Genomic DNA, 41,820 nt, shown 5'->3' with positions numbered 1-41,820 from the left:
GCGCTCTTTAACTGACCGTACCGATATCGCGTACCGCGCAATCGCACGGGAGCAGGCCAAGGGCTAACACCCAGAATAGAAGCGCAAGGACCAAGAAGAGCGCGTCCAGACCACGCACTTCAGGGCCTTTCGCCGCAACACCAAAACAGCTGCCCCCGGGCGGCTGCTTTTGTTTTATGATGAGCAACGCTGGTCCGCCAGCCTGCGCGACTGAGCGCAGCTGCCCCCAACTGAACGGATAAATCGAATGACTTTAAGTATCTGGCTGACGCTGCTTGCCGCCGCGACCCTGATCAGCCTGTCGCCGGGCGCCGGCGCCGTCACCGCCATGAGCTACGGTTTGAGCCAGGGCCTGGGCCGAGCTCAACCGGCCATCCTGGGATTGATCTGCGGCTACGGCATCCAGATCATCATCGTGGGAGTGGGGCTTGGCAGCCTGGTCGCCGCCTCCGTAACCCTGTTCAGCGCCATAAAATGGCTGGGCGTTGCCTATCTGGTGTGGCTCGGTATCCAGCAATGGCGTGACCGGTCCCAGCTTGATCTGAGCCAGGGCCGCCCGTCCGACTGGCGTCGAGCCTTCGGCCAGAGCCTGCTGATTAATATCACCAACCCCAAAGGACTGGTGTTTCTGCTCGCGCTGATTCCGCAGTTTCTCGACCCGGCACAACCGCAGTCAGCACAACTGCTGATTATCGGCACCACACTGGTGACCGTCGACTGGTGCGTCATGACCGGATATAGTCTGCTGGCATCAAGACTGCGCCACCTGATGCAGGACGCCAGGGCACGCCGAACACAGAACCGTGTCACCGGCTGCGCGCTCATAGGCGCAGGCCTGGTACTCTCAGGCGCACATAATTGACAGCGTAACGGCGGCGCAGGCTGCCACAGGAGTTTTGTCAGGAAGATGGATCTATCTATGTATTTGCTACGACGAGTACGATTGGCACCAGGCACCTTAACAACGCTGATGCTCGGCCCCCTGCTGGCTATCACCCTTGCCGGCTGCAGCAGCAGGCCATCACAGCAGGACATAGCTCGACCCGACTCGCCCTACTGCCTGCGTGGCGGTGATACCGAATCCTTCAGCTGCGACCCCAGTGTGCAGGCCAAGGTGGAACCTGCGCCTGCAGCCCCCCGCAGCAGTAGCACCCTGACAGACGATGCCCTCTATGCGGATCTGGCCGAGATAAAAAACTGGCTCAACAGCGAAAAAAACGTCCTGGCCGACAGTACCGCAAGCAGCGATGAATCCGATGTAATGCTGCCTCCTCCAGTTGCACCACAGGAAGCCCCCGAGCCTGCGCCCGCCCCGCCGCTGCCCACTCTGCTGGCAGATGCAAAGTACCGGGAGAGTCTGGATGAGGCTCAATCGCTCTACCGCCAGGGTTTTTATCAGCATGCCCAGGCCCAGTTGACCCAGCTAATCGGACTCTATCCCCAGCGCCCCGAAGCCTATAACAACCTGGGCGTCATGCTGGCGGAGTCGGGTCAGTACAGTGAGGCCATCAGCCAGTTGCAGCGGGCACTTTCAACCCATCCCTACTACGCCACCATTCACGCCAATCTGCGCAGCCTTTACAGCGCACTGGCGGGCAACACTTATAGTGACGCCCTTGGCCTGGGCCGCAACCGCCCTGCCCCCCAACTCGAAACGCTGGATGCCGGCCAGGATACAGATGCCGCCCGTTCGATCACCACCGAGGTCGGGCATCGGCTGGAATCCTGGGCAAAAAGCCCGACCTATGCCGCCGAGCAGCGCGCAGCGCTCTATATCCCGGGCTTTCGCCCCAACAGCAAGATTGACCATGCACACTGGTTACAGTCATTGGCCAGCCCCGCGCCGGCTTTGCAGCTGCAAGCCTATGAGCTCGCCGTAATGACACCGGATTGGGTCGAGGTGACTCTGCAGGCAGGCCCCCTGCCGCCGCAGGAAGGCAGCCCGGTGCAGCGCGTCCTGAGCCTTATCCGCATAAACTCGACCTGGCTCATCAGCGCCGAGCAGCCATTACAGCACTGAGCCTTGCCTGCGCCAGCGCCGTTACACTCAGTTCAGCCTATGCGCGCCCTTGTGGGGGCGTTTTATTTTGCTTCTTCGCAGATTAACGGGAAAACCGCCGCAGCCCCCGCCAGCGCTGCCGATCACCGCTTACGCACCTGCAAAATCAAACACTTATTTTAATTTTACTGCCTGAACTTTAGTAAAACCTGTGCTATCCAAAAGGTACCGGGCAGGCCGCTGTCCGCGCAAAAAGCCGCTCAGAGCAGTGTCTGAACCTAGCCGCTGCACGGAGGATCTGGTCATGTTTGCACAGATGGAAAGCGCAGGTCTCGAGGACCTTCATTTTGCCACGGACCCGAATACGGGGTTGCGTGCCATTATCGCCATCCACTCTACCGTCCTGGGTCCCGCCATAGGCGGCTGCCGACTGATTCCCTATGCCAGTGACGCAGACGCCATCACCGATGCCATTCGCCTCGCCAGGGGCATGAGCTACAAGGCCGCCCTGGCAGGCTTGCCTCACGGCGGTGCCAAGGCGGTCATTATGCAGCCCTCGGGGGACTATGACCGCCGTGCCCTAATGATCGCCTTCGGGCAGTTTATCGACACGCTGGGCGGGCGCTATATCACCGCTATGGACAGTGGCACCCAGGTTGAGGATATGGATGCCATCGCCAGCCGCACAGACTGGGTCAGTTGCACCAGCCGCACCGGCAATCCGTCACCGTCCACGGCACTTGGCGTCTTCGAGGGTATCGGCAGCGCCGTGCGCCACCGACTCGGTCGTCATTCCCTGTGTGGCATTCGGGTTGCGCTGCAGGGTCTGGGTCATGTCGGCTTCGAGGTAGCGAGGTTGCTGCACGAGGCCGGCGTCCAGCTGACCGTCTGCGACCTGAATGAGCAGCGCTGCGCCAAAGCGGTGCAGGCTTTCCGTGCCCGGCGTGTCGATCCCAGCGACATCTATGAGGTAGAGGCCGATGTTTTCAGCCCCTGTGGTCTGGGCGCCATCCTCAATGACGACAGCATCCCCAAGCTGCGCAGCGGCATTATCGCAGGCTCGGCCAACAATCAGCTGGCAGAGGAGCGCCACGGCGAAATGCTGCATCAGCGCGGCATTCTGTATGCGCCTGACTATCTGATTAACGCCGGCGGCCTTGTGTTTGTTGCCCTGAACCATGCCCGGGCACCGGCGCACGAAATTAGCGCGAAGGTGCACCAAATCGGCGCCGAGCTGCAGGCACTGTTCCGCCAGGCTGACGCCCTTGATACCGCCACGAGCCGGCTTGCCGATCAGCGAGCCGAGACCATTATCGCGGCCGAAGCCCAAACAGCCGGGGCACGCAGAAGATCAGCCGCCAAGACGCAGTAGTGCGGTAACAGGCATCGCGCAGCAGTTAACGCAGACCGTCGTGCCCCCAGATAGCTCCCGTCAGGCGACGTGACGGTCAGCACCTGAACCAGCGCCGGGCAAAAGTCGTACACTCTGGAATGGACCCGGCAATACGAGCACAATATTTCTATAGCGATATTGCGCGACATCGGTAATCGCAGCCGCTAGGACCTGCGCGATAGCCAGAAGGGACTGCGCCGCGACAAGAAGATAATGAAGCGGCCCGATTCCTGCAAGAATGAGGGAGTCATGGCGTCTTAAAATGGTTTTGTAACGGCCATGAACTTGCCCCGAGTGGCGCTATCAAACGGGTGACAGACAGGCGTCTGGCAAAATTAACGCGAACATTCACCGGCACACCAAAGGTGGGCTACACTTGAATCAACAGCAGGCAACAGGACAGGTCAAACGACTAAAAACCTTACCAATCAAGTGGTAATGAGACAGAGAAGGTAGCCGATATGAGTATTTTTGAGCACTTCAAAGCGCGTTATTCCTCGACGCAGCAGGAAGAAATGAGCCTGCAGGAGTACCTTGCTATGTGCAAGGAAGACCCAACGGCCTATGCCAGCGCGGCGGAACGCATGCTTCAGGCAATCGGAAAACCCGAGTCCATCGATACCTCCCGAGATTCACGTTTAAGCCGCATTTTTTCCAACAAGGTGATCAAGCGCTATCCGGCCTTCAATGAATTTTATGGCATGGAAGAAGCGATCGAAAATATCGTTTCCTATTTCAAGCACGCCGCCCAGGGCCTGGAAGAGCGCAAACAGATTCTGTACCTGCTCGGTCCCGTCGGCGGCGGCAAGTCGTCCCTGGCCGAAAAGCTGAAGCACCTGATGGAGCATGTGCACTTTTACGCCATCAAGGGCTCTCCGGTGTTCGAATCCCCCCTGGGGCTCTTCAACCCGGAAGAAGACGGCGAGATCCTGGAGCAGGAATTCGGTGTTCCGCGGCGCTACGTCAAGGGCATCATGTCCCCATGGGCCGTCAAGCGGCTGAAGGAGTTCGGGGGCGATATCAGCCAGTTTCGCGTGGTCAAACTCTACCCCTCTATACTGAACCAGATCGCCCTGGCCAAAACCGAGCCCGGTGATGAAAACAACCAGGATATTTCCAGCCTGGTGGGCAAAGTCGATATCCGCAAACTGGAAGAGTTTCCGCAGCACGACCCCGACGCCTACAGCTTCTCCGGTGCCCTGTGCCGCGCCAACCAGGGCATGATGGAGTTCGTCGAGATGTTCAAGGCGCCCATCAAGGTGCTGCATCCGCTGCTGACCGCCACCCAGGAAAGCAACTACAACAGCACCGAGGGCATGGGTGCCATTCCCTATGACGGCATCGTCATGGCCCACTCCAACGAGTCGGAATGGCAGACTTTCAAGAACAACAAGACCAACGAAGCCTTTATCGACCGTGTCTATATCGTCAAGGTGCCCTACTGCACCCGGGTTTCCGAGGAAGTCAAAATCTACGAAAAGCTGCTGGAAAACAGTTCGCTCAACAAGGCTCCCTGCGCGCCTGACACCCTGAGCATGCTGGCCCAGTTCACAACGCTGTCCCGCATCAAGGATCCGGAAAATTCCAGTCTCTACTCGAAAATGCGCATCTATGATGGCGAAAACCTGAAGGACACCGACCCCAAGGCTAAATCATTGCAGGAGTACAAGGACGCCGCCGGTGTGGATGAAGGCATGAACGGTCTCTCGACCCGCTTTGCGTTCAAGATTCTGTCCAAGGTTTTCAACTTCGATCCAAGCGAGGTCGCCGCCAACCCGGTACACCTGCTCTATGTGCTGGAAAAAGAAATAGAGCAGCAGCAGTTCCCGACGGAAACCCAGGAACGCTACATCGGTTTCCTGAAAGAGTTTGTCGCGCCCAAGTACATTGAATTCCTTGGAAAAGAAGTTCAGACAGCCTACCTCGAATCCTACTCGGAATACGGCCAGAACATCTTCGATCGCTACTGCACCTACGCCGACTTCTGGATTCAGGATCAGGAATACCGCGACCCCGAAACCGGCGACATTCTGGACCGCCAGGCCATAAACGAGGAACTGGAAAAAATCGAAAAGCCGGCGGGTATCAGCAATCCGAAAGATTTCCGTCACGAAGTCGTCAACTTTGTGTTGCGCGCCCGGGCCAACAACAACGGCAATAACCCCACCTGGATGAGCTACGAAAAAATGCGCAGCGTGATCGAGAAGAAGATGTTCTCCAATACCGAGGATCTTCTGCCGGTCATTTCCTTCAACGCCAAAGCCTCGTCGGACGATCAGCGCAAGCATGGCGAGTTTGTCAAACGCATGATCAATCGCGGTTACACCGAAAAGCAGGTGCGCCTGCTGAGCGAATGGTATATCCGCGTACGTAAGTCTCAGTAACGGCCCCGTGCCTGTGACTGATTGCTGTCGCCCCAAACACGGGCTCGGCGTCCCCCCGTTACACCGCAGCAGCGGCTGTAGCGGGCGACGCCGGCTAAGGAGCAGGGTATGAGTTACATTATTGATCGTCGGCTTAACGCAAAGAAGAAGAGCACCGTGAACCGGCAGCGCTTCCTGCGTCGCTACCGCAAGCACATCAAGCGGGCGGTGGAAGAAGCGGTCAATCAGCGTTCCATTAAGGAAATAGAACAGGGTGGCCAGGTCACGATACCCAATCGGGACATTTCCGAACCCGTTTTTCACCATGGCGACGGAGGCCAGCGGCAGCGTATTTACCCGGGTAACAAGGAATACATGGAAGGCGACGAATTCCGCCGGCCCCAGGGCGGTGGCGGCGGAGGAAGCGGCAAGGGCAAGGCCAGCAACCAGGGCGAAGGTTTGGACGAGTTCACCTTCAATATCAATCAGGAAGAGTTTCTCGATTTCCTGTTTGAAGGCCTTGAGCTGCCCTATATGGTCAAGAAGAAACTGCGCGATGCGACCCAGACCGAAACCCGGCGCGCAGGTTTCACCACCTCCGGTTCACCGGAGAAACTTCATATAGTGCGTTCACTGCGTGCCGCCCACGCTCGACGCATTGCGCTGTCCGGCAAGGACAGGCGCCAGGTACGGGAGCTGAAGAGGGAACTCTGGAAACTGGAAGATGCACCCACCAACCCTGAAAATACCAAACGCCGCGAGCTGCTGCGGGCAGAAATCGAAGCGCTTGAAAAGAAAATCCGCAAGCTGCCCTTTATCGACGATTTTGATCTCAAGTTCACCAACCTGGTGCGCGTTCCGGTGCCCTCCAGCAAGGCGGTCATGTTCTGTGTCATGGACGTGTCCGGCTCAATGACACAGGCCATCAAGGACATGGCCAAGCGCTTCTTTATTCTGCTTTACCTGTTCCTGACCCGAAACTACAAACAGATTGAAGTGGTTTTTATCCGCCACCACACCCATGCCAAGGAAGTGGATGAAGAGGAGTTCTTCTATTCCCGGGAAACCGGCGGCACTATCGTCTCCAGCGCCCTGACCTTGTCGGGCGATGTCATTCGCGACCGCTACCCCGCCGGTGACTGGAACATCTATGTTGCCCAGGCCTCCGATGGCGACAACTGGGACGGCGACTCCGACGCCTGCCGCCAGATACTGATCAACAGGGTGCTGCCCCACGTGCAGTATTATGCCTACGTCGAGATCACCACAGGGCCGCACCAGAACCTCTGGCTGGAATATGAACGGGTACGCGAAGCCTATCCGGAAACCTTTGCGATGCATCAAATCGAGGAAGCCTCAGACATCTATCCCGTCTTTCGCAAACTGTTTGCACGGAAAATGGAAGGTGCTGCATGACTAGTCGTCCGGCCAAGAAAAAAGCACCACTCTCGACCGGTTCAGAATGGACCTTTGAGCTGATCGAGGCATACGACAAGGAAATAGCCCGTCTGGCGAAGGGATTTCGCCTGGACACCTACCCCAACCAGATCGAGATCATTACCTCCGAACAGATGATGGATGCGTATTCATCCATCGGCATGCCTCTGAATTACAACCACTGGTCCTTCGGCAAGCAGTTCGTGGAAACCGAGCAACGCTACAAGCGGGGCCAGATGGGGCTGGCCTACGAGATTGTCATCAATTCCAATCCCAGCATTGCCTACCTGATGGAAGAGAACACCATGACCATGCAGGCGCTGGTCATTGCTCATGCCTGCTACGGTCACAACTCCTTTTTCAAGGGCAACTACCTGTTCAAGACCTGGACCGATGCCTCCGCCATTATCGACTACCTGGTGTTTGCCAAGAAATACATCGCCGACTGCGAAGAGCGCTACGGTGCCGAAGCGGTGGAGGAACTGCTCGACTCCTGTCATGCCCTGATGAATTACGGCGTCAACCGCTACAAGCGCCCGCAGCCGCTGACCGCCGAAGAAGAGCGCCAGCGCCAGCGCGACCGCGAAGAGTACATCCAGCGTCACCTCAATGACCTCTGGAACACAATCCCGCAGAAGGAAGAACAGGAAACCACACGGGTTTCACGCTTTCCCAAGGATCCGGAGGAAAACATCCTCTATTTCATCGAGAAAAACGCCCCGCTGCTGGAGCCTTGGCAACGGGAAATCGTGCGTATCGTGCGCAAGATCTCGCAGTACTTTTATCCCCAGAAACAAACCCAGGTCATGAACGAGGGCTGGGCCTGCTTCTGGCACTACAATCTGCTCTATGGCCTTTACGATGAGGGCCTTGTGACCGACGGTTTCATGATGGAGTTTCTGCACAGCCACTCCAGCGTGGTCTATCAGCCACCCTTTGACTCGCCCTATTTCAATGGTATCAACCCGTACACCCTGGGCTATAACATGATGCAGGACATTCGCCGCATCTGTGAACATCCCACGGACGAAGACCGCGAATGGTTCCCGCAGCTGGCCGGCACCGACTGGCTGGATGCCGTACATTACGCCATGCAGAACTTCAAGGATGAGAGCTTCATCCAGCAATACCTCTCGCCGGCCCTGATTCGGGAACTCAGACTGTTCGAAATTTACGACGATGCCGAGAGCCCGACCCTCAAGGTGTCGGCTATCCACAATGAAACAGGCTACCAGCGGATCCGCGAAGACCTGTCAGCCCAGTACAACCTCGGCAACCGGGAACCCAACATTCAGGTCTATAACGTCGATGTGCGCGGTGATCGCTCCCTGACCCTGCGCCACTACATGTATAATAATCAGCCGCTGGGAGAGAGTTCGGAAGAAGTCCTGCGGCACCTGCACAGACTCTGGGGTTTTGACGTGCACCTCGAATCCGTCAAGGCCGACGATACCGTCTGTGCGCAATATCAATGTCCGCCGCGCCAAGTGCTCGAAACGCTATGATGCTTTAGCGGCGACCAATTCAATTCTGGCGCCTAGAGGGCTGATATGGACTGTTTGTTCTGCAAGATAATACGTGAGGAAATCCCGGCCAAGACCATATACGAAGACGAAAAGGTGATTGCATTCAACGATATCAATCCGCAGGCGCCCTTTCATGCGCTGGTTATTCCACGCCAGCACATTAGTACCCTGAATGATATTTCGGAGCAGGACCGGGAAGTCGTTGGCCATATGGTCATGGTGGCGGCACGGCTCGCTGAGGAACAGGGCTTTGCCAGTGATGGTTATCGCGCTGTGTTTAACTGCAACAATCACGGCGGCCAGACCGTATTTCATATCCACCTGCATGTGCTCGGCGGCAAGGCCATGGGGTGGCCACCCTACCAGGCCAAACTCAAGTCGCTCTGATCCAGCCCTGACAACCTCCGGATGCAGCAGACAACAACTGCACCCGGGGGTTTGATCTACCGCAGCAGACCGGCCAGACAGCGGTGCCGGTTCATCCCCCCCCCCCCTTTTTTCACCGCGTTCACCTACTGCGAATCGAGTGCCTCCTGCCGACAGGTCAGTGCATAACGCATCTCGCCAATCTCGAAGGTTTCCACCAGCTCGACGCCCCGGTACATCAATGCCTGCGCCTGATCGGCATCGGCCACCTCGAACACCGCCAGGCGCACACCCTGCCACGCCAGCGGCCCGTCCGGCAGGGCCTTGACATCCAAAAACAGAAATTCAGGTTTGAGCTGTTCTAACACCTGATCATCCACCTCTGGCCAGTTATCCTGTACCGCACCAATGCGCCAGCCAAGCTCTGCTGCCTGCTGCAGGATCGGACGGTCATAGCTGATCAACACGATCTGATCGCGCACCGCCGCCAGCCCCGAGGTTACCGCCTGCAGGAATTCGCGCCGGCCGAAGTGCTCGATCGACCCGCGCTTCAGCTCGATAAAGAAAACCACATCGGGAAACTGCTGCATCAGCAGGCGCAGGCCTGCCAGGGTTGCCAGGGCTTCGCCCTTGTAGTCCTCGCCAAAGCGGGACGGATAGTGGCAGGACAGCGTAGCAAGATCAGCCCGTTGCAGCGCCTGCACCCTGCCGCCCTGCCCGCACAATCGCAGGGTATCATCGTCATGAAATATCACTGCAACGCGATCGGCGCTAAGCTGAATATCGACCTCCACAAACTGGGCACCGGCATTAAGTGCCTCACGCACCGCCAGCAAGGTATTTTCAGGATAACGCGCCGCATAGCCGCGGTGCGCAACCAGACGATCAGCCAAGGGGGTGTCGGTCATGTCTATTCCTCTGTGCGTTTATCGAGTCAGAACAGATCTGAATTAGCGCAATTATTGCAACAGTCAGTTCGTAAAACACCGCCGGTAAAAGCACCCCATGAGTGCTAAAATCGGTTTCCCTGTCCAGTCTAGTTCGACTGGCGTCAGTTTATTTCAGTTTGCGTGATTAACTGCGCCGCTGTCCCGGCGTTATCGCCATGGTATTTCACGTCTATATCGCCACCTTTACACTGCAGATCGCGTATTTATGACCACTGACAAAGCCTTTATTATCATCCTTGGCCTGCTCATCGGACTCTCTCCGCTGGCAATCGACATGTACCTGCCCAGCATGCCAGCCATCGCCAGCGGGCTTGATGCGTCGACCGAAGCGGTCCAACAGAGCCTGACTGTATTCCTGATCGGGTTTTCCCTGCCACAGCTTATTTTCGGTCCGCTGTCCGATGCCATGGGCCGGCGCTTCGTTATTGTCACCGGCGTGCTGCTGTTTATCCTCGGCAGCATCCTCTGTGCCCTGGCCGCCGACATCCACTGGCTGCTGATGGCCCGAGCCCTGCAAGCCACCGGTGCCGCCGCCATGGCCGTCACTGTGCCTGCACTGGTGAGGGATCGCTTCCAGGGCAGTGACTTCGCCCGCACCATGAGCGTTATCATGATGGTAATGGCAGTCGCGCCACTGATCGCCCCTATGCTGGGGGCGCTGGTACTCTTCGTCGGTGGCTGGCGCATGATTTTCTGGGTACTGGCACTGATTGCCGTCGCTGGGATGGTCCTGTTTCACCTCAAGATCGACGAAACCCTGCCTGCTCCGCAGCGTACGCCGCTGCGCCCGGCGGTGCTGCTGCACAACTACGGCAGCCTGCTGCGGGATCGACATGCACTCGGCCACATGCTGAGCGCAGGCTTCATGTTTGCCGGCATGATGGCCTTTGTTGCGGCGTCCCCGTTCGTTTATATCGAGCTGTATGGCGTGGCCGAGCAATACTACGGACTGCTGTTCAGCCTGAATATCATCGCCCTGATGGCCCTCACGACCCTGGCCAATCGCTTCACGCACCTGAGTTCCAAGCGCATTCTGCAACTGACCTTTTTGCTGATAAGCCTGGTGTGCGTGCTGCTGATCGTCCTCAGTGCCCTGTCACAACCGCCGCTGGCGCTGATCGTACTGGGCTCTGTGCTCTATGTCGGCACCTACGGCATTGTCAGCGCACACACCCTGTCTGAAGTCATGAATCGCTTTGCGAAGATATCGGGCAGCACATCAGCCCTCGGCGGCTCTCTGCGCTTTGGTGTCGGCTCACTGGGCGGCGGCGCTGTCGGCCTGCTGCACGACGGCACCGCGCTGCCGATGACCGCGGTCATGGCGGTGTGCGGCATGCTGGCCATCACCTCCTTCCTGGCGGCGGGTAAGCCACCGGCAGTGGATGCGAGCGCCAATACACCGCTTAACAAAGCCGCCTGAGGAACCAGAGCGGCAGGCTCAGCTGAGCGGCGGCCTGCCCGCACCGGCCAAATTACGCAGCACATACTGCAAGATCCCACCGTGACGGTAGTACTCCCACTCCACGGGTGTATCTATGCGCACTTTTGCCCTAAAGCTCACCGCGCTGCCATCCGGCGCTGTCGCCCTGACCCCGACATCCGTTGGCTGATCGTCCACGGGATCTATATCAAACAGCGCCTGGGCATGCAGCCCAAGGCTGTCTGCCGACTCGCCGTCCCTGAACTGCAGTGCCAACACCCCAAAGCCGACCAGGTTGGAGCGATGAATGCGCTCGAAACTCTCGGCTATAACAGCTCCAATCCCCAGTAGCCGCGTGCCCTTGGCCGCCCAGTCCCGACTGGAGCCGGTGCCATACTCCTTGCCCGCCAGTACCACCAGCGGTACCGCCTCCTGTTGATAACGCATTGCCGCATCGAAGATGCTGAGCTGCTCGCCGGTAGGAAAATGGGTCGTCCAGCCCCCCTCGGTACCGGGCGCCAACTGGTTGCGAAGGCGGATATTGGCAAAGGTGCCGCGCATCATCACCTCATGATTGCCACGCCTGGAACCGTAACTGTTGAAGTCGGCCGGCTGCACGCCAAGCTGCTGCAGATACAGGCCCGCCGGGCTGTCAGCCTTAATGGCACCGGCCGGCGAGATATGATCGGTGGTAATGGAATCCCCCACCCGAACGAGACAGCGCGCCCCCTGTACAGCCTGCGGTGCCACCGGTTCTGCGCTCATGTCATCAAAATACGGCGGATGCCTGATGTAACTGGAATCTGGCCACTGATAGGTCGTGCCCTCCAGCAGCGGGAGCGCGCGCCAGAGTTCAGGGCCTTCAAACACGTCGGCATAACGGCTGCGGAACATGTCCGCATTGATGCAGGTGCGCAACAGCGCCTGTATTTCCTGTTGCCTCGGCCAGATATCCTTCAGATAGACGGGCTTGCCGGTCGAGCTCAGACCCAGCGCATCCTGATACAGGTCCAGCGCCATACTGCCGGCCAGCGCATAGGCCACCACCAGCGGCGGTGACGCCAGATAGTTGGTTTTTACCTCGGGATGAATCCGCCCCTCAAAATTGCGATTGCCCGACAACACCGACGACACCATCAAATTGCCATCGCTGATAGCCCGGCTGATTTCGGGCCGCAGCGGCCCGGAGTTGCCGATACAGGTGGTGCAGCCAAATCCCACCAAATTGAAGCCCAGTGCCTCCAGCGGCTCCATCAGCCCGGCGGCCTGCAGGTAGGCGCTCACGACCTGGGAACCCGGTGCCAGCGAGGTTTTAACCCAGGGTCTGGTTTTCAGTCCCAGATCCCGCGCTTTTTTGGCCACCAGCCCGGCCGCCAGCATGACAGCCGGGTTTGAGGTGTTGGTACAGGATGTGATGGCCGCAATGACGACATCCCCGTGGCGCAGCAAGTGCTGCTCACCCTCAATGTCAAAGGCGACACCGCCGTCCTGCATAGGTACGTCCGGGTCCACGGTGCCCTGCTGCTGGCGCAACGTACGCAGGAACGCGCGCTTGGTGTCGGTCAGGGCAATGCGATCCTGGGGGCGTTTGGGACCGGCGATGCTCGGCACCACCGAGGCCAGATCGAGCTCCAGTACTTCGCTGTAATCAGCCTGGGCGCTGGTATCGTCGTGCCAGAGCCGCTGCTCGCGCGCATAGGCTTCCACCAGCGCACGCTGCTCTGCACTGCGGCCACTGAGCTCCAGATAACGCAGGGTTTCAGAATCAATGGGGAATATGCCACAGGTCGCACCGTACTCGGGTGCCATATTGGCAATGGTGGCACGATCCGCCAGCGGCAGTTCAGCCAGACCTGAGCCGAAGAACTCGACGAACTTGCCGACGACCCCATGGCTGCGCAGCATTTCTGTCACCCGCAGCACCAGATCCGTCGCCGTGGCGCCTTCCGGCAGGCGCCCACTCAGGCGCAGGCCAACGACACAGGGGAGCAACATAGTGACCGGCTGCCCCAGCATTGCGGCTTCTGCCTCAATACCGCCGACACCCCAGCCCAGCACACCCAGGCCGTTGATCATGGTGGTGTGGGAGTCGGTACCCACCAGGGTGTCGGGATAGGCCTGCAGCACACCGTCGCGCTCTTTGGCCATCACAACCTGGGCGAGGTATTCGAGGTTGACCTGGTGCACGATGCCGGTGCCGGGCGGCACTACGCGGAAATTGGCAAACGCCTTTTGGCCCCAGCGCAGAAACTGATAGCGTTCGGCATTGCGCTGGAACTCGATGCGGGTATTGAGATCCAGCGCCTGGGCCGTGCCGTAGTGATCCACCATTACGGAATGATCAATCACCAGGTCCACCGGTTGCAGCGGGTTTATCAGCTCGGGATCGCCACCGAGCCGGACCATGGCGTCGCGCATCGCGGCCAGATCCACCACCACCGGCACGCCGGTAAAATCCTGCAGCACCACCCGAGCCGGGGTAAAGGCAATCTGATCACTGGACTCAGCCGCCGGGCTCCAGCGGCACAGCGCTTCAATATCGGATGGCCGTACATTCAGCCCGTCTTCCAGGCGAAGCAGGTTTTCCAGCAGAATTTTCAGGCTGTACGGCAGGCGGCTGACAGCGTACTCGGCCTCCAGTACATCCAGCCGGAAGATTTCATAGGTCTTGTCACCCACATCCAGCGTATCGCGTGCGCCAAAGCTATTGTTCATAACCACTCCCTCGTTTTAGCCACTGCCAAGCAGCCGCCGGGCACCACTTTAACCGACAATAGAAGTCGGTTGTCGTTCAGGCAGACGGGATAATTTTGCCGGCGATTCACAGCAAAACGCGGTTCAACGGGGCTGCGAGGGGCCCTTAAGTTCGAGGGTGTTGCCTTCCGGATCCTGAATATAGAAAGAAGGGCCCATGCCCTCTGCCCCATAGCGCTCTGCAACGGCGCCAACCTCGATATTCTCTGCCCTCAGGTACGCAGCTATCGCCACGGCGTCAAACGGCTCCAGCCGCAGACACAGATGATCCAGGTTGCGCCCCTCGGTCCCGGGGGCCCTGCCACCGGCCGCCCCCAGTTCCCCATCGACCGTGATCAGATCAATCAGCGCCCGTCCTGCTCGCAGCTGATAGAGCCCAAGCTCCGGCTTTACCCGTTCGAGCACGCAGCCCAGCACCCGGCAGTAGAAATCCAGCATGGGCTCCAGTTGCTGCACCCGCAGCACCAGATGATCAATGTCACATATGTGTATCATGCGCTTCCCGAACAATCAGACACCCTGAATAGTAGCAGTCAGGTCCCGGGAGTATAGATTTCAGAGCACCAGGCTCAGGGCGATACCCCACATCATCAGACACACCAGGCTGTCGAGCAGCCGCCAGGCACGCGGATTGCGAAACAGCGGGGCGAGTTTCGGCGCTCCCATACCCAGCATCAGAAACCAGCTAAAGGAGGCCAGCACCGCACCGGCGCCAAACCAGTAACGCAGGCTGTCACCGTACTGGGTCGCAATACTCCCTACCAGTACCACCGTATCCAGGTAGGCGTGGGGGTTCAACAGGCTGACCGCCAGGGTCGTCAGCAACGCCGACTTAAGGGAACCAGCACCACGGCTGGCCATATCCAGCCCCCCGGGCTGCAATGCGCTGCGCAGTGCCCTGTAACCGTAGTAAAACAGAAAGAGCGCGCCGAAAATGCGCGCCAGTTCCAGCATCATCGGTGACTCGCTGATCAGAGCCCCCATGCCCAGCACGCCCAGGCAGATCAGCAGCGCATCACTCAGGCTGCACAGCAGCGCAATGGGCCAGTGATACTGGCGCCGCACCCCCTGGGCCAGCAAAAAAGCGTTCTGTGCACCTATGGCGATAATCAAACCGCCGCCGGTCACAAACCCCTGCAACATGACGCTGGACTGAAGTGCACTGTTCATCAAACCGTTTCCCGTTATAAAAGTCCGCCCGCAACGGGCTACACATTAAAGATGGCCGCGATATTGACCCGCAGAGGCAAGTAAGTAAAACTTATATTTTTTATAACTGATTAGCAGATCTTATGATGCTGGATTATCGACAGATTCAGGCGCTGGCCGCCGTGATCGAAGAGCAGAGTTTCGAGCGCGCCGCCGCCTCGCTTCATATAACCCAATCGGCAGTGTCGCAGCGCCTCAAGCAGCTCGAAGAGCGGCTCGGCCAGGCGCTGGTGATCCGCTCCAGCCCGGTGCGGGCAACGCCGGCCGGTCAACAGGTACTCAAGCATTATCGTCAGGTCAGCCTGCTGCAAAAGGAACTGCTCAGGGAGGTGTATGATGCCGAAGACAGCAGCTTTACCCGCCTGTCTCTGGGGCTGAATGCAGACAGCCTCAGCAGCTGGTTTTTACCGGCGCTACAGCCCTTGCTGGAGCAGGAAAAGATCCTGCTGGAGCTAAAGGTCGATGACCAGGATCAGACCCACCACCTGCTGCGCACCGGCGAAGTGATTGGCTGTATCACCGCCAGCCCGCAGGCGATGCAGGGCTGCAACTGCATTCCCTTGGGCGTCATGCCGTATCGCTGCCTGGTATCACCCTCCTATATCAGTCATTACCTCGGCGGCAAGGTAACCGCCGCAGGGCTGCGCCAGGCGCCTGCGGTGGAATATAACAACAAGGATGCGCTGCATTGCCGCTATCTGGAGCGTTTTTACGGCCTGGCAGCCGGTGACTTCCCGCGCCATCGCGTCCCTTCCCCTGATGCCTTTATTGACCTGATTGTGCGCGGCTTTGGCGCCGGCATGGTGCCGGATCAGCAAAGCCGCCATTTTCTGGCCAAGGGGCTGGTCGTGGATCTGGCCCCCGGGAATTACCTCGCCGTACCGCTGTACTGGCACGTCTGGAACCTGAAGACACCGTTGGCGCGGCTGCTGACAGAAACCCTGCTGCGGGGCGCGGAAAAGCTACTGGAACCCTTTTCTGACCATCCGGTTCTGACACACCCCTGAAAGCCGGTATATGATCCAGATCAGCCAAGGCTTCCTTGATCTACATCATAATGGCCGGCCCTTCCGGCAGCTGGAAAACGACAGGACCCTCGTCGAATGATCAAAATTGAACAGCCACCCGCACAGCATCAACTGGAGTTTTTTATCCAACAGGCCCGTCAGGCCCGCCCCATCCGCACGGCGGTGGTGCACCCGGTTGATCACAACTCCCTGACAGGCGCCCTGTCCGCCGCCTCAGAGGGCTTGATCGAGCCAATACTCATAGGACCCGAGGAGCGTATCAGAGCCCTTGCCGAGCAGGAGCAGCTCGACCTGACGGGGATAGAGATCATCCAGGTACCCCATAGCCATGCCGCCGTCGAGAAGGCCTGCCAACTGGTGCACGAGGGCCGCGTCGAGGCGCTGATGAAAGGCGCGCTGGCCACCTCCGAGCTGCTGAGCGCCGTGCTGCACAAGACCCTGGGTATCAGAACCGAACGCCGCCTCAGCCATGTGTTTGTGTTTGATATTCCCAATTACCACAAGCCACTGGTGATCACCGATGCCGCCATCAATGTGGCGCCAGATCTGTCGATCAAGCGGGATATCGTGCAGAATGCCATCGAATTCTGTCAGATTCTCGGAATTCCCAGCCCCCGCGTCGCCATCCTGGCGGCGGTCGAGAAAATAGTACCGAGCATGCAAAGCACACTGGACGCCGCTGCGCTGTGCAAGATGGCTGAGCGGGGTCAGATAAACGGGGGCATACTGGACGGCCCGCTCGCATTCGACAACGCCATTTCGCGCCAGGCTGCACTCGACAAGCACATAGAATCACAGGTTTCAGGAGAAGCCGATATCCTGCTGGCGCCCGATCTTGAATCTGCCAACATGATTGCCAAGCAACTGGTGTACCTTGCCAATGCCGAGTCGGCCGGCATCGCCCTCGGGGCCCGGGTGCCAATCATTCTGACCAGCCGCGCGGACAATACCCTGACCCGCATGGCATCCTGTGCCCTTGCCTCCCATATTGTGCATCAGCGCAACGCTCTCAACCTGAAGCTATGAGGAACACCGGACCCATGATGTGTATTTTGGCGGTAAACGGCGGCTCCTCCAGCCTCAAGTGCGGCCTGTACGAAGCTGGCGCCGATGTCCCTCAGCTGCGATATCGCTTCAAGCTGGGCGATGCCCTGGGTACGCCGGAACTGTCCATTACCGGCGACCGGGGCCAGCAGCTCGCCCTGCTCCACCCCGACTTTAGCCAGATCGCCTCCAACCAGCGCCACCTGATGGCACTGACACTGGTGCTCGACTGGATCGATCAGAACCTGCCCGACTGCACCATCAAGATGGTGGGACACCGGGTTGTCCATGGAGGTCAGCAGTTTTCAGCCCCGGTCAGAATCGATGACGACCTGATTGCAGCCCTGCATCATCTCAGCCCGCTCGCGCCCCTGCATCAGCCCTTCAACATCGAGCTTATCCAGGCCTGCCGGGCACGGCTGCCAGGGCTGGTGCAACTAGCCTGCTTTGACACCATGTTCCATGCCGGCCAGTCCAGCCTGGAGCGCCAGTACGCCATCCCCGCCCGCTTTACCCAGGATGGCATTCAGCGCTATGGCTTCCACGGCCTGTCCTACGAGTTCATTCAGCGCCAGCTGGCGGCACTGGGTCGGGGGCTCGGGCACAGCCTGATCTGTCACTTCGGTTCCGGCGCCAGCATGTGCGCGGTGAAGGATGGCCGCTCGATCGCCAGCAGCATGGGTTTTACCGCCGTCGAAGGCCTGCCCATGGGCAGTCGTTGCGGCAACATCGACCCCGGCGTGCTGCTGTACATGCAGCGCCACTACGGGCTGGATATCGATGCGCTGGAGCAGATACTGAACAAGGAAAGTGGCTGGCTTGGGGTTTCGGGGATCAGTTCAGACATGCTCGAACTGCACAGCAGTGAAGCCGATGCGGCCGAGTTTGCGATCGACATGTTCTGCTATCGCGCCGCGCTGGAGACAGGCCGCCTTAGCGCAGCCATGGAAGGCCTCGATCGCATCGTCTTCACCGGCGGGGTGGGTGAAAACGATGCCGATATCCGTGCCCGTATTGGCAAGCACCTGGAGTGGCTCGGCGTAAAACTGGACGCCGTGGCCAACACCGCAGCTGAGACACTGATCAGCCATCCAGACAGCCGAATTGAGGTGCTGGTGATTCCGACCCACGAAGGGGCCATGATCGCCCAGCACTGCCACGAGATGGCGGGCTGAACGTCCCCGTGGCGGCAGTCCGGTTGCTCTATCAGGCCTGGCTGCGCTGACGCACCGCCTCAAACAGGCAGACACCCGCAGCCACGGAAACGTTCAGGCTACTGACTTCACCGGACATCGGGATCTTGATCAGGTGGTCGCAGTGCTCGCGGGTCAGGCGGCGCATGCCCTTGCCTTCAGCCCCCATGATCAGCGCCATGGGCCCTGTGAGGCTGGCGTCATACACCATCTGCTCGGCTTCCCCGGCGGTGCCGGTAATCCAGATGCCACGTTCCTGCAACATCTGCAGCGTTCGCGCCAGGTTGGTTACCTGCACATAGGGCACCACTTCAGCGGCACCACAGGCAACCTTGGAGACGGTGGAATTCAGCGGTGCGGATTTGTCTTTTGGCGCTATGACCGCCTGAACACCGGCGGCATCGGCGGTGCGCAGACAGGCCCCCAGATTGTGGGGATCCGTGACGCCATCGAGCACCAGCAGAAAGGGCGCTGTATCGAGGCCATCGAGCAACTGATCGAGAAAGGCCTCATCCTTGGAAAGAATCGGATCGCATAGCACTAGCACCCCCTGATGCACGCCGCCATCAGACAGCCGATCCAGCTCCTGGCGGCTCACACGCTCCGGACGTACATGCACGGGCGCCGCCAGATCGATCACCTGCTGAATACGCTCATCGTTACGGCCCTGCTGCACCAGTAGACGCTTGATGCGCTTGGAGTCGCGTTTCAGCGCCGTTCGCACCGCATGCTGACCGAACAGAATTTCGTCTTCCAATGGATATGCTCCTGTACCCGGTCAAAGACCGGGATGCCGGGCCAGGATTCCAGATCCCGCTCGGATTAATCGTATGTGCCGCGGCGCAGCCACCAGAATCATCATGCATGACGCCTGACATGATCCTTGGCTTGATAGAGCCCGGTGCCGGACGGGCGCGTATTATCCCCAACTCGGGCCTAAAAACCCAGCGCCCTGGCCCTGGGCCCGGTCACAAAAGGTGATGAGGCAGCTTTCAGGGCAGGTAAAGCGCGCCAGAGACTGCGCAGAATAAAAGGTTGGCCCTATGAGCATCAGTCTGTATTCGCCGTCAGTCAGGCGATCTCATGGCTGTAGGCGTCATCAGCGCCCTGACTGTCATTCCAGCTGATATCCAGGGTACCACCGCCGGTGCCCCGAAAACGAAAGCGCAGAAAGGGATCCGCCGACATCGCCGGCGAGAGCGCGGCGCCAAACACCTTCTCGCCCCGGTAGCGCACCTTGAGCTCTTGAATAAACAGGGCGTCCGCCGCATCGGCCACACAGCCCGCCTGCGCCGCCATGTCATGCTCCAGAAACAGCCGTACCGTAATGACGTCGTCCTTGATCGAAGTCTCGACTCTCAAGATACGGCCTCGCCATTGCCTGGGCCACAGCCGCTCAGCACAACCTGCACTGGCTGGCTGTTTCTGAACAGCTGCCCGTCAGACTCCACCACGACTGAAACCTCACTGGATTGGGATAAACGAATGCGCACAGCAAGTTCTGGCAGCGTATTGGGCCCAAGCTCGAACAGGGCCGCCAACGGCCGGGGGTTTTCGTGTACCAGCAGCGCAAGGCGGGACACCTTGGGCAGATGGGTCAGCACCATGACCGGAACCAGTTCGCCCTGATGCGCCGTGGTGGGCAGTTTCAACTCGATCTCCAGTGCCTTAACCGTATCGCTGCGGCCGAAGGCCTCGATCAGTGCAGCCTCAACGGCCGGGCTTTCAAACGCCCGCCGGTTCCAGTTGGCCAGGGCTTGCAGCGGCGCCAGCAACAGCGCAGCCGCGGCGACTCCCAAGCGTCGAACAAACAGTCGCCGTTGCATCAAAGGACTCCGTGGCGTTTTGGTCTAAAAGGCGAGAATACCTTAAAGACCGGGCCCAGGCAGCTTTTGCTATCAGCCTCCGACAACCGACCGACAACAAAAAGGCCGCTGAAATCAGCGGCCTTTTGCATGGTGTGGCGCAGGATCAGAGCGCGGCGAAGATATTGTCGCGGATCTGCTCAACGGAGCCAACGCCCGGGATATAGACATAACGCGGCGCAGTAGCAGCGTCGGTTTCGCCCCAGCCCTTGTAGTAGTTGATCAGGGGCGCAGTCTGGTCATCGTATACTTTCAGGCGGGCACGTACGGTGTCTTCCTGATCGTCAACACGCTGAATCAGCTCTTCACCGGTGACATCGTCCTTGCCTTCCACCTTGGGGGCATTGAAAAGCAGGTGGTAGGTACGGCCAGAGCCGGGGTGAACACGGCGTCCGCTCATGCGCTTGATGATTTCTTCATTATCGACGTCGATCTCAATCACGGCATCGATCTGCACACCGGCCTCTTTGAGCGCATCAGCCTGGGGGATGGTGCGCGGGAAGCCGTCGAACAGAAAGCCGTTGGCGCAATCGTCCTGGGTGATGCGTTCCTGCACCAGACCGATGATGATGTCATCGGAGACCAGCTGGCCTGCATCCATCACAGCCTTGGCCTTGATACCCAGCGGTGTACCGGCCTTGACCGCGGCGCGTAGCATGTCGCCGGTGGAGATCTGCGGAATGTTGAATTTCTCGGTCAGGTACTGTGCCTGTGTGCCCTTGCCGGCGCCGGGGGCGCCCAGAAGAATAATACGCATTGTGAGGTTGGCTCCTACTCTTGAAATAACAAAAAATTAAAAAATATGTTTCGCGTGGCTGTGCGGCAGTCAGCACCCAATACTCATTGCTCTGGACAGTAACGAGTCCGGCACGGGGGGACAATGCGACATTAGCACTAACGCACTGAGGAAAAAGCAGCGCAACAGCCTTGAAAGCTGCCGCCTGCGGCGATGCCGGGCACGCGATTTTTCGTCAGCACACTAGCCTTTTGGTGTACGCGCAGGCGTTGCCTGCGCGCAAAAGGGTATTGAGGGTAAGCTAAAAGCGGGGTTGTCATCAACCCCATCAGTGGTCTGACCAAAAATCAGCCAGTATTGCGCATCCCCGCCGAGATTCCGGACATGCTCACCATCAATGCCCGTTCCAGCCGGCTGTCGGGCTGAGTACGGTCACGCAGCAGCAGCTCGGCCTGCAGAAAGTGCAGCGGATCTATATAAGGATTGCGCACTTCGATGGACTGACGGATCACCGGGTTCTCGGCCAGCAGCTGCGTTTGCTGCCGGATCTGCTTCACCAGCTCAACACTGGCACGCAGCCGGCTACGCAGACTCGAGCCCAGCACCCGCAGCTCTTCAGACACCAGGCGGGCATCGTAGTAGGCCGCGATATCCGGATCACTCTTGGCCAGCACCATCTCCAGCATGTCGATATTGGCGCGGAAGAATGGCCAGTCACGGTACATGCTGTGCAACAAGGGCAGCTGATCGGCCACCGCCTCCTGCAGCGCACTGTCCGAACCCAGCCAGGCTGGAAGCATCAGACGGGTCTGGGTCCAGGCAAAGATCCAGGGAATGGCCCGCAGGCTCTCGATGCCACCGTCGGTACGCCGCTTGGCAGGACGGGATCCCAGTGGCAGCTTGGCCAGCTCCAGCTCCGGTGTCGCAGCCCGGAAGTACTGCACAAAATGCTCATCGTCCCGCACCACGGCGCGGTATTCCTTCAGCCCCCGCAGCGCCATGCGCTCCATCTGGCTGCGCCACTGCGGCTGCGGACCGGGCGCCGGATCCAGGGTTGCCTGCAACACCGCGGCGGTATAAAGCTCCATATTGCGGATCGCGATTTCGGGGATACCAAACTTGAAGCGAATCATCTCGCCCTGCTCGGTCACCCTCAGGCCATGATCCACCGATCCAGGTGGCTGGGCCAGGATGGCGGTATGGCTCGGACCACCGCCACGGGCCACGGTACCGCCACGGCCGTGAAACAGGGTCAGGTGCACCCGATGCCTATGACAGACGGTGGTCAGTTCTTCCTGAGCCTGGAACTGGCCCCAGGCGGCGGCCAGCTGGCCAGCATCCTTGGCGGAATCCGAGTAGCCGATCATGACTTCCTGCTGGCCCTGAATATAATCCTGGTACCAGTCCAGCGACAGCAGGGCATCGATACAGCCATGAGCCCCCTGCAGGTCGGACAGGGTTTCAAACAGCGGCACCACGCGCATGTTGTGATCGATGCCCGCTTCCTGCAGCAGCAGAATCACACCCAGTACATCCGAAGGCTGGCTGGCCATGGAGATCACATAACTGCCCAGAGAATTTTCCTCCGAAGCTGCGACCACCTTGCAGGTATCCAGCACTTCCTGCACCAGGGCGGACGGTTGCCAGGCTCTGGGCAACAGCGGGCGGCGGCTGTTCAGCTCGGCCAGCAGGAATTCCTGCCGACGGGCCTCGTCCCAGTCGCTGTAACAGCCCAGCTCGTAAAACGCGGTGATTTCATCAAAGACGCCGGCGTGGCGATCGGCATTCTGCCGAATATCCAGCTTGACCAGCGTCATGCCAAAGCAGGCAATGCGCCTGATCATGTCCTGCAGCCGCCCCTGAGCGATAATCTGCATGCCACAGTCCTGCAAGGATCGGTGACACAGTAGCAGCGGCTGCAACAGCTCCTGTTCGTGCAGCAGCACGCCCTCGGCCGGCACCTGATTGCCATCGAGCTGCGCCTTGATCCACATCTTGGTGCGCCCAAGAGCGGCACGCACCTCACCGAGCAGCTCGCGGTAGGGCTCGGATACCTCGCCGACCCGCCCACGCAACTCGGCATTGCTCTGGCTCATGGACAGTTCGGCACGCAGCTGATCGATATCGCGGTAGTACAGATCCGCCGCCATCCAGCGCGACAGCAGCAGCACTTCGCGGGTAACGCTGGCGGTCACATTGGGGTTACCGTCACGGTCTCCACCCATCCATGAGGAATAGCGCACCGGGCAGCAATCCAGTGGCAGGCCTTCACCCAGCACTTCCTGCAACTGCTCATCCAGGGTGCGCAGGAACTTGGGCACAGCGTGCCAGAGGGAGTTTTCAATCACGGCGAAGCCCCACTTGGCCTCTTCCACCGGAGTCGGGCGCTGCTGGCGGATTTCGTCTGTGTGCCAGATCTGGCTGACGAGTTCACGCAGGCGATGCTGCACCTTTTCACCCCGGTCAAGGCGCTTGAGGCAATCGGCAATATCATCAAACTTCTGAATCAGGGTGCGGCGATTCACTTCGGTCGGGTGTGCGGTCAGCACCAGATCCACACTCAGTTTGCCCAGACCATCGGCAATCTCGCGCACGCTGAAACCACGATCGCTCAGGCGGCGAAACAGCTGACCAAGGGACTCGGGTGCGTCCTTGCCACTGTCTTCCAGACGCCGGCGTACCCGGTGGTGCTCTTCGGCAATATTGGCCAGGTTCAGGAACTGGGTGAAGGCACGGGCCACCGGCAGTACTTCATCTTCGCTCAGTTCGCCCAGGGCGCTCAGCAGTTCGTGATACTCGCTGTTGTCTTCCTGGCGACCAGCCTTGGCCAGCTTGCGGATGCGCTCTACCTTTTGCAGAAAAGCCTCGCCAAGCTGGGTTTCGATGGTCTGCCCCAGACAGTCCCCCAACATTCGAACATCATCGCGCAACGCTTCGTGCAGATCAGCCATCCACTCTCTCCCTTAGATGAAAATCACCCGGGCGCTATGCCCGGAGTCACATCGGCTCTTCGAGCATAATGGATTCCCGGCCAGGAAGGTAAATTCAAAACACAGAAAAATGCCGAATTCGGTAAATTTTTTACAAGGGCGCGGGACGGCGCGGCGCATGCCCCAAGCGACGGCGGCGACAAAAGCCATAGCGGCAGTATCCGGCCATAACAGGGAGCATGGAGCGCACCAGGGTGGTGCAAAAAAGCTGAATTAGCAGCGTCTAACGGTCTCAGAGACCGAGCTTTTTGGCCTGATTCCAGAAGCCATCGAGTTCGTCGAGGCTGTAGCTGTCCCAGTCACGCCCAGAGGCCGTAACGACACTTTCGATATAGCCGAAGCGGCGCATAAACTTGGCGTTGGTACTGCGTATGGCGGTTTCAGGATCCACGCCAAGGTGACGCGCCAGGTTGACCTGGGCAAACAGAAGATCCCCCATTTCATCGGTGATCTCGTCCTGCTCACCACGGTGGATGGCTTCACGCAGCTCGCCGATCTCCTCTTCGATCTTGTCGAGCACCAGCAGCGGATCATTCCAGTCAAAGCCCACCCCGGAGGCACGCTTTTGCAGCTTCAGCGCCCGGCTGAGGCCCGGCAGCGCCGCCGGAATATCATCCAGCACCCCGAGGTTCGCCTTGCCTTCTCGCTCTTCCTGCTTGATCAGCTCCCAGGTTTCGCTAACCTCCTGCTCGCTGCGCTGCATGTCGCCGGCGCGGGACGCCAGAGTGCCGGCCGGAAATACATGGGGATGGCGTCGAAGCAGCTTTCGCACCAGATTATCGACGATGTCGGCAAAGTCGAAACGACCGCTTTCATCACCGAGGCGGGCGTAAAAGACCACCTGAAACAGCAGATCACCGAGTTCGTCCTTGAGGTGGGGCCAGTCCTGCCGCTCTATGGTATCCGCCACCTCGTAGGCCTCTTCGAGCGTATGCCGCACTATGCTGGCAAAGCTCTGCTTGAGATCCCAGGGACAACCGTCCTCGGGATCACGCAGCCGCGCCATCAGGGTGAGCAGGTCATCCAGGTCGTACTCAGTCATCAGCCTGCCCCGTAAAGCGCCGCATCATGCCGACCCGCTGCGCTGGCGGTGCACGTCAATGACATTGGGTATCTGGTTGATCTTGTCCATGATGCGCCCGAGCAGCTCAAGGCGGGAAATTTCCACCGTGATCGTCAGGCGCGCCACATTGCTATTACGATCTGTCAGGGTGTTGGCCGCCAGCACATTGAGGCTGCTGTTGGCCAGTTCCATCATGATGTCACGCAGCAGCCCTGAACGGTCGTAGGCTTCGATGAAGATATCCACCGGATAGGTCGCCTCGCCCGCCTCGCCCCAGTCGACCTCGATCATGCGTTCGCGTTCCTGCTCGCGCAATGCCAGCGCATTACTGCAGTCTTCGCGGTGCACCGACACGCCCCGACCCTGGGTGATGTAACCGACAATCTGATCCCCCGGAACCGGCTTGCAGCAGGTAGCCATCTTGGTCAGCAGGCTGCCCACGCCGCGAATCCGGATGCTGTCGCCAGCGGTCACCTTGCTGCGGCTGATCGCTGGCAGCGCCAGGTCGAGCTGCTCGTCGACATGCTCGACTTCAACCTGGCGCTGGGCGGCATTGATGATCTGTGACTGGCGCAGATCGCCGGCGCCAAGGCCGGCAAACATGTCATCCACCTGGCGGTAATTCAGTTCCTGGGCGATCAGTTCCAGATTGATCTCGCGGATATCCAGTGCCAGGCGCCTGAACTCCCGCTCGACCATATGCCGCCCGGCTTCGGCGTTCTGATCACGCGCCTGGTCCTTGAACCAGTGCGCGATCTTGGCCCGCGCCCGGGATGTAGTGACGTAACCCAGGTTAGTGTTGAGCCAGTCCCGCCGCGGCCGCTCTTCATTGGCGGTCATGATTTCAACCTGATCCCCGGTCTTGAGCGCCCGGGTCAGCGGGATGATGCGACCGTTGACCTTGGCACCGCGACAGCGATGACCGATTTCAGTATGCACACGGTAGGCAAAATCCAGCGCCGTAGCGCCGTGGGGCAGATCCAGCACATGGCCTTCGGGCGTGAATACATAGACCCTGTCCTGGGTGACATCGCCCCGCAGCATGTCGCCAAAAGCTTCACTCTGACCCAGGTCATCGTGCCATTCGAGTACCTGGCGCAGCCAGGCAATCTTGTCCTCGTAGGACGAGCTGCGGCTATTGAGATCCGTGCCCTTGTACAGGTGATGCGCACAGACCCCGAGCTCGGCCTCGTCATGCATCGCCTGGGTGCGGATCTGAATTTCCAGCACCTTGCCTTCCGGGCCTATCACCGCCGTATGCAGTGAACGGTAGCCGTTGGGCTTGGGTGAGGCGATGTAATCATCAAACTCGTGGGGAATATTGCGCCACAGACCGTGCACTATGCCGAGCGCGGTGTAGCAGTCGCGGGTTTCGGGCACCAGAATTCGCACCGCCCGAACATCGTAGACCTGGCTGAATTCGATGTTCTTGCGCTGCATTTTGCGCCAGATACTGTAGATGTGCTTGGCGCGCCCCATCACCTGGCCATCAATATTGACGGCCCCCAGATCCGCTTTGAGCTTGGCGACCACGGTATTGATAAAGTTCTGCCGATCCAGCCGCTTTTCATCCAGCAGCGTGGCGATGTCCTTGTAGTCGTTGGGTTTCAGGTAACGAAACGACAGGTCTTCAAGTTCCCACTTGATATGCCCGATACCCAGCCGGTGCGCCAGAGGGGCGTAGATGTCGAACACTTCGCGGGCCACCAGATAGCGTTTGCGGCGCGTGCCGGTCTTGACGCCACGAATGGCGCAGGTGCGTTCGGCGATCTTGATCAGCGCAACGCGCACGTCGTCGATCATCGCCACCAGCATCTTGCGGACGTTATCGACCTGATTCGTGCCAGTGCCCAGCACCGCTTCTTCGAAACGGGGATTCTTGCGGGTACCGATCGCCGCCATCTGCAGCACGCCGTCAATCAGCTGCGCCGCTTCGGCGCCAAACTGATCACTCACCTGCTTGAGGCCGAGCTTGTTCTCGCGCACCGCACGGTACAGAATGGCCGCGATCAGGGTCAGGGAGTCCTGCTGCAGCTCGGCCAGAATGCAGGCCATGTCCAACCCGGTACGATAGCTACCGAGGCTGGTCTTGGACCATATATCATCTTCGTTCACCGCGTGGGCGCGTTCTTCACACGCCTTGGCCAGCTCACAGGCCTGGCGGATCTGACCAAGATCAGTAATGTCGACCTGCTGCTGCAAGTTCAGCAGCCACAGATCCAGATCCACGGTACCATCCTCACGAATCGGATGGTCTTCTCTAACTTTCACCACGGCACAGCCACTCCTAAATTCCGGGCACCGAGGATAGGGTTCCGGGCGAACTGCGGAGCCTATCCCGGTATCGTCGGTCTGCCTTACGTCCTTTTCTATTATTCTTCTTCGGGGCCTGGCAACCTGCCGGACTTAACACTGATCTACTCGGCTCGGGCATCCTGCTTCGCCCTAACTTCTGCATCCACGCAGTCGTGCGAAAAAGCCCGACAGGCTGCGAGCGCCGCTGACAATAATTCAAAAACGGCACCACCCCTGCCAACAAGCGGCACATTCTAGTCGTTATGACCCGTGATCGCGAGCAAGTTCCGTGCACCGGCAATCCGGGTGCCACCCCCGAAGCCAGCACCCGTCAGGCACCGGCATGGAAATGCGCCCGGCAATCTTCAGGCCTGGCTGTAGACGCCGGTCGACAGATAACGGTCACCGCGATCACAGATAATGCAGACGATCACCGCATTCTTCAGCTGAGCCGAGAGCCGCAGCGCGCCCGCCACCGCGCCCCCCGAGGATACACCGCAAAAGATGCCTTCCTGGCGCGCCAGCGCCCGCATGCAGTCTTCGGCTTCACGTTGTTCAATATCCAGCACCTGATCCACCCGCGCCGGATCAAAGATCTTCGGCAGATAGGCCTTGGGCCAGCGCCGGATACCCGGAATCTGCGAACCATCACTGGGCTGCAGACCGACAACCTGAATGGCCGGATTCTGCTCCTTGAGATAACGGGAGGTTCCCATAATGGTGCCGGTCGTGCCCATGGATGATACAAAATGAGTCACGCGCCCATGGGACTGCTGCCAGATCTCAGGCCCGGTGCCCAGATAGTGTGCATCGGGATTGTCGAGATTAGCGAACTGGTCCAGCACCCGTCCCTTGCCGGCGGCTTCCATCTGCTGCGCCAGGTCACGCGCACCTTCCATGCCCTGCTCCGGCGTCACCGTAATCAGCTCGGCGCCGTAGGCGGTCATGGAGGACTTGCGCTCGGCACTGGAGTTGTCCGGCATGATCAGGATCAGCTTGTAACCCTTGATAGCCGCCGCCATCGCCAGTGCAATGCCGGTATTGCCCGAGGTCGCCTCGATCAGGGTATCCCCCGGGCGAATGTCGCCGCGGGCTTCCGCCTGCTGAATCATGCCCAGCGCCGGGCGGTCCTTCACCGAGCCCGCTGGGTTGTTGCCCTCGAGCTTGCACAGAATAATGTTCGTGGTCTCGCCCGGCAGGCGCTGCAACTGCACCAGGGGCGTCTTGCCGACATAGTGCTCGATGGTTGGAAATTCTGGAGTCATGTCTGTCACCGGTGACTAGTACGTAATTTGACGAAACGAGGGCGTTCAGGCCTTAGGTATCCTGCTCGGCCACTACAAAGGCGACCACCAGCTGCTGCTCATCGCTGTAGGATAGATGCAGCCGGCTAACGCCCAGTTCAAGGGCGCGCGCCTGGGCCCCGCCACTGAGCTGCAGGTTAGGTTTGCCCAGGGCATCGTGCCCGATCTCGAGGTGCTGCCAGCTCACGCCACGGCCGATACCCGTACCCAGCGCCTTGACCGCCGCTTCCTTGGCGGCAAAACGCTTGGCCAGATAGCGCGCCTGATCCTGGCTGGCCTCAAAGCCCGCCAGTTCCTGTGGCCTGAGGATGCGCTGCGCCAGGCGCGGCGTGCGCGCCAGAGCTGCGGCAATACGGTCGATCTGTACAAGATCGGTACCGATGCCGGCGATCATCGACTCAGCGCATCCCGCTGTGTCTGCACCCGCGCCTGGGTTTCGAGCATCAGCCGGCGCATCTCGGCAACCGCCTCCTTGAGCCCGACAAAGACTGCGCGGGCAATCAGGCCGTGGCCTATATTGAGCTCGTTCAGCTGGGGAATTTCGGCAATCTGCTCGACATTGTGGTAGTGCAGCCCGTGGCCCGCATTGACGATCAGCCCCTTGTCCCAGGCATAGCGGGCGGCATCGCGGATGCGCTCAAGCTCGACGCGCTGTGCCGCGGCGGTCGTCGCATCGGCATAGGCGCCGGTGTGCAACTCAATGACCGGAGCACCGCAGCGCAGCGTCGCATCGATTTGGGCGCGGTCGGGATCGATAAACAGCGACACCTCAATACCGGCGGCGGCAAGGCGGTCACAGGCCGCCTTCATCTTGCTTTCCTGCCCGGCCACATCGAGACCGCCTTCGGTGGTGAGCTCTTCGCGCTTTTCCGGCACCAGGCAGCTGTGTGCCGGACGAATTTCTTCGGCAAAAGTCAGCATTTCGTCGGTAACGGCCATTTCCAGATTCATGCGGGTCTGCAGGGTTTCCTTCAGCAAACGCACATCACGTTCCTGAATATGACGCAGGTCTTCGCGCAGATGCACGGTGATACCGTCGGCACCGGCTTCCTCAGCCAGCATCGCAGCCTGCACGGGATCGGGGTAACGGGTGCCCCGGGCCTGGCGCAGGGTCGCGATATGATCGATATTGACTCCCAGCAACAAGCGGCTTGGCTCAATCACACTTATCTCCTTTTTATTCAAGAGTGCCCTGCCACCATGCCCGCAGGCACGGCAGGACGCTGAAATAGTTCACGGCTGCGCAGGGCCTTGCCACCGAGCATCTGATCCAGTGCCAGGCGCATCAGCCTTTTGGCCGCTCGTCTCGTATGTGGTTCGGAATAGTCATCTTCGCCGATGGCCAGCAGCTGCTGGCCACCAAAGCAACGCGGCCGCTCGGAGTCGCGCGGCACGGTGACAGACTGCAACCCGCCTTCGGGTCGTAAAAAATACACGGCCTGGGCATCCAGATCACTCAGTTCCAGCGCATAGCCGATCTCGCTCAGCAGGTGTCGTTCAAAGGTACGCAATGCACCCTCGATATCCTGCCCCGAGAGCAGTTCGTTCAGCGCGTACTGATAGTAAACATAGAGTCTGGGGTGCGGGTCGATGGGCTGCAGCAGTCGCTGCAACAGTTCGTTGAGATACAGGCCACAGAGCAGTGCCCGCCCCTGCAGAAAGACCGGAGGCGCCGCGGCCTCGGCCTGACCGAGGGTTTTCAGTTCGCTACGCCCGGACCAGCTCAGCTGCAGCGGCACAAACGCCTGGATACTGGAACGGGAGCGCGAACCTGGACGACGCGCGCCCCGGGCAACCAGACTGACCTTGCCGTGTTCCAGCGTAAAGCAGTCCAGCAGCAGGCTGGTGTCACGGTAGGGACGGGCATGCAGCACATAGGCCGCCTGCCCATCGACTCGATAATCCATCAGAAATGCTCAGTATGCATGACGGCTTCCGAAGTGCTGATCAGGCCGGCCATCGCGGCGCGGCACCCCCGGGTGCGGGGACAATGCGGCGCGTGCCAGCGTCAGTCGTCATAACCCAGACTGCGCAGCGCCCGGTCGTCATCCGCCCAGCCCTTGCGTACCTTGACCCAGAGATTGAGCATGACCTTGCTGTCGAACATGCGTTCCATGTCCAGCCGCGCATCCCGGCCAATGGTTTTCATGCGTGCGCCCTTGTCACCGATCACAATACGTTTCTGCCCTTCGCGCTCGACCAGTATCAGCGCACTGATGGTCAGCAGGCCGTACTCGTCCTGTACAAACTGTTCAATCTCAACGGTAGTGCCGTAGGGAATTTCCTCCCCGAGATTGCGCATCAGTTTCTCGCGCACAAGCTCGGCGGCCACAAAACGCGAACTGCGGTTGGTGATCTGGTCTTCAGGGTAATAGTGTTCGCCGGCGGGCATATGCTGCTCCACCAGTTCCTCCAGGCGAGGCACGTTGTGCCCGTTCTTGGCGGAAATGGGGATCACTTCGGCGAATTCCCGCTTGGCGGTAACCATCTCTAGGTGCGGCAGCAATTCTGCCTTGTCCTTAAGCTGGTCCACCTTGTTGACCACCAGCACCACCGGGCAAGGTACCCAGGTGAGCTTCTCCAGCACCAGATCGTCTTCGTCGGTCCAGGCGGTACGGTCAACCACAAACACCACCAGATCGACATCACGCACCGCATCGGCGGCCGTTTTGTTCATGTAGCGGTTCAGCGCCTTGCCCTGATCACGGTGCAGCCCGGGTGTATCAACATAGATGACCTGCAGGTCATCTTCGGTCTTGATACCCAGAATCTGGTGCCGCGTGGTCTGGGGCTTGCGCGAGGTGATACTCAGCTTCTGACCGAGAATATGGTTTAGCAGCGTCGACTTGCCCACATTGGGGCGCCCGACAATCGCCACAAAGCCACAGCGCTGTTCGCCCTCGTAGGGCTCAGCGCCAGGCATTTCCGGCATTTCCGGCATTTCAAATTCGTCGCTCATTCGGCTTTCTCCACCTGCAGCCCGATCAGCGCAAGCCTTGCTGCTTCCTGCTCCGCCTGGCGGCGACTATTGCCCTCGCCTTCACTCGGCACCGTCAAGCCCGCTACATGACAGCGGATAAAGAAGGTCTGGGAATGGGCTTCACCATCGACCGCGATCAGCTCATAGTCCGGCAGTGCCAGACGTCGTGACTGCAGATGCTCCTGCAGCCGGGTCTTGGCGTCCTTCAGGGATTCGTTCAGATCGAGCTCTTCCAGACGCTCCTTGAACCAGCGATGGATAAAGCCACGGCAGGTTTCCAGGTCACTATCCAGATAGATGGCTCCCATCACCGCCTCGGTCGCATCGGCCAGAATCGAGTCACGCCTAAAGCCGCCGCTTTTCAGCTCGCCGGAGCCCAGACGCAGGTAATCACCCAGATCAAGTTCACGGGCAACCTCAGCCAGGGTCTCGCCCTTGACCAGACGCGCCCGCAGACGACTGAGCTGACCTTCACGTGCCTGGGGGAACTGCCGGAAGAGCGCATCGGCAATAACAAAGTTGACTATGGAATCACCAAGAAACTCCAGCCGCTCGTTATTGCGCTTGCCGCAGCTGCGGTGGGTAAGTGCCAGTTCCAGCAAAGATGGATCATTAAAGCTATAGCCCAGACGTCGGCTAAGATCTGCGGTCGGTTTGATCAAGGTTTTATGACTTCGTAATGCTCGTTAAATTTAACCACGGCATCCACGTTATAAAACATCGGAACCCGCTCTTCATAGACAAGATCAAAATGGATCTTGCCGTCTATATTCTCAATCTTGAGGAAATCTTCCCGCGACAGCTCAGCTCGCACCTGGTTGATAATGGCGCGATCGTAGAGTGTGCGCCGAATGGAACGAAATTCCTTGGACATCTGATCCTGGTCGTTAATCACATTTTCAAGAATGGATTTAACGGTCGCGTGCTCCTTGTATGGCGTAAACAGCTTAAAGCCCACGGCCAGAAAAATGCCGGCGACAATCATCCCCATCAGGATGGAAACAAAAGACGCGCCCTGTTCCCTTTTCATAGCATTGATCATTTCTATCCCCTATTCACCAGGCAGCTACACGATTACTCAATCAGGCGCACATCACCGAACGACGGAAGACTGAAGAAGGTTTCCCAGTGCATCCAGACGGCAAAGGCCTTGCCCACCAGCAGCTCGTCCGGCACAAAGCCCCAGTAACGGCTGTCATTACTGTTGTCGCGGTTATCACCCATGACGAAGTACTGCCCTTGTGGCACAACCCACTCGCCGACAATTCCGCGGGCGGCAACATCATGGTAGACCTGGTGCTGAACCCCGTCCAGATTCTCCGCCAGCAGCAGCTGCTGTGGCTTGAGGGGCGGAAGCTGGGCCAGAAGCTGCTGTTGCTGCGGCTTTCCATTCACAAATACGGTCTTGTTCTGGTAGCTGATACGGTCACCCGGCAGGCCAATGACGCGTTTGATGTAATTGACCGACGGGTCTTTCGGGTATTTAAAGACGACGACATCACCCGCCTTGGGCGTATTCAAATCGACGATCTTGGTATTCAGCACCGGCAGTCGCAGGCCGAAGTGATACTTGTTTACCAGAATGAAATCACCAATCTTCAGCGTCGGCAGCATGGAGCCCGACGGGATCTGAAACGGCTCAACCAGAAAGGAGCGCAGCACCAGCACAACAAAGAGCACAGGGAAGAGCGAACGGGAAAGGTCGATCCAGCCTGGCACCTGGTTGAGTTTGCTCAGCGTCTCCTGCGGCAGAGCACCCGACAACTGCAGCTGAGCTTTATGTACCCGGGCACTGCGTGCCGGCGCCAGCCAGAACTTGTCCACACACCAGCCAATCGCGGCCACTAAGGTCGCAACCACAAGCACCAAAGCAAAATCGAAATTCATCGTCTGTCCTTAACTATCAACTTTCAGTACGGCAAGGAATGCATCCTGCGGAATCTCGACCCGGCCGACCTGCTTCATGCGCTTTTTGCCTTCTTTCTGCTTGGAGAGAAGCTTTTTCTTGCGGCTCACATCGCCGCCATAGCACTTGGCCAGTACGTTCTTGCGCAGCGCCTTAACCGTGCTGCGGGCAATAATCTTGCCGCCGAGCGCCGCCTGAATCGCGACATCGAACATCTGCCGCGGAATCAGCTCCTTCATTTTTTCACACAGCTGACGGCCACGATATTCGGCGTTATCCTTGTGCAGAATCACCGCCAGCGCATCAACCTTCTCGGCGTTGATGAGAATATCCATGCGCACCAGACGGGCAGCCTCAAAACGAATGAAGTTGTATTCGAGCGATGCATAGCCGCGGCTGACCGACTTGAGCCGATCAAAGAAGTCGAGTACGACCTCTGCCATCGGCAGTTCATACTTCACCTGCACCTGCCGACCGACATAATGCATATTCTTCTGAGTGCCACGCTTTTCCACACAGAGACCGATAACCTGGCCGAGGAACTCCTGCGGCACCAGGATATTGGCTTCGACGATAGGCTCACGCATTTCTCGCACTGAACCTGGGTCCGGCAGCTTGGACGGGCTGTCGATATGTACTACTTCACCGGTATTAAGCTCAAGTTCGTACACAACAGTAGGGGCTGTCGTGACCAGATCGAGGTCGTACTCTCGCTCCAGTCGTTCCTGAATGATCTCCATATGCAGCATGCCGAGGAAGCCGCAGCGAAAGCCGAAGCCCAGAGCATCAGAGGTTTCAGGTTCGAAGAACAGCGATGCATCATTGAGCGTCAGTTTGTCGAGCGCGTCGCGGAAATCCTGGTAATCATCCGCATCTGTCGGGAATAGCCCGGCGTAGACCTGCGGCTGAACCTTTTTGAATCCCGGCAGTATAGGTGTATCAGGCGTCTTGGCGTGGGTCAGGGTGTCGCCGACCGGAGCGCCGTGGATGTCCTTGATGCCGGCGATGATATAACCCACCTCACCCGCCTTGAGCGCATCGGTCGGAGTCTGCTTGGGGGTGAAGATACCCACCTGATCAACCGGGTAGGACAGCCCGGTGGATTTGACCAGTACCTTTTCCTTGCGCCGCAACACACCGTGTTTGACCCGAACCAGGGAGACCACGCCCTGATACTTGTCGAACCAGGAGTCAATAATCAGCGCCTGGAGCGGTGCCTCCAGGTCGCCGACCGGCGCCGGAATATGTTTGATCAGAGCTTCCAGCACGTCCCCAACACCCATGCCACTCTTGGCCGAGCAGGCAACAGCATTACTGGCATCGATACCGATGACCTCTTCGATCTCTTCGCGCACCCGCTCGGGCTCTGCCTGGGGCAGATCCATCTTGTTCAGGATGGGCAGCACTTCCAGACCCTGTTCCAGCGCGGTGTAACAGTTGGCCACGGATTGCGCTTCCACACCCTGAGCTGCGTCCACCACCAGTAGCGCACCCTCACAGGCAGCCAGGGAGCGAGACACTTCGTACGAGAAGTCAACGTGCCCGGGGGTGTCGATAAAGTTCAGCTGATAGGCCTCGCCATTCAGGGCCTGGTACTTGAGCGTAACGCTCTGGGCCTTGATCGTAATGCCTCGCTCACGTTCCAGATCCATTGAGTCCAGAACCTGCGCGGCCATCTCACGCTCAGCCAGACCACCACAGGTCTGAATAAAGCGGTCGGCCAGGGTCGATTTACCATGGTCGATATGGGCAATGATGGAGAAGTTGCGAATATGATCGAGATTGCTCACGTGTAGGATACTCGGGATCAGCTGACCCTGGATATTAGGGCGATAATTCAAAGCGACGAAGTTTACCGTATTTACCGCAGCGCGGCTATCGAATGCACGCGCCCTGCACCGGCACAGGGCGCCGAACTCAGAGCCCGCCCCCCACCCCTGAACGAAACAGGGGGCCGGCTGGCCCCCTGTCACTGCTTACTCGAGCTTGAGCGGAATAAACATCGGGCTGCCCCGACGCACGATGCGCAGGGGCACCGGCCGGTCAACCGGCAGGCTTTCCACCGCCTGTTCGAACTGTGCCACACTCTCGATCACTTCGCCGTTGACCATGGTAATAACGTCCTCGACCACAAGCCCGGCATCCGCGCCGGCACCTGGGTTAACCGCACGTATCACCACGCCTGAACGCAGATTCCACTTTTCCTTGCGCTCGCTATCCAGCTCGCCAACAAGCAATTCAAGGCGATTGCTTTTCAGCTCATCGACCTGGCCGGATGCGGCAAACTGCTCGCCGCTTTCAGGCAGCGCTTCTATGGTGACATCCAGTCGCTCATGCTTGCCGTTACGCACTATATCAATAGGCACGGACTCGCCGGGCTTTACGCGGCCAACCTGCGGCGGAAGGTCCGACGACAAATCGATATCCCGATCATTAAAACGGTAAATCACATCACCTTCCATGAAGCCTGATTTTTCAGCGGGGCTACTCGGCAATACTTTTGCGATCAATGCACCGGCGGGCTTGTCGAGCCCGAAGGACTCGGCGAGATCCCTGCTCACTTCCTGAATAATCACCCCCAGCCAGCCACGGGTGACATGCCCCTGGGTCTTGAGCTGCTCGGCAACATCCATGGCAACGTCGATTGGAATAGCGAACGACAGCCCCATAAAACCGCCTGAGCGGGTGTAAATCTGTGAGTTTATGCCGACAACCTCGCCATTGAGATTAAACAGTGGGCCACCGGAGTTACCCGGATTGATCGCCACATCAGTCTGAATAAAAGGCACATAGGTTTCGTTGGCCAGCGCACGCTCGGTGGCACTGACGATGCCCGCGGTCACAGAATGGTCAAACCCAAAGGGCGAACCAATGGCAAGAACCCACTCCCCCGCTTCCAGCGCCTCGGACGAACCGATGCGGACATGCGGCAACCCGGTCGCATCAATTTTCAGCACCGCCACATCAGACCGCTCATCAGAGCCAATCACCTGGGCTTCAAGTTCACGCCGGTCACTCAGGCGCACCAGCACCTTACCAGCACCCTTGACCACATGATGATTGGTAAGAATGTAGCCGTCTTCACTGATCACAAAACCGGAACCCAGCGAGCGTGGCGCAGGACGCAGCTGTTCTCCGAGCTCCGGCAGCTGCTTGAAGAAGTGTCGGAACATTTCCGGGATCTGCTCCGCATCAGGTCCTTCGAACGGACTGAGCGCAGACGCCTGACCAGTTTTCTCTTTGGGTACCGTACTAATATTGACCACAGCTGGCGCCGCTTCCTTCACCAGACTTTTAAAGTCAGGCAATTCAGCATGCGCAGGCAACCACACCAGACACAACAAGATGCTGAGTACTACTTTCATTGACTGCATGGATTCAGACCTTTTGAGGGCACACTAAATAATATTCATCAGTACAGGCTGGTAACGACAGGAGCGCGCCAAGCGTTGCCCGGCACCTCTAACCAGCAGCAAACCTGCTGCCAGACCAAAGAAACTGCCAAAAACCGAGGGCAACTCGGACACACCGTAAAAGGATCCCAGATATCCGCCCAGGAAGAGCAGGACAAGCGGCAGGGTATATAGCAGCAGTGAGGCTTGCAGAAAACTGCCTTCTTCAATACCAACACTGACCCTGTCGCCTACGCGCGCCACAAGGCCATGCGGGTTATCAATCAGCAGACGTTCGCTGCGCTTGCTGGCATACTCTGCCAGTGCACGCTGGCCGCATCCCTTGCTGGCACTGCAGCTCTGGCAGGTGCCTGTGCGGTCGGACTCGACCCAGATACCGTCGCCATCCACCGCAACCACAACGGCTTCTTCCTGCAGCATTTACTGGCTGACCTGAACTGAGGCGGCAATACGATCCGCAATCATCAGCGGCACATCACCCACAACCGTCACGAAGTCATCACCGCGACGCTTGCCGACCGCGATCATGTCCTTGGACTGGGCAGCGCCGGCGGCAACCGTCTGACGTCCAAACGGCTCGATGCAAACGGATACCGAATGACGCCCATCGGAAAACAGCATCACTTCGGCATCGGGCATCACTTCGTGACGCACCTTGGTAAAGCCATCCGGCAACCACTGGGCACGCCAGCCCGGCTTTTTGGCGCCAAGCATATGCTGATGCTGATCGATGTAACGCTCAAGCCCCCGTGGCAGACGAATAACATCCGCCTGCGGCGTTGCTCCCTGAGCGGCATAGCCACTTTCGTGCCCATAGCGGGCCCGCACAAAATCGGCGGAACTGCTCACAGACGGCAGCAGGTACTGTGGCTGGTTACTGGCAACCGTGTTGACGGGCTCGGCGTTGAAGCCCTGCACACCCAGAATGACCGCCGCCGTCACAGAAGCAGCCGTGGCCATGCTGATCAGAGGCTTCCAGTAACGCCCGGCCTCGACCTTGCGGGGAGCAACCTCCTGCTCTACTACATTGTCCCGAGTATCCAGCAGCGACCCTGGATCGGCACTGGCGATCTGCGCCATCACGCCAGCACTGATATCAGTCATCACCGTATCGCGCTCACCCTTGAGCGCAGAGCGTGTCAGGTGGTAACGCCGCCATTTTTCACCCATCGCCGGCTGCTCATCCAGCGTGGACAGCAGCCGACGCGTTTCAAAGTCATTGGCTTCACCGTCCACAAGCGCCGACAGGGTATCGTTGAACTGATCACTCATGGTTTTCCCTCAAACACATTCTCATCATGTTCCCGGCGGCTCTCCGTCATTCCGCAAGAAAAGGCACTATCTCTTTATCGATCGCCTCTCGCGCCCTGAAAATCCGGGAACGAACCGTTCCCACCGGGCAATCCATGACATTGGCGATATCTTCGTAACTCAAACCATCGAACTCGCGTAACGTCAGCGCAACCCGAAGGTCTTCGGGCAATTTATCCAGCACACGTTTAACGATGGCTTCAAGCTCATCCCGATAAAGATTGTTCTCGGGAGTCTCAATATCCTTGAGCTCACTGTCTCCGCCAAAATAATGCGCATCCTCCACCGCCACATCAACATCCGGTGGACGGCGCCCCTTGGCAACCAGGTGGTTTTTGGCGGTATTGATGGCAATTCTGTACAACCACGTATAAAAGGCACTGTCGCCACGAAATTTCGGCAAGGCTCGGTAAGCCTTGATGAAAGCCTCCTGGGATACATCCAGCGCTTCGTGGTGGTCATACACATAACGCCCAATCAGGCCGATGATCTTGTGCTGGTACTTTTTTACCAGCAGATCATAAGCTCGACTGTCACCCGCCTGCACACGCTTCACCAGCTGCCCGTCAATCGCGCTCTGACTCTCGTTTGACACTCCAGATCCTTATGTTCCAAGGTACTACTTCCCCTACTGCAGGGGATTTAATGACGTGAGTATGGCTGTGCCGACTACGTCATTGCAACCTCTCAAGAGCCGGGTATCGCAAGCTAAACAATATGAACCTGGGGTGAATGGTTAGTTCCGGCCGAATCGTAAAAATATCCCGTCAAACGACACAAAAGGTTCACGCAAGCAGCCCCTGCATTGCATAATTGCTTTTTGGCATTCCGCACTACGGCTCTCAGGGTTAAGCATGACCAGCGAACATATCCATGACGTTTTGATCATTGGCAGCGGAGCGGCAGGTCTGACACTGGCTCTGCAGCTTCCTGCGCACCTGAGCGTCGCTGTATTGAGCAAGGGAGAGCTCACCTCCGGCTCTACCTGGCTGGCCCAGGGCGGTATTGCAGCCGTGCTCGATGCTGGCGACACAACCCAGGCCCACTACGCTGACACCATGATCGCCGGCGCCGACCTGAGTCGCCAGCAGGCTGTCGAATACACCGTAACCCAAGGCACTCGTAGCGTTCAGTGGCTGATTGAGCAGGGCGTTCCCTTTACCCGCGAAGACAGCCACCTACACCTAACCCAGGAGGGCGGCCACTCCCACCGGCGCATTATCCATGCCGCCGATGCAACCGGCAGAGCAGTACAGGAAACCCTGATTCAACAAGCCCAGTCTGCCAGCAACATCACACTGTTTGAAAACTGCATCGCAGTTGACCTGATCACCCGTGAAAAGCTCCGCCTGGCCAGCAATCGCTGTGTCGGCGCCTACGTCCTGGACAGCATGTCCGGCGAGGTTAAGCTGTTCCGGGCCGGCCAGGTCGTACTTGCCACGGGCGGCGCATCCAAGGCCTATCTTTACACCAGCAACTCGGACGGTGCCTCGGGAGACGGCATCGCCATGGCCTGGCGTTCGGGCGCCCGGGTCGCCAACATGGAGTTCAATCAGTTTCATCCCACCTGCCTGTACCACCCGCAAGCCAAGTCATTCCTGGTATCGGAAGCTGTGCGCGGAGAAGGCGGACACCTGCTGTTGCCGGATGGCGAGCGCTTTATGCTGCGTTTTGATGAGCGTGGAGAACTGGCACCGCGCGACATCGTCGCCAGAGCCATTGACCACGAAATGAAACGCCTCGGCTGTGACTGCCTTTATCTCGACATTTCCCACAAGCCTGCTGACTTTATCAAGGGTCACTTTCCGACCATTTACACCAAGTGCCTGGAGCTGGGCATCGACATCACGCGCCAGCCCATTCCCATAGTGCCCGCCGCTCACTACACCTGCGGTGGCATCGTTACCGATATCCGCGGCCGCAGCGATATCCCCGGACTCTATGCGATCGGCGAAACAGCTTTTACCGGCCTGCATGGCGCCAACCGGCTTGCCTCCAACTCGCTGCTCGAGTGCCTGGTATTTGCCAGCGCGGTCGCGACGGACATCGCCGCCAGCCAGACAATATCGCCGGACAGAAGCATCCGGGTGCCGGCCTGGGATGCATCCCAGGTCACCGACTCCGACGAAGACGTTATCATTTCCCATAACTGGGAAGAGCTGCGGCGTTTCATGTGGGATTATGTCGGCATCGTTAGAACCAACAAGCGACTGCAGCGGGCAAAGCACCGCGTCGACCTGCTGCAACAAGAAATCACAGAGTATTACAGCAACTACCGCGTCACCCGGGATCTGCTGGAGTTGCGCAATCTAGCGCTGGTATCAGACCTGATTATTCGTTCAGCCATGCAGCGCACCGAGAGCCGGGGCCTGCATTACACCCTCGACTATCCGGATCTTGCCCCCGAGGCACGCGACACCATCCTGACACCGGTTAACTACGAGTGGCCTGATCAGGTGCACTGAGCTTCAAGGGTGCGAGCCTGGCGATCACGCTCAGGCGCCTGAAGGCATCGGCAGTTACGCTGTCGTGCAAGAGCACCAGCCGCCGCCGTCGGCCACCGGCATGAATCCGCAATATCAGCAGCCAGCGCCAGGCCAGCACCGACTCCAGCGCATCGGCTGTCACCCAGCCCTGCCCCGCCTCATAGAGCGCAACAGTATGCAGATCCGCATCCCAGCGCAGCGCCTGTACCGTGCCCCTGCGCTGACGGTAACTCAGCCAGAGACTCAGCCCTGCAACGCCAGTCAGGCACAGAATCAGATAGAGCGGGAGTACCGAAAGAGCCAGCAGTACGACCAGCATCAGGTGACTCGATAGCTGCAGCCACCAGAGCATGCGCGAAGGCTTGAACCTAACCTCAAGCGGGCTGAACACGGTCCAGAATCATCTTCACCATACGGGCAATCTCAGGGTCGGCCGCAACCTCACGCTGCATAAACCAGACAAACAGATCCTGGTCTTCGCAGGCAAGCAGCTTTTCAAACCTCAGCTGATCCTCCAGCGACAACTGCCTGAACGCCTCATCAACAAAAGGCACCAGCAGAACGTCCAGCTCAAGCATGCCGCGCCGACTCTGCCATTTCAGACGTCGAATATCCTCATCACTGTACATAGAACTCTCAATACTATTGCTGCGAATTATGCAGGCGTTTTATCACGCCCGTCACAAAGCAGCAACCCATGCTTTTAAATGCTTATACGAAAACCACGGGGGTTAAAATCCCACATACAAAAACGCCCCGACCAATGGTCGAGGCGTTTTCGTTGAATAA

At 58.8% G+C, this 41,820-nt stretch carries 38 protein-coding genes; 12 read left to right on the top strand and 26 right to left on the bottom strand.

Features of this window, described 5'->3' with window-relative positions; genetic code table 11:
* Positions 1-247 precede the first annotated feature (247 nt).
* From rhtB to MRS74_RS20560, 7 genes are all read left to right on the top strand, one after another.
* Complete coding sequence (gene rhtB, locus MRS74_RS20590; protein WP_254582161.1) at positions 248-862, top strand: homoserine/homoserine lactone efflux protein; 615 nt, start codon at positions 248-250, stop codon at positions 860-862.
* Positions 863-943: 81 nt separating this feature from the next.
* Entirely contained in the window at positions 944-2,020 is a 1,077-nt protein-coding gene (locus MRS74_RS20585) for a tetratricopeptide repeat protein (protein WP_254582160.1), read from the top strand.
* A gap of 283 nt (positions 2,021-2,303) precedes the next feature.
* On the top strand, positions 2,304-3,371 hold the full coding sequence (locus MRS74_RS20580) for a Leu/Phe/Val dehydrogenase (protein WP_254582159.1): 1,068 nt from the start codon (positions 2,304-2,306) through the stop codon (positions 3,369-3,371).
* 482 nt (positions 3,372-3,853) lie between these two features.
* Positions 3,854-5,776, top strand: a complete 1,923-nt coding sequence (locus tag MRS74_RS20575) for a PrkA family serine protein kinase (RefSeq protein ID WP_254582158.1) — start codon at positions 3,854-3,856, stop codon at positions 5,774-5,776.
* Between the two features lie 108 nt (positions 5,777-5,884).
* A complete protein-coding gene (locus tag MRS74_RS20570) occupies positions 5,885-7,171 on the top strand; it encodes a YeaH/YhbH family protein (protein ID WP_254582157.1) in 1,287 nt (428 codons plus the stop codon).
* Complete coding sequence (locus MRS74_RS20565) at positions 7,168-8,697, top strand: SpoVR family protein (protein WP_254582156.1); 1,530 nt, start codon at positions 7,168-7,170, stop codon at positions 8,695-8,697. The genes MRS74_RS20570 and MRS74_RS20565 overlap by 4 nt, the downstream gene beginning before the upstream one ends.
* Before the next feature lie 45 nt (positions 8,698-8,742).
* The gene (locus tag MRS74_RS20560; RefSeq protein ID WP_254582155.1) at positions 8,743-9,105 is read left to right on the top strand and encodes a histidine triad nucleotide-binding protein; all 363 of its coding nucleotides are present in this window, start codon (positions 8,743-8,745) and stop codon (positions 9,103-9,105) included.
* 125 nt (positions 9,106-9,230) lie between these two features.
* Here MRS74_RS20560 and MRS74_RS20555 read toward each other — a convergent pair whose 3' ends face one another.
* On the bottom strand, positions 9,231-9,992 hold the full coding sequence (locus tag MRS74_RS20555) for a glycerophosphodiester phosphodiesterase family protein (protein ID WP_254582154.1): 762 nt from the start codon (positions 9,990-9,992) through the stop codon (positions 9,231-9,233).
* 247 nt (positions 9,993-10,239) lie between these two features.
* Between MRS74_RS20555 and MRS74_RS20550 the strand changes: the two genes are divergently transcribed.
* Positions 10,240-11,454: a Bcr/CflA family multidrug efflux MFS transporter gene (locus MRS74_RS20550; RefSeq protein ID WP_254582153.1), complete on the top strand. Its 1,215-nt coding sequence runs from the start codon at positions 10,240-10,242 to the stop codon at positions 11,452-11,454.
* Between the two features lie 18 nt (positions 11,455-11,472).
* On the opposite strand, the gene acnA is transcribed toward MRS74_RS20550, so the two are convergent.
* The 3 genes from acnA to MRS74_RS20535 all read right to left on the bottom strand — a co-directional run bounded on the left by acnA (position 11,473) and on the right by MRS74_RS20535 (position 15,378).
* A complete protein-coding gene (acnA, locus tag MRS74_RS20545; RefSeq protein ID WP_254582152.1) occupies positions 11,473-14,169 on the bottom strand; it encodes an aconitate hydratase AcnA in 2,697 nt (898 codons plus the stop codon).
* Positions 14,170-14,292: 123 nt separating this feature from the next.
* Positions 14,293-14,703: a VOC family protein gene (locus tag MRS74_RS20540; protein ID WP_254582151.1), complete on the bottom strand. Its 411-nt coding sequence runs from the start codon at positions 14,701-14,703 to the stop codon at positions 14,293-14,295.
* A gap of 60 nt (positions 14,704-14,763) precedes the next feature.
* On the bottom strand, positions 14,764-15,378 hold the full coding sequence (locus MRS74_RS20535; protein WP_254582150.1) for a LysE/ArgO family amino acid transporter: 615 nt from the start codon (positions 15,376-15,378) through the stop codon (positions 14,764-14,766).
* A gap of 125 nt (positions 15,379-15,503) precedes the next feature.
* Here MRS74_RS20535 and MRS74_RS20530 point away from each other — a divergent pair, with 125 nt between their 5' ends.
* From MRS74_RS20530 to MRS74_RS20520, 3 genes are all read left to right on the top strand, one after another.
* Positions 15,504-16,424: a LysR family transcriptional regulator ArgP gene (locus MRS74_RS20530; protein WP_254582149.1), complete on the top strand. Its 921-nt coding sequence runs from the start codon at positions 15,504-15,506 to the stop codon at positions 16,422-16,424.
* A gap of 96 nt (positions 16,425-16,520) precedes the next feature.
* Positions 16,521-17,471 carry a bifunctional enoyl-CoA hydratase/phosphate acetyltransferase gene (locus tag MRS74_RS20525; protein WP_254582148.1) on the top strand — a complete coding sequence of 317 codons (951 nt, stop codon included), beginning with the start codon at positions 16,521-16,523 and terminating at the stop codon, positions 17,469-17,471.
* A 14-nt stretch (positions 17,472-17,485) separates the two neighbouring features.
* A complete protein-coding gene (locus MRS74_RS20520) occupies positions 17,486-18,664 on the top strand; it encodes an acetate/propionate family kinase (protein WP_254582147.1) in 1,179 nt (392 codons plus the stop codon).
* A gap of 31 nt (positions 18,665-18,695) precedes the next feature.
* Here MRS74_RS20520 and rlmB read toward each other — a convergent pair whose 3' ends face one another.
* From rlmB to rpoE, 20 genes are all read right to left on the bottom strand, one after another.
* Positions 18,696-19,439 (bottom strand): 23S rRNA (guanosine(2251)-2'-O)-methyltransferase RlmB, encoded by a 744-nt coding sequence (gene rlmB, locus MRS74_RS20515; protein WP_254582146.1) that lies wholly within the window; start codon positions 19,437-19,439, stop codon positions 18,696-18,698.
* A gap of 314 nt (positions 19,440-19,753) precedes the next feature.
* A complete protein-coding gene (locus MRS74_RS20510; protein ID WP_254582145.1) occupies positions 19,754-20,044 on the bottom strand; it encodes a thiosulfate oxidation carrier complex protein SoxZ in 291 nt (96 codons plus the stop codon).
* The gene (locus tag MRS74_RS20505; protein WP_254582144.1) at positions 20,041-20,508 is read right to left on the bottom strand and encodes a thiosulfate oxidation carrier protein SoxY; all 468 of its coding nucleotides are present in this window, start codon (positions 20,506-20,508) and stop codon (positions 20,041-20,043) included. The genes MRS74_RS20510 and MRS74_RS20505 overlap by 4 nt, the downstream gene beginning before the upstream one ends.
* Before the next feature lie 145 nt (positions 20,509-20,653).
* The gene (gene adk, locus MRS74_RS20500; protein WP_254582143.1) at positions 20,654-21,304 is read right to left on the bottom strand and encodes an adenylate kinase; all 651 of its coding nucleotides are present in this window, start codon (positions 21,302-21,304) and stop codon (positions 20,654-20,656) included.
* 326 nt (positions 21,305-21,630) lie between these two features.
* Positions 21,631-24,234 carry a phosphoenolpyruvate carboxylase gene (gene ppc, locus MRS74_RS20495; RefSeq protein WP_254582142.1) on the bottom strand — a complete coding sequence of 868 codons (2,604 nt, stop codon included), beginning with the start codon at positions 24,232-24,234 and terminating at the stop codon, positions 21,631-21,633.
* Positions 24,235-24,505: 271 nt separating this feature from the next.
* Positions 24,506-25,315, bottom strand: coding sequence for a nucleoside triphosphate pyrophosphohydrolase (mazG, locus tag MRS74_RS20490; protein WP_254582141.1), 810 nt, complete (start codon positions 25,313-25,315; stop codon positions 24,506-24,508).
* Between the two features lie 24 nt (positions 25,316-25,339).
* On the bottom strand, positions 25,340-27,610 hold the full coding sequence (relA, locus tag MRS74_RS20485) for a GTP diphosphokinase (protein WP_254582140.1): 2,271 nt from the start codon (positions 27,608-27,610) through the stop codon (positions 25,340-25,342).
* A gap of 386 nt (positions 27,611-27,996) precedes the next feature.
* Positions 27,997-28,896, bottom strand: coding sequence for a cysteine synthase CysM (gene cysM / locus MRS74_RS20480; RefSeq protein ID WP_254582139.1), 900 nt, complete (start codon positions 28,894-28,896; stop codon positions 27,997-27,999).
* A gap of 52 nt (positions 28,897-28,948) precedes the next feature.
* Complete coding sequence (locus MRS74_RS20475) at positions 28,949-29,329, bottom strand: holo-ACP synthase (protein WP_254582138.1); 381 nt, start codon at positions 29,327-29,329, stop codon at positions 28,949-28,951.
* Positions 29,326-30,096, bottom strand: a complete 771-nt coding sequence (pdxJ, locus tag MRS74_RS20470) for a pyridoxine 5'-phosphate synthase (RefSeq protein ID WP_254582163.1) — start codon at positions 30,094-30,096, stop codon at positions 29,326-29,328. The genes MRS74_RS20475 and pdxJ overlap by 4 nt, the downstream gene beginning before the upstream one ends.
* A 20-nt stretch (positions 30,097-30,116) precedes the next feature.
* On the bottom strand, positions 30,117-30,842 hold the full coding sequence (recO, locus tag MRS74_RS20465) for a DNA repair protein RecO (protein ID WP_254582137.1): 726 nt from the start codon (positions 30,840-30,842) through the stop codon (positions 30,117-30,119).
* A 101-nt stretch (positions 30,843-30,943) separates the two neighbouring features.
* Complete coding sequence (gene era, locus MRS74_RS20460; protein ID WP_438362350.1) at positions 30,944-31,894, bottom strand: GTPase Era; 951 nt, start codon at positions 31,892-31,894, stop codon at positions 30,944-30,946.
* Positions 31,891-32,577, bottom strand: coding sequence for a ribonuclease III (gene rnc, locus MRS74_RS20455; protein WP_254582136.1), 687 nt, complete (start codon positions 32,575-32,577; stop codon positions 31,891-31,893). The genes era and rnc overlap by 4 nt, the downstream gene beginning before the upstream one ends.
* Positions 32,574-32,957 (bottom strand): DUF4845 domain-containing protein, encoded by a 384-nt coding sequence (locus MRS74_RS20450; protein WP_254582135.1) that lies wholly within the window; start codon positions 32,955-32,957, stop codon positions 32,574-32,576. The genes rnc and MRS74_RS20450 overlap by 4 nt, the downstream gene beginning before the upstream one ends.
* 32 nt (positions 32,958-32,989) lie before the next feature.
* Positions 32,990-33,802: a signal peptidase I gene (gene lepB / locus MRS74_RS20445; protein ID WP_254582134.1), complete on the bottom strand. Its 813-nt coding sequence runs from the start codon at positions 33,800-33,802 to the stop codon at positions 32,990-32,992.
* Between the two features lie 9 nt (positions 33,803-33,811).
* Positions 33,812-35,611, bottom strand: coding sequence for a translation elongation factor 4 (gene lepA / locus MRS74_RS20440; RefSeq protein WP_254582133.1), 1,800 nt, complete (start codon positions 35,609-35,611; stop codon positions 33,812-33,814).
* Between the two features lie 186 nt (positions 35,612-35,797).
* Entirely contained in the window at positions 35,798-37,195 is a 1,398-nt protein-coding gene (locus MRS74_RS20435) for a DegQ family serine endoprotease (protein ID WP_254582132.1), read from the bottom strand.
* A gap of 24 nt (positions 37,196-37,219) precedes the next feature.
* Positions 37,220-37,654, bottom strand: a complete 435-nt coding sequence (locus tag MRS74_RS20430) for a SoxR reducing system RseC family protein (RefSeq protein WP_254582131.1) — start codon at positions 37,652-37,654, stop codon at positions 37,220-37,222.
* Complete coding sequence (locus MRS74_RS20425; protein WP_254582130.1) at positions 37,655-38,506, bottom strand: MucB/RseB C-terminal domain-containing protein; 852 nt, start codon at positions 38,504-38,506, stop codon at positions 37,655-37,657. It lies immediately after the preceding gene.
* A gap of 46 nt (positions 38,507-38,552) precedes the next feature.
* Positions 38,553-39,140 (bottom strand): RNA polymerase sigma factor RpoE, encoded by a 588-nt coding sequence (gene rpoE / locus MRS74_RS20420; RefSeq protein WP_254582129.1) that lies wholly within the window; start codon positions 39,138-39,140, stop codon positions 38,553-38,555.
* A gap of 259 nt (positions 39,141-39,399) precedes the next feature.
* Between rpoE and nadB the strand changes: the two genes are divergently transcribed.
* Positions 39,400-41,010, top strand: a complete 1,611-nt coding sequence (gene nadB, locus MRS74_RS20415) for an L-aspartate oxidase (RefSeq protein ID WP_254582128.1) — start codon at positions 39,400-39,402, stop codon at positions 41,008-41,010.
* Here nadB and MRS74_RS20410 read toward each other — a convergent pair.
* Both MRS74_RS20410 and MRS74_RS20405 read right to left on the bottom strand, forming a co-directional pair.
* Entirely contained in the window at positions 40,979-41,422 is a 444-nt protein-coding gene (locus tag MRS74_RS20410) for a protein YgfX (protein WP_254582127.1), read from the bottom strand. The two genes, nadB and MRS74_RS20410, sit on opposite strands and share 32 nt — an antisense overlap.
* The gene (locus MRS74_RS20405) at positions 41,406-41,660 is read right to left on the bottom strand and encodes an FAD assembly factor SdhE (protein WP_254582126.1); all 255 of its coding nucleotides are present in this window, start codon (positions 41,658-41,660) and stop codon (positions 41,406-41,408) included. The genes MRS74_RS20410 and MRS74_RS20405 overlap by 17 nt, the downstream gene beginning before the upstream one ends.
* Positions 41,661-41,820 lie beyond the last annotated feature (160 nt).

The sequence above is a fragment of the Marinobacterium sedimentorum genome (genome assembly GCF_024267675.1).
In the GTDB taxonomy this organism is placed as follows: domain Bacteria; phylum Pseudomonadota; class Gammaproteobacteria; order Pseudomonadales; family Balneatricaceae; genus Marinobacterium_A; species Marinobacterium_A sedimentorum.
Note: the sequence above shows the minus strand (reverse complement) of the source record. Positions and strands in the feature narration are given on the sequence as shown.

Bases quoted from the DNA above. Each gene is read 5' to 3' on its own strand.
- rhtB (WP_254582161.1), top strand. From the start codon at position 248: ATGACTTTAAGTATCTGGCTGACGCTGCTTGCCGCCGCGACCCTGATC.
- MRS74_RS20580 (WP_254582159.1), top strand. From the start codon at position 2,304: ATGTTTGCACAGATGGAAAGCGCAGGTCTCGAGGACCTTCATTTTGCC.
- MRS74_RS20575 (WP_254582158.1), top strand. From the start codon at position 3,854: ATGAGTATTTTTGAGCACTTCAAAGCGCGTTATTCCTCGACGCAGCAG.
- MRS74_RS20570 (WP_254582157.1), top strand. From the start codon at position 5,885: ATGAGTTACATTATTGATCGTCGGCTTAACGCAAAGAAGAAGAGCACC.
- MRS74_RS20565 (WP_254582156.1), top strand. From the start codon at position 7,168: ATGACTAGTCGTCCGGCCAAGAAAAAAGCACCACTCTCGACCGGTTCA.
- MRS74_RS20560 (WP_254582155.1), top strand. From the start codon at position 8,743: ATGGACTGTTTGTTCTGCAAGATAATACGTGAGGAAATCCCGGCCAAG.
- MRS74_RS20555 (WP_254582154.1), bottom strand. From the start codon at position 9,992: ATGACCGACACCCCCTTGGCTGATCGTCTGGTTGCGCACCGCGGCTAT.
- MRS74_RS20550 (WP_254582153.1), top strand. From the start codon at position 10,240: ATGACCACTGACAAAGCCTTTATTATCATCCTTGGCCTGCTCATCGGA.
- acnA (WP_254582152.1), bottom strand. From the start codon at position 14,169: ATGAACAATAGCTTTGGCGCACGCGATACGCTGGATGTGGGTGACAAG.
- MRS74_RS20540 (WP_254582151.1), bottom strand. From the start codon at position 14,703: ATGATACACATATGTGACATTGATCATCTGGTGCTGCGGGTGCAGCAA.
- MRS74_RS20535 (WP_254582150.1), bottom strand. From the start codon at position 15,378: ATGAACAGTGCACTTCAGTCCAGCGTCATGTTGCAGGGGTTTGTGACC.
- MRS74_RS20530 (WP_254582149.1), top strand. From the start codon at position 15,504: ATGCTGGATTATCGACAGATTCAGGCGCTGGCCGCCGTGATCGAAGAG.
- MRS74_RS20525 (WP_254582148.1), top strand. From the start codon at position 16,521: ATGATCAAAATTGAACAGCCACCCGCACAGCATCAACTGGAGTTTTTT.
- MRS74_RS20520 (WP_254582147.1), top strand. From the start codon at position 17,486: ATGATGTGTATTTTGGCGGTAAACGGCGGCTCCTCCAGCCTCAAGTGC.
- MRS74_RS20505 (WP_254582144.1), bottom strand. From the start codon at position 20,508: ATGCAACGGCGACTGTTTGTTCGACGCTTGGGAGTCGCCGCGGCTGCG.
- adk (WP_254582143.1), bottom strand. From the start codon at position 21,304: ATGCGTATTATTCTTCTGGGCGCCCCCGGCGCCGGCAAGGGCACACAG.
- ppc (WP_254582142.1), bottom strand. From the start codon at position 24,234: ATGGCTGATCTGCACGAAGCGTTGCGCGATGATGTTCGAATGTTGGGG.
- mazG (WP_254582141.1), bottom strand. From the start codon at position 25,315: ATGACTGAGTACGACCTGGATGACCTGCTCACCCTGATGGCGCGGCTG.
- cysM (WP_254582139.1), bottom strand. From the start codon at position 28,896: ATGACTCCAGAATTTCCAACCATCGAGCACTATGTCGGCAAGACGCCC.
- MRS74_RS20475 (WP_254582138.1), bottom strand. From the start codon at position 29,329: ATGATCGCCGGCATCGGTACCGATCTTGTACAGATCGACCGTATTGCC.
- recO (WP_254582137.1), bottom strand. From the start codon at position 30,842: ATGGATTATCGAGTCGATGGGCAGGCGGCCTATGTGCTGCATGCCCGT.
- era (WP_438362350.1), bottom strand. From the start codon at position 31,894: ATGAGCGACGAATTTGAAATGCCGGAAATGCCGGAAATGCCTGGCGCT.
- MRS74_RS20450 (WP_254582135.1), bottom strand. From the start codon at position 32,957: ATGATCAATGCTATGAAAAGGGAACAGGGCGCGTCTTTTGTTTCCATC.
- lepB (WP_254582134.1), bottom strand. From the start codon at position 33,802: ATGAATTTCGATTTTGCTTTGGTGCTTGTGGTTGCGACCTTAGTGGCC.
- MRS74_RS20435 (WP_254582132.1), bottom strand. From the start codon at position 37,195: ATGCAGTCAATGAAAGTAGTACTCAGCATCTTGTTGTGTCTGGTGTGG.
- MRS74_RS20430 (WP_254582131.1), bottom strand. From the start codon at position 37,654: ATGCTGCAGGAAGAAGCCGTTGTGGTTGCGGTGGATGGCGACGGTATC.
- MRS74_RS20425 (WP_254582130.1), bottom strand. From the start codon at position 38,506: ATGAGTGATCAGTTCAACGATACCCTGTCGGCGCTTGTGGACGGTGAA.
- nadB (WP_254582128.1), top strand. From the start codon at position 39,400: ATGACCAGCGAACATATCCATGACGTTTTGATCATTGGCAGCGGAGCG.
- MRS74_RS20405 (WP_254582126.1), bottom strand. From the start codon at position 41,660: ATGTACAGTGATGAGGATATTCGACGTCTGAAATGGCAGAGTCGGCGC.